This is a genomic window from Ruegeria sp. SATB027 (genome assembly GCF_059613825.1).
In genome coordinates, this window is the sequence record NZ_JBXWTH010000037.1 from 1 (window position 1) to 54,604 (window position 54,604).

General features: G+C 59.9%; 66 protein-coding genes (1 of these 66 cut by a window edge). 22 read left to right on the forward strand and 44 right to left on the reverse strand.

Annotated features, from left to right (window positions below):
- On the reverse strand, positions 1–741 hold a 741-nt coding region (locus AC2FPW_RS09425), incomplete at its 3' end, for a DUF6473 family protein (protein WP_496813456.1).
- 165 nt (positions 742–906) lie between these two features.
- Here AC2FPW_RS09425 and AC2FPW_RS09430 point away from each other — a divergent pair.
- Positions 907–1,782, forward strand: a complete 876-nt coding sequence (locus AC2FPW_RS09430) for a 3-hydroxybutyryl-CoA dehydrogenase (protein WP_209506328.1) — start codon at positions 907–909, stop codon at positions 1,780–1,782.
- Positions 1,783–1,829: 47 nt separating this feature from the next.
- Here the strand turns inward: AC2FPW_RS09430 and AC2FPW_RS09435 are convergent, their stop codons facing one another.
- The 7 genes from AC2FPW_RS09435 to AC2FPW_RS09465 are packed head-to-tail and all read right to left on the reverse strand — an operon-like array spanning position 1,830 to position 7,250.
- Positions 1,830–2,729 carry a lysophospholipid acyltransferase family protein gene (locus tag AC2FPW_RS09435; RefSeq protein WP_496813457.1) on the reverse strand — a complete coding sequence of 300 codons (900 nt, stop codon included), beginning with the start codon at positions 2,727–2,729 and terminating at the stop codon, positions 1,830–1,832.
- Between the two features lie 40 nt (positions 2,730–2,769).
- Positions 2,770–3,039, reverse strand: coding sequence for an HPr family phosphocarrier protein (locus AC2FPW_RS09440; protein WP_209506323.1), 270 nt, complete (start codon positions 3,037–3,039; stop codon positions 2,770–2,772).
- Positions 3,040–3,054: 15 nt separating this feature from the next.
- Positions 3,055–3,447: a PTS sugar transporter subunit IIA gene (locus tag AC2FPW_RS09445; RefSeq protein ID WP_209506320.1), complete on the reverse strand. Its 393-nt coding sequence runs from the start codon at positions 3,445–3,447 to the stop codon at positions 3,055–3,057.
- Positions 3,444–4,325: an RNase adapter RapZ gene (gene rapZ / locus AC2FPW_RS09450; protein WP_496813459.1), complete on the reverse strand. Its 882-nt coding sequence runs from the start codon at positions 4,323–4,325 to the stop codon at positions 3,444–3,446. The genes AC2FPW_RS09445 and rapZ overlap by 4 nt, the downstream gene beginning before the upstream one ends.
- Positions 4,322–4,792 (reverse strand): HPr kinase/phosphorylase, encoded by a 471-nt coding sequence (locus AC2FPW_RS09455; RefSeq protein WP_480774136.1) that lies wholly within the window; start codon positions 4,790–4,792, stop codon positions 4,322–4,324. The genes rapZ and AC2FPW_RS09455 overlap by 4 nt, the downstream gene beginning before the upstream one ends.
- A gap of 3 nt (positions 4,793–4,795) precedes the next feature.
- Complete coding sequence (locus tag AC2FPW_RS09460) at positions 4,796–6,514, reverse strand: ATP-binding protein (protein ID WP_496813461.1); 1,719 nt, start codon at positions 6,512–6,514, stop codon at positions 4,796–4,798.
- A gap of 31 nt (positions 6,515–6,545) precedes the next feature.
- Positions 6,546–7,250: a response regulator transcription factor gene (locus AC2FPW_RS09465; protein WP_267364197.1), complete on the reverse strand. Its 705-nt coding sequence runs from the start codon at positions 7,248–7,250 to the stop codon at positions 6,546–6,548.
- A 345-nt stretch (positions 7,251–7,595) separates the two neighbouring features.
- On the opposite strand from AC2FPW_RS09465, the gene AC2FPW_RS09470 reads away from it, so the two are divergent.
- The 3 genes from AC2FPW_RS09470 to AC2FPW_RS09480 all read left to right on the forward strand — a co-directional run bounded on the left by AC2FPW_RS09470 (position 7,596) and on the right by AC2FPW_RS09480 (position 10,441).
- Positions 7,596–9,194 (forward strand): phosphoenolpyruvate carboxykinase, encoded by a 1,599-nt coding sequence (locus AC2FPW_RS09470; protein WP_496813463.1) that lies wholly within the window; start codon positions 7,596–7,598, stop codon positions 9,192–9,194.
- A gap of 377 nt (positions 9,195–9,571) precedes the next feature.
- Complete coding sequence (locus AC2FPW_RS09475; protein ID WP_209506363.1) at positions 9,572–9,862, forward strand: hypothetical protein; 291 nt, start codon at positions 9,572–9,574, stop codon at positions 9,860–9,862.
- A gap of 33 nt (positions 9,863–9,895) precedes the next feature.
- Complete coding sequence (locus tag AC2FPW_RS09480) at positions 9,896–10,441, forward strand: hypothetical protein (RefSeq protein WP_267364195.1); 546 nt, start codon at positions 9,896–9,898, stop codon at positions 10,439–10,441.
- A gap of 4 nt (positions 10,442–10,445) precedes the next feature.
- Here the strand turns inward: AC2FPW_RS09480 and AC2FPW_RS09485 are convergent, their stop codons facing one another.
- Entirely contained in the window at positions 10,446–11,210 is a 765-nt protein-coding gene (locus AC2FPW_RS09485) for a sulfite exporter TauE/SafE family protein (RefSeq protein ID WP_496813465.1), read from the reverse strand.
- 144 nt (positions 11,211–11,354) lie between these two features.
- Between AC2FPW_RS09485 and AC2FPW_RS09490 the strand changes: the two genes are divergently transcribed.
- From AC2FPW_RS09490 to AC2FPW_RS09500, 3 genes are all read left to right on the forward strand, one after another.
- Positions 11,355–13,046: an acyl-CoA dehydrogenase family protein gene (locus AC2FPW_RS09490; protein WP_496813466.1), complete on the forward strand. Its 1,692-nt coding sequence runs from the start codon at positions 11,355–11,357 to the stop codon at positions 13,044–13,046.
- A 252-nt stretch (positions 13,047–13,298) separates the two neighbouring features.
- Positions 13,299–13,853 (forward strand): hypothetical protein, encoded by a 555-nt coding sequence (locus tag AC2FPW_RS09495; RefSeq protein WP_496813468.1) that lies wholly within the window; start codon positions 13,299–13,301, stop codon positions 13,851–13,853.
- Positions 13,854–13,893: 40 nt separating this feature from the next.
- The gene (locus tag AC2FPW_RS09500; protein ID WP_496813470.1) at positions 13,894–14,286 is read left to right on the forward strand and encodes an META domain-containing protein; all 393 of its coding nucleotides are present in this window, start codon (positions 13,894–13,896) and stop codon (positions 14,284–14,286) included.
- On the opposite strand, the gene recO is transcribed toward AC2FPW_RS09500, so the two are convergent.
- The 5 genes from recO to AC2FPW_RS09525 form a co-directional block, all read right to left on the reverse strand.
- Positions 14,270–14,995, reverse strand: a complete 726-nt coding sequence (gene recO, locus AC2FPW_RS09505; protein ID WP_496813472.1) for a DNA repair protein RecO — start codon at positions 14,993–14,995, stop codon at positions 14,270–14,272. The genes AC2FPW_RS09500 and recO overlap by 17 nt on opposite strands.
- 201 nt (positions 14,996–15,196) lie before the next feature.
- A complete protein-coding gene (locus tag AC2FPW_RS09510; RefSeq protein ID WP_496813473.1) occupies positions 15,197–16,183 on the reverse strand; it encodes a hypothetical protein in 987 nt (328 codons plus the stop codon).
- A 140-nt stretch (positions 16,184–16,323) separates the two neighbouring features.
- Positions 16,324–16,653 (reverse strand): DUF1491 family protein, encoded by a 330-nt coding sequence (locus tag AC2FPW_RS09515; protein ID WP_496813474.1) that lies wholly within the window; start codon positions 16,651–16,653, stop codon positions 16,324–16,326.
- Positions 16,650–17,558: a GTPase Era gene (gene era, locus AC2FPW_RS09520; RefSeq protein WP_496813476.1), complete on the reverse strand. Its 909-nt coding sequence runs from the start codon at positions 17,556–17,558 to the stop codon at positions 16,650–16,652. Before era ends, AC2FPW_RS09515 begins: the two co-directional genes overlap by 4 nt.
- A 33-nt stretch (positions 17,559–17,591) precedes the next feature.
- Positions 17,592–17,720 carry a hypothetical protein gene (locus AC2FPW_RS09525; protein ID WP_480546204.1) on the reverse strand — a complete coding sequence of 43 codons (129 nt, stop codon included), beginning with the start codon at positions 17,718–17,720 and terminating at the stop codon, positions 17,592–17,594.
- On the opposite strand from AC2FPW_RS09525, the gene AC2FPW_RS09530 reads away from it, so the two are divergent.
- Entirely contained in the window at positions 17,719–19,101 is a 1,383-nt protein-coding gene (locus AC2FPW_RS09530) for a multicopper oxidase family protein (protein WP_480483756.1), read from the forward strand. The genes AC2FPW_RS09525 and AC2FPW_RS09530 overlap by 2 nt on opposite strands.
- 51 nt (positions 19,102–19,152) lie before the next feature.
- On the opposite strand, the gene AC2FPW_RS09535 is transcribed toward AC2FPW_RS09530, so the two are convergent.
- From AC2FPW_RS09535 to acpS, 4 genes are all read right to left on the reverse strand, one after another.
- Positions 19,153–19,629 (reverse strand): hypothetical protein, encoded by a 477-nt coding sequence (locus AC2FPW_RS09535; protein WP_496813478.1) that lies wholly within the window; start codon positions 19,627–19,629, stop codon positions 19,153–19,155.
- A gap of 154 nt (positions 19,630–19,783) precedes the next feature.
- A complete protein-coding gene (gene rnc / locus AC2FPW_RS09540; RefSeq protein WP_480483758.1) occupies positions 19,784–20,461 on the reverse strand; it encodes a ribonuclease III in 678 nt (225 codons plus the stop codon).
- On the reverse strand, positions 20,458–21,297 hold the full coding sequence (gene lepB / locus AC2FPW_RS09545) for a signal peptidase I (RefSeq protein ID WP_480487137.1): 840 nt from the start codon (positions 21,295–21,297) through the stop codon (positions 20,458–20,460). Before lepB ends, rnc begins: the two co-directional genes overlap by 4 nt.
- Positions 21,298–21,359: 62 nt before the next feature.
- Complete coding sequence (acpS, locus tag AC2FPW_RS09550) at positions 21,360–21,779, reverse strand: holo-ACP synthase (RefSeq protein WP_209506227.1); 420 nt, start codon at positions 21,777–21,779, stop codon at positions 21,360–21,362.
- A 126-nt stretch (positions 21,780–21,905) separates the two neighbouring features.
- Between acpS and AC2FPW_RS09555 the strand changes: the two genes are divergently transcribed.
- Positions 21,906–22,754: a CE1 family esterase gene (locus AC2FPW_RS09555; RefSeq protein ID WP_496813481.1), complete on the forward strand. Its 849-nt coding sequence runs from the start codon at positions 21,906–21,908 to the stop codon at positions 22,752–22,754.
- Between the two features lie 66 nt (positions 22,755–22,820).
- On the opposite strand, the gene AC2FPW_RS09560 is transcribed toward AC2FPW_RS09555, so the two are convergent.
- From AC2FPW_RS09560 to folK, 7 genes are all read right to left on the reverse strand, one after another.
- Positions 22,821–23,312: an ABZJ_00895 family protein gene (locus tag AC2FPW_RS09560; RefSeq protein ID WP_496813483.1), complete on the reverse strand. Its 492-nt coding sequence runs from the start codon at positions 23,310–23,312 to the stop codon at positions 22,821–22,823.
- Positions 23,312–23,938: a LysE family translocator gene (locus AC2FPW_RS09565; RefSeq protein WP_209598778.1), complete on the reverse strand. Its 627-nt coding sequence runs from the start codon at positions 23,936–23,938 to the stop codon at positions 23,312–23,314. Before AC2FPW_RS09565 ends, AC2FPW_RS09560 begins: the two co-directional genes overlap by 1 nt.
- Positions 23,935–24,681, reverse strand: coding sequence for a pyridoxine 5'-phosphate synthase (locus AC2FPW_RS09570; RefSeq protein ID WP_480483761.1), 747 nt, complete (start codon positions 24,679–24,681; stop codon positions 23,935–23,937). Before AC2FPW_RS09570 ends, AC2FPW_RS09565 begins: the two co-directional genes overlap by 4 nt.
- On the reverse strand, positions 24,681–25,373 hold the full coding sequence (locus tag AC2FPW_RS09575) for a DUF2062 domain-containing protein (protein ID WP_496813484.1): 693 nt from the start codon (positions 25,371–25,373) through the stop codon (positions 24,681–24,683). The genes AC2FPW_RS09570 and AC2FPW_RS09575 overlap by 1 nt, the downstream gene beginning before the upstream one ends.
- Positions 25,374–25,389: 16 nt before the next feature.
- Positions 25,390–27,522: a RelA/SpoT family protein gene (locus AC2FPW_RS09580; RefSeq protein ID WP_267364077.1), complete on the reverse strand. Its 2,133-nt coding sequence runs from the start codon at positions 27,520–27,522 to the stop codon at positions 25,390–25,392.
- 26 nt (positions 27,523–27,548) lie between these two features.
- The gene (gene rpoZ / locus AC2FPW_RS09585) at positions 27,549–27,902 is read right to left on the reverse strand and encodes a DNA-directed RNA polymerase subunit omega (protein WP_496813485.1); all 354 of its coding nucleotides are present in this window, start codon (positions 27,900–27,902) and stop codon (positions 27,549–27,551) included.
- Positions 27,903–27,996: 94 nt separating this feature from the next.
- Positions 27,997–28,566 carry a 2-amino-4-hydroxy-6-hydroxymethyldihydropteridine diphosphokinase gene (folK, locus tag AC2FPW_RS09590; protein ID WP_496813486.1) on the reverse strand — a complete coding sequence of 190 codons (570 nt, stop codon included), beginning with the start codon at positions 28,564–28,566 and terminating at the stop codon, positions 27,997–27,999.
- A 145-nt stretch (positions 28,567–28,711) separates the two neighbouring features.
- On the opposite strand from folK, the gene AC2FPW_RS09595 reads away from it, so the two are divergent.
- From AC2FPW_RS09595 to AC2FPW_RS09625, 7 genes are all read left to right on the forward strand, one after another.
- Complete coding sequence (locus tag AC2FPW_RS09595; protein WP_209506211.1) at positions 28,712–29,287, forward strand: LabA-like NYN domain-containing protein; 576 nt, start codon at positions 28,712–28,714, stop codon at positions 29,285–29,287.
- 189 nt (positions 29,288–29,476) lie between these two features.
- The gene (gene ispH, locus AC2FPW_RS09600; protein ID WP_496813487.1) at positions 29,477–30,427 is read left to right on the forward strand and encodes a 4-hydroxy-3-methylbut-2-enyl diphosphate reductase; all 951 of its coding nucleotides are present in this window, start codon (positions 29,477–29,479) and stop codon (positions 30,425–30,427) included.
- On the forward strand, positions 30,424–30,876 hold the full coding sequence (locus AC2FPW_RS09605; protein WP_480911315.1) for a DUF3429 domain-containing protein: 453 nt from the start codon (positions 30,424–30,426) through the stop codon (positions 30,874–30,876). The genes ispH and AC2FPW_RS09605 overlap by 4 nt, the downstream gene beginning before the upstream one ends.
- Positions 30,873–31,460: a class I SAM-dependent methyltransferase gene (locus tag AC2FPW_RS09610; RefSeq protein WP_496813488.1), complete on the forward strand. Its 588-nt coding sequence runs from the start codon at positions 30,873–30,875 to the stop codon at positions 31,458–31,460. Before AC2FPW_RS09605 ends, AC2FPW_RS09610 begins: the two co-directional genes overlap by 4 nt.
- Positions 31,453–31,920, forward strand: coding sequence for a ribonuclease HI (gene rnhA, locus AC2FPW_RS09615; RefSeq protein WP_496813489.1), 468 nt, complete (start codon positions 31,453–31,455; stop codon positions 31,918–31,920). Before AC2FPW_RS09610 ends, rnhA begins: the two co-directional genes overlap by 8 nt.
- Complete coding sequence (locus AC2FPW_RS09620; RefSeq protein WP_267364069.1) at positions 31,917–32,540, forward strand: trimeric intracellular cation channel family protein; 624 nt, start codon at positions 31,917–31,919, stop codon at positions 32,538–32,540. The genes rnhA and AC2FPW_RS09620 overlap by 4 nt, the downstream gene beginning before the upstream one ends.
- A gap of 64 nt (positions 32,541–32,604) precedes the next feature.
- Positions 32,605–33,207: a COG3904 family protein gene (locus tag AC2FPW_RS09625; protein WP_496813490.1), complete on the forward strand. Its 603-nt coding sequence runs from the start codon at positions 32,605–32,607 to the stop codon at positions 33,205–33,207.
- Positions 33,208–33,267: 60 nt separating this feature from the next.
- On the opposite strand, the gene AC2FPW_RS09630 is transcribed toward AC2FPW_RS09625, so the two are convergent.
- Genes AC2FPW_RS09630 through def (AC2FPW_RS09650) form a run of 5 tightly spaced genes read right to left on the reverse strand, consistent with a single transcriptional unit; the run spans position 33,268 to position 35,724 of the window.
- Positions 33,268–33,504: a GlsB/YeaQ/YmgE family stress response membrane protein gene (locus AC2FPW_RS09630; RefSeq protein ID WP_267364067.1), complete on the reverse strand. Its 237-nt coding sequence runs from the start codon at positions 33,502–33,504 to the stop codon at positions 33,268–33,270.
- Between the two features lies 1 nt (position 33,505).
- Positions 33,506–33,742 carry a hypothetical protein gene (locus AC2FPW_RS09635; RefSeq protein WP_267364066.1) on the reverse strand — a complete coding sequence of 79 codons (237 nt, stop codon included), beginning with the start codon at positions 33,740–33,742 and terminating at the stop codon, positions 33,506–33,508.
- 10 nt (positions 33,743–33,752) lie between these two features.
- Positions 33,753–34,661, reverse strand: coding sequence for a methionyl-tRNA formyltransferase (gene fmt / locus AC2FPW_RS09640; RefSeq protein ID WP_496813491.1), 909 nt, complete (start codon positions 34,659–34,661; stop codon positions 33,753–33,755).
- A 53-nt stretch (positions 34,662–34,714) separates the two neighbouring features.
- Complete coding sequence (gene def / locus AC2FPW_RS09645; protein ID WP_480586415.1) at positions 34,715–35,209, reverse strand: peptide deformylase; 495 nt, start codon at positions 35,207–35,209, stop codon at positions 34,715–34,717.
- On the reverse strand, positions 35,206–35,724 hold the full coding sequence (gene def, locus AC2FPW_RS09650) for a peptide deformylase (RefSeq protein ID WP_267364061.1): 519 nt from the start codon (positions 35,722–35,724) through the stop codon (positions 35,206–35,208). Before def (AC2FPW_RS09650) ends, def (AC2FPW_RS09645) begins: the two co-directional genes overlap by 4 nt.
- A gap of 94 nt (positions 35,725–35,818) precedes the next feature.
- Between def (AC2FPW_RS09650) and AC2FPW_RS09655 the strand changes: the two genes are divergently transcribed.
- On the forward strand, positions 35,819–36,991 hold the full coding sequence (locus tag AC2FPW_RS09655; protein WP_496813492.1) for a MalY/PatB family protein: 1,173 nt from the start codon (positions 35,819–35,821) through the stop codon (positions 36,989–36,991).
- A 142-nt stretch (positions 36,992–37,133) separates the two neighbouring features.
- Here AC2FPW_RS09655 and AC2FPW_RS09660 read toward each other — a convergent pair whose 3' ends face one another.
- Positions 37,134–37,487: a hypothetical protein gene (locus tag AC2FPW_RS09660; protein ID WP_209506181.1), complete on the reverse strand. Its 354-nt coding sequence runs from the start codon at positions 37,485–37,487 to the stop codon at positions 37,134–37,136.
- Between the two features lie 212 nt (positions 37,488–37,699).
- On the opposite strand from AC2FPW_RS09660, the gene AC2FPW_RS09665 reads away from it, so the two are divergent.
- The gene (locus tag AC2FPW_RS09665) at positions 37,700–38,689 is read left to right on the forward strand and encodes a glutathione S-transferase family protein (protein ID WP_496813493.1); all 990 of its coding nucleotides are present in this window, start codon (positions 37,700–37,702) and stop codon (positions 38,687–38,689) included.
- On the opposite strand, the gene AC2FPW_RS09670 is transcribed toward AC2FPW_RS09665, so the two are convergent.
- Positions 38,671–39,033 carry a response regulator transcription factor gene (locus AC2FPW_RS09670; RefSeq protein WP_209506176.1) on the reverse strand — a complete coding sequence of 121 codons (363 nt, stop codon included), beginning with the start codon at positions 39,031–39,033 and terminating at the stop codon, positions 38,671–38,673. The two genes, AC2FPW_RS09665 and AC2FPW_RS09670, sit on opposite strands and share 19 nt — an antisense overlap.
- A gap of 185 nt (positions 39,034–39,218) precedes the next feature.
- Between AC2FPW_RS09670 and cobD the strand changes: the two genes are divergently transcribed.
- Genes cobD through AC2FPW_RS09685 form a run of 3 tightly spaced genes read left to right on the forward strand, consistent with a single transcriptional unit; the run spans position 39,219 to position 42,276 of the window.
- Positions 39,219–40,184 carry a threonine-phosphate decarboxylase CobD gene (gene cobD / locus AC2FPW_RS09675; protein ID WP_496813494.1) on the forward strand — a complete coding sequence of 322 codons (966 nt, stop codon included), beginning with the start codon at positions 39,219–39,221 and terminating at the stop codon, positions 40,182–40,184.
- On the forward strand, positions 40,181–41,101 hold the full coding sequence (gene cbiB / locus AC2FPW_RS09680; protein ID WP_496813495.1) for an adenosylcobinamide-phosphate synthase CbiB: 921 nt from the start codon (positions 40,181–40,183) through the stop codon (positions 41,099–41,101). Before cobD ends, cbiB begins: the two co-directional genes overlap by 4 nt.
- Before the next feature lie 11 nt (positions 41,102–41,112).
- On the forward strand, positions 41,113–42,276 hold the full coding sequence (locus AC2FPW_RS09685; protein WP_496813496.1) for a lytic murein transglycosylase: 1,164 nt from the start codon (positions 41,113–41,115) through the stop codon (positions 42,274–42,276).
- A gap of 75 nt (positions 42,277–42,351) precedes the next feature.
- Here the strand turns inward: AC2FPW_RS09685 and AC2FPW_RS09690 are convergent, their stop codons facing one another.
- From AC2FPW_RS09690 to AC2FPW_RS09710, 5 genes are all read right to left on the reverse strand, one after another.
- A complete protein-coding gene (locus AC2FPW_RS09690; protein WP_496813498.1) occupies positions 42,352–43,152 on the reverse strand; it encodes a hypothetical protein in 801 nt (266 codons plus the stop codon).
- 271 nt (positions 43,153–43,423) lie between these two features.
- On the reverse strand, positions 43,424–43,807 hold the full coding sequence (locus AC2FPW_RS09695) for a hypothetical protein (protein ID WP_496813499.1): 384 nt from the start codon (positions 43,805–43,807) through the stop codon (positions 43,424–43,426).
- Between the two features lie 20 nt (positions 43,808–43,827).
- Complete coding sequence (locus AC2FPW_RS09700) at positions 43,828–47,283, reverse strand: chromosome segregation SMC family protein (RefSeq protein WP_496813500.1); 3,456 nt, start codon at positions 47,281–47,283, stop codon at positions 43,828–43,830.
- A gap of 140 nt (positions 47,284–47,423) precedes the next feature.
- A complete protein-coding gene (locus AC2FPW_RS09705; protein WP_480586442.1) occupies positions 47,424–47,831 on the reverse strand; it encodes a hypothetical protein in 408 nt (135 codons plus the stop codon).
- A gap of 44 nt (positions 47,832–47,875) precedes the next feature.
- Positions 47,876–49,069, reverse strand: coding sequence for an aminotransferase-like domain-containing protein (locus AC2FPW_RS09710; protein WP_496813502.1), 1,194 nt, complete (start codon positions 49,067–49,069; stop codon positions 47,876–47,878).
- 150 nt (positions 49,070–49,219) lie between these two features.
- Here AC2FPW_RS09710 and AC2FPW_RS09715 point away from each other — a divergent pair, with 150 nt between their 5' ends.
- Positions 49,220–49,990: an FCD domain-containing protein gene (locus tag AC2FPW_RS09715; RefSeq protein ID WP_496813503.1), complete on the forward strand. Its 771-nt coding sequence runs from the start codon at positions 49,220–49,222 to the stop codon at positions 49,988–49,990.
- Between the two features lie 23 nt (positions 49,991–50,013).
- Here AC2FPW_RS09715 and AC2FPW_RS09720 read toward each other — a convergent pair whose 3' ends face one another.
- From AC2FPW_RS09720 to AC2FPW_RS09750, 7 genes are all read right to left on the reverse strand, one after another.
- Positions 50,014–50,847 (reverse strand): hypothetical protein, encoded by an 834-nt coding sequence (locus AC2FPW_RS09720; RefSeq protein ID WP_480586449.1) that lies wholly within the window; start codon positions 50,845–50,847, stop codon positions 50,014–50,016.
- Between the two features lie 201 nt (positions 50,848–51,048).
- Positions 51,049–51,609 (reverse strand): F0F1 ATP synthase subunit B, encoded by a 561-nt coding sequence (locus tag AC2FPW_RS09725; RefSeq protein ID WP_480507355.1) that lies wholly within the window; start codon positions 51,607–51,609, stop codon positions 51,049–51,051.
- 5 nt (positions 51,610–51,614) lie between these two features.
- Positions 51,615–52,166, reverse strand: coding sequence for a F0F1 ATP synthase subunit B' (locus AC2FPW_RS09730; protein WP_209506152.1), 552 nt, complete (start codon positions 52,164–52,166; stop codon positions 51,615–51,617).
- A gap of 86 nt (positions 52,167–52,252) precedes the next feature.
- Complete coding sequence (locus AC2FPW_RS09735) at positions 52,253–52,477, reverse strand: F0F1 ATP synthase subunit C (protein ID WP_005981269.1); 225 nt, start codon at positions 52,475–52,477, stop codon at positions 52,253–52,255.
- 48 nt (positions 52,478–52,525) lie between these two features.
- Positions 52,526–53,311, reverse strand: coding sequence for a F0F1 ATP synthase subunit A (locus AC2FPW_RS09740; protein WP_267366759.1), 786 nt, complete (start codon positions 53,309–53,311; stop codon positions 52,526–52,528).
- A 2-nt stretch (positions 53,312–53,313) separates the two neighbouring features.
- Positions 53,314–53,646, reverse strand: coding sequence for an AtpZ/AtpI family protein (locus tag AC2FPW_RS09745; RefSeq protein ID WP_480483780.1), 333 nt, complete (start codon positions 53,644–53,646; stop codon positions 53,314–53,316).
- A 184-nt stretch (positions 53,647–53,830) separates the two neighbouring features.
- Positions 53,831–54,604, reverse strand: the 3' portion of a protein-coding gene (locus AC2FPW_RS09750) for a DMT family transporter (protein WP_496813504.1). The gene runs 138 nt beyond the window's last position; the window shows 774 of its 912 coding nt (coding positions 139–912); the start codon falls outside the window, past its right edge; the stop codon is at positions 53,831–53,833.

The window sequence follows — 54,604 nt, forward strand, 5'->3', positions numbered from 1 at the left end:
GAGCATATGCTCGGCCACAGGCTGTTGCAGCGTCCCGAACAACACGTCCTCGATCTCGTCTGACAAGGAGGACACACTGACCGTGCATTCCACTACATCGGCACACAACGGTCGAACCTGTTCGATCATGTCAGCATCGGGCAGGACAAGGTCGCGATGCCGATCCTCCTGTCGCTGTATGTGCAGCCAGAGAAGAACAACCCGTGGCTTGATCCGTCGCACCAGTTCGGATGTGTTGCGCAACCATGTCTCTCGCAACTCCTGTGCCACAACCTCAAAACGCGCGTCCTTTATGGCCCGCAACCGTTCCAGCAAATGCCTGACAAAGTGGATTTCCGTGAAATCGACCTCGGGATAAAGATCCAGCAGATCGCGCGAAGGTTCAAGAAACCGATCATTCCGACGCGGGTGCACGCGATAGAACCTGTTCGACTGGCAGGGTACGTCCAGCACTTGCAGCACACAACAGTCCGACCCGTTGACGAGGTTTAATACCCCCGGATCGGCAAGCAACGCGTCAGCCCCGCAAAAAAGGTTACCAAAATTGATACAAGGTTTCGGCAACCTTTTTGCAAGCAATGCCGGGTACGGATATTCCACGAACCGGCCAAACGTCTCTTCTCCACCCAGGCAGGCCACATAAGGCGTATCAAGATTTCCGGGCGGTGACCGAAACCACAGATTTGATCCAGCATATTGGCACGCGGCCTCTGTGCCGTTGCTTACACGATTAAAGCTCATACCAAGCCCCCCAAATTTTTCACCCAATTGCCAATTTGCGGCCTTAGGTATTGAGAATCTCCTAATGCGCGCATTTGAAGCAAAATTGACCGGTTCGATCCCCTTGCCGCCCGCCCCGGTCTGCCGATACTGTCCCGGTATCCTCCAGGGCAAAGGCAGCTGAACATGGAAGTTAAATCAGTCGGGGTGATTGGCGCGGGTCAGATGGGCAACGGCATTGCCCATGTTCTGGCTTTGGCGGAATACGATGTCTTGCTGAATGATGTCAGTCAGGATGCGTTGAACAGCGCAATGGCCACGATCGAAGGCAACATGGCGCGTCAGGCATCACGTGGCAAGATCACTGACGATGCGATGCAGGCGGCCCTGAAGCGTATTACAACCACCCTTGAATTGCCGCAGCTGGGACAGACCGATCTGGTGATCGAAGCCGCGACCGAGCGGGAAACAGTCAAACAGGCCATTTTCGAGGATCTGCAACCGCACCTCCTGCCGCATACGATCCTGACGTCGAATACGTCGTCCATTTCCATCACGCGTCTGGCCAGTCGTACGGACCGGCCCGAACGTTTCATGGGTTTTCACTTCATGAACCCGGTTCCGATCATGCAATTGGTGGAACTGATCCGCGGTATCGCAACGGATGAGGAAACCTTCAAAGCCTGCAAGGCGGTCGTGGACCGGTTGGGCAAAACGGCCGCCAGCGCCGAAGATTTCCCGGCTTTCATCGTTAACCGTATCCTGATGCCGATGATCAACGAAGCCGTTTATACGCTGTATGAAGGTGTCGGAAGCGTCCAATCCATCGACCAATCGATGAAGCTGGGTGCGAATCACCCCATGGGGCCGTTGGAACTGGCGGATTTCATCGGGCTGGACACATGTCTTGCCATCATGAACGTCTTGCATGATGGTCTGGCTGATACCAAGTATCGCCCCTGCCCGCTTTTGACCAAATACGTCGAGGCAGGATGGCTGGGGCGCAAGACGCAGCGCGGTTTCTATGACTATCGCGGCGAGGTGCCGGTTCCGACACGTTAAGTAAACCGCCCGTGCCCGGTACGGTATCGGTCAGATGAAAACGCGGGTCAGGACTTGCCTGACTTGCCCAGCGACAGCGTATGATTTCTGAGCCAGGTCATGAAACCACGCGGGTCTCTCTCCAACTGTTCCATATCCTGATCCGAGATCGGATCGCCAATGACCGGCGATTGCGGTTTTTTGCACGAGCGGACGATTTCATGCAGCAACAAGCCTTGCCGCAGGATCGGCGACAGCTTGTTGGCGATCTGGTACCAGCGCGAGTTGCTGCCGGGAAAGAAAATCGGCACCACACGCGCGCCTGAACGGCGGATCATTTTTGCGGTGAACACATTCCACTCGCGCTCGACCGCAGGGCCAAACCAGTCATCCGAAGACATGACGACACCGGACGGGAACAGCGCCACGACACCGCCTTCCTTCAGATGGTCCATCGCCTTGCCACGCATTTCCAGCATCTTGGCCTGCGCTTCGGGGTCATGCGGAAACGGAACCGGGATCATGAAAGACGTCGCTGCCTCATCAAGACCCGTCAGGACCGAGCGGGTCAGAATGCGATAATCACTGCGGACCCGCCCGATCAACTCGGCCAGAATCATACCGTCCACCATTCCGTGAGGGTGGTTGGCAACGACAACGACGGGGCCGGTTTTTGGGATGCGGGCAATCTGTTCTTGCGGTGTGGTCAGGTCAATCCCCATCACCTCAAGCGCGCCGCCCCAGAACCGCTGGCCCCGGTAAAATTCGTTCTTTTTCTCGAATTTGTTGACCATCCGCAGAATAGTCAGCTTGCCCGTGCACCATTCGATGGCGCGAATGGCCGTCGAAGTCCAGGCATCGTCGAACGAGTTCGCATAGGTCAGAGTTCTACGGTCGTAGATCTCGCCCTGATCTGCGGTCCCATCCACCACCGGGCGTGTCTTGGTCTCGTGCGTCGTTTCCGCCAATTCCTGGTCTTCCCGTTCTTCCTGTCCCGGCAAGGGCAGCTTAGAACCCCTCTCCGAACTTGTCGTTCACAAGCGCTTCCAGAGCTTCTGCCAATGCTTCAGCATCCGGTCCGGAGGTCTCGACGTCAATAGTTGTTCCGCGTGATGCTGCCAACATCAAAAGGCCCATAATACTGTCGCCTGACGCAGAAATCCCGTCCTTCGACACCTCGGCATGCGCATCGAAACCTTCCACAACCTCAACCAGCTTCGCCGAAGCGCGGGCATGCAGACCTTTTTCATTTATTATTTTCAGGCTTCGAGTGGTCATATTCATCAATCCGATTTAGTCCAATGTCACATTTTGCGCATTGATGTATTTCCGTCCAGCTTCCATTGCCTGACGAACAGCATCACCAACGGGTAAGTGGCGGCTTTTGGCCAATTTAATGAGCATTGGCAGGTTTGCCCCATACAATATCCGCCGATCCTGAGGGGCGCAGGCCCGCAGACTCAGATTTGAAGGGCTGCCGCCGAACAGGTCGGTTACAACAACAACACCGTCGCCCATATCCACTTCGTCAGCCGCACGACAGATTTCCGCCTGTTTTTCATCCCTGTCGTGGTCGGGTTCGATCGCAATGGCCACAAGGCCGGGCTGCGGTCCGACCACATGCTGTGTGGCGGCCAGGTATTCCTGGGCCAAACCGCCATGCGCAACGATCACTATTCCGATCAATCCGACCTCACACTCAACGACCGACGTTCCATCTCGCGATGCCTAATTGCCACCTGCTGCCCATCCTCTGCAAGGGCCTTTGCAACGGCTTCTGCCATTGCGACGGATCTGTGTTGCCCACCCGTGCATCCGAAAGCCACCGACAGATGTGCTTTTCCTTCGGCCCGAAAGGCCGGCAGCAACAAGGTAAGCAAATCCATCACCCGTCCAAGAAAGGGTTCGTAATTCTTATCCGATTGGACATAGCGCGCAACGTCCGAGTGTCGCCCATCCGCCGCCCGCAACTCGGGGCGCCAATAGGGGTTCGCCAGAAACCGGCAATCAAAGACCATGTCCAGCCCACGCGGAAGGCCCCGCTTGTACGAAAACGACTCGATTGAAACTGCCAGATGTCGCCCCCCCTGGGGCGCAAACCAGTTTTCAACTTCTTCCCGTAACTGGTGCACGTTCAGTTGGCTTGTATCGATCAGGGTATCTGCAATCTCGCGTATGGGGGCCAGCAGCTCTTTTTCACGCTGAACACCGGTCTCAGGGCTGGCATTCTTGGCAACAGGGTGCCGCCTGCGGGTTTCCGAAAACCGGCGCACCAATACGTCATCACTGCAATCCAGATACAAAACGGTCAAATCCACCCGCGCCATGCGGCCCAGGCTTTCGGCCAGTTCGATAAACCCGATTGTCGAGAAATCGCGATTTCGGGCGTCAATGCCAAGCGCCATTGGGCGGTCGCTGTCCGCGCTGTCCAGCAGGCGCAGCAGCAGGCCCATCGGCAGATTGTCGATGGCCTCAAAACCCAGGTCTTCCAGTACATGAATGGCTGTGGATCTTCCGGCCCCTGATGGGCCTGTTACCAGCACGATCCGCCGTTGCTCTGTCATTTGTTCGGCCATTCCGGGTGTACACGCCCATTCTTCAGAAGCTGCATCAACGCTGCGGCCAAGTTGGGCACGCCCGCCCCGCGAAGCAAGGGAACAGCTTGCCCCAGCAGCACGATTGTCGCCTCGGCAGGTAACCTCTGTGGCTCATTTTGATCCAGATCCACAACATAGTCCAAGGAGACCGGTCCGAATACATCCGCTTTGATCAAACCAATGTGACGGGCCTCGATCAAACCCTGTATCTGCGGCACGGCGGCGGCAATGACCTGATGGTCCCGCCTTGACAGTTCGACCCGATCATCCGCGACCAGACCCGCACCATAGGCCATCATCTGCAATGCCAATGCTGATTTTCCCGCGCCCGAGGCACCGACGATCAACAGCCCGCGCCCGGCAACTGTTACGCATGAGGCATGAACACAAGCGCTGTCCCGGTCTTTGGCGTCTGACAGAGAACCTGCTTGCATGAGTTATACAGGTAACCCCACCACAAAGCGTGCCCCTAGCGGGTCTGACGTAATATCCGCTTCGGTCGGGCGGATATTCTCAGCCCAGATTACGCCGCCATGGGCTTCGACAATCTGTTTCGAGATGGCCAGACCGAGCCCCGAATTGTTGCCGAAATGCTCGGGTGGGCGTTGCGAATAGAAACGCTTGAACACTTTGGTCAAGGCCTGTTCCGGAATACCCGGCCCGGTGTCTTCGACCACGACTAGAACACGGTTGTCGCGCTGACGCACCCAGACGCGGATGGCATCACTTTCTTCACAGAAGGAAATGGCATTGGTGATCAGATTGACGAATACCTGCGCCAGCCGTGCCTCAAGCCCGTTTATGACAATCGGTTCGGATGGCAGATCGGTGATATAGTCAATCCCCTTGGACCGCGCGTCCTCACCCAGATATTGACCGATATTGCCAATCAGCTTGAGCAGATCAAAGGGTTGCTCTTCTTCCTTAACCAGTTCCGCATCAAGACGTGACGCGTTCGAGATGTCGCTGACCAGCCGGTCCAGGCGCCGAACGTCATGTTCGATTACACCCAGCAGCTTGTCGCGCTGATCTTCGCGCTTGACCATGCGAAGCGTGCCAACAGCGGATTGCAGGCTGGCCAAGGGGTTCTTAATTTCGTGGGCGACATCAGCGGCGAACTGTTCGTTTGCGTCGATCCGATTATACAAAGCAGTCACCATGCCCCGTAAAGCGCGGCTGAGGCGACCGATTTCATCCGGACGGGCGCTTAGATCAGGGATGCGAATGCGCCCCGGATTGACCCCTGTGCCCCGATCCTTACCCATTTCGGCCGCTGCGGCCAGGTCCGCCAATGGGTTGGCGATGGTCGAAGCCAGCACAAGGCTCAGGCCCACCGAAACCAGCAAAGCCACCACGAACATTTGCAGAATGCGCTCCTGCTCACGGCGGGCCAGTGCGTCGATCTCACCGGCGGGGCCTGTGATTGCAACAGCTCCGGCCGGGGTATCTTCGTAAAGAATCGGAGCAGCGGCTACGATCACGGTCTCACCTGCGGCGTCCTGAACTGCCTGAACCTGCCTTTGACCTGCCAGCGCCTGTGGGATAATTCCCTGTACACGCTGTGCCAGAGTCGGCGCCTCGACCTCGGTCGACCAGTTGAGAAGGTTCGACACACCGATCCAGACCGCGTTCAGCGTGTCGCTGATCACCGTGCTGCCGGTTTGCACCTCGGAATTGGATTGCAGAAGAACCGGCATGGCCGACACTTGCGGGGCACCGCGTGTCCAGCCAATCAGGGTGCCACTGGCGTCATAGACAAAGACTTCGCCGCCTTCGGGAAGTGACAATCCTGACAGCGTATCTCTGACGTCGAGGTTGCCAGCATCCTGCGCGGTGTGCTGCGCACCCTGGCGCAGCTGGGTTTCAAAGACGTTGCTGACCAGCTGCGCATCGCCAAGCAGGTTGCGCGCCGTCTGCTGAACCGTCTCTTTCCGCGAATCGTCCAGATACAGCAATCCTGTAACCAAGATCACTAGCGCGATCAGGTTAAAGGTGATGATCTTGCGCGCCAAAGGCGAGCCCCGCAGAGAAAACAGGTTTCTCTGGGACCGCTTTTCCCTCAGTTCCGCTGACTCGGTATCGTCGGGAATGACCCAGTCATCCCCGAGTACGACGTCACCGTCACGTAGTTCGCTGGCTGCTTCGGTGTCGCGCACGAGAGCCCATTACCCCTTGCTGGCGTGGCGCCTATTCTTCGTTGTACCGATAACCGATACCATAAAGGGTTTCGATCGCCGAAAACTCGGGATCAGCCGCGCGCATCTTCTTGCGCAGACGCTTGATGTGGCTGTCGATCGTCCGGTCATCCACATAAACCTGATCATCATAGGCCACATCCATCAGCTGGTCGCGACTTTTGACGAAACCCGGACGCTGGGCAAGTGCCTGAAGAAGCAGGAATTCGGTCACGGTCAGGGATACATCATTCCCTTTCCAGCTGACCGCATGGCGCAGCGGGTCCATCCGCAAGTCGCCGCGTTCCATTACCTTTGTGTCGTTGCTATTGGCCGCAATCGCGTCGCCGCTTGTTGCTTCTTGCCGACGCAGCAGAGCGCGGATACGCTCAACCAGCAACCGTTGCGAGAAGGGCTTTTTCACATAGTCATCTGCACCCATGCGCAGACCCAGAACCTCGTCGATTTCATCATCTTTCGAGGTCAGAAAGATCACCGGCATCTGCGTTTTCTGACGCAGCCGTTGCAGCAGATCCATGCCATCCATTCGCGGCATCTTTATATCGAGTACGGCCATATCAGGCAGCTTTTTGTTGAACGCATCCAACGCGGCCTGGCCATCATTATAAGTTTCAACCTCGAAACCTTCGGCTTCGAGTGTCATGGATACAGACGTCAGAATGTTTCTATCGTCATCCACAAGTGCAATCTTTGACATCGGGCTCACCCCTATTCCTGCTCACTCGCGCAATAATTCGCTTATTTGTAAGGCATTGTTGGCGGTTTTAAGACGCCGAATCAATCCGTAACTGCGAATCGTGCCTTTGTTGCGGCAGGTCTGCGGCAAATTTGCCTTTATGCCCGCAAAAATATGCCCGGTTCTCGGTCATTGAATTTGTGATGGCGCTAAACCCGAACTTGGTTGCGCTAACTGCGTCAAACCCGCCTGTTCATGTCCTGAACGACCGTGGTAAGACGCGCCCAACCGCCGGTTTTCCCGGTACACTGCCCCAAAGGCGCCTCAGGGCCCAAAGCCCCCGCGCCGCCACAGGAGAAGATACACATGACATCTGGACGGGTTAACCCGCAATTCCGCCTCGAGGATCAGGGCATCGAGGGTCTGGGCAATGTCTATTATAACTTCATGGAACCGGCGCTGATCGAAGAAGCGCTGAAGCGCGGCGAAGGTACACTTGGAAATGGCGGTGCCTTTCTGGTCACCACTGGCAAGTTCACCGGTCGCTCGCCCAAGGACAAGCACGTCGTCAAAACCAGCAGCGTGGCTGACACTGTCTGGTGGGAAAACAATGCCGAGATGACCCCCGAGGGATTTGACGCCCTCTACCAAGACATGCTGGCCCATATGAAAGGCCGCGACTATTTCGTGCAGGATCTCGTCGGCGGTGCCGATCCGACCTACGCGATCAACGTGCGCATGGTGACCGAGCTTGCCTGGCACAACCTGTTCATCCGTCACCTGCTGCGCCGCCCGGATCGCGAGGATCTGGACGAGTTCACCGCGGACTTCACCATCATCAACTGCCCCAGCTTTCAGGCTGACCCCGCCAAACATAACTGCCGCAGCGAGACGGTTATTGCGCTGAACTTCGACCGCAAGCTGATTCTGATCGGCGGCACCGAATACGCGGGTGAGAACAAGAAATCCGTCTTTACCCTGCTGAACTACATGCTGCCGGAAAAAGGCGTGATGCCGATGCACTGCTCGGCCAACCATGCTGTCGGAAACGCGGTCGATACCGCCGTGTTCTTTGGTCTGTCCGGTACCGGCAAGACAACCCTGTCCGCCGATCCGTCGCGCACGCTGATCGGAGATGACGAGCACGGCTGGTCGGATCGGGGCACCTTCAACTTCGAAGGCGGCTGCTATGCCAAGACCATCAACCTGAACGCCGAGGCCGAGCCGGAAATTTATGCGACCACCTCGAAATTCGGCACCGTGATCGAAAACATGGTCTTTGACCCCGAGACCAAGGAACTGGATTTCGACGACGACTCGCTGACCGCGAACATGCGTTGCGCCTATCCGCTTGAATATATCTCGAACGCCTCGAAAAGCGCGCTGGGTGGGCATCCGAAGAACATCATCATGCTGACCTGCGATGCCTTTGGTGTACTGCCTCCGATCGCGCGGCTGACGCCTGCACAGGCAATGTATCACTTCCTGTCGGGCTTCACGTCAAAGGTGGCCGGGACCGAGCGTGGCGTAACCGAACCGCAACCCACCTTCTCGACCTGCTTTGGTGCGCCGTTCATGCCGCGTCGCCCGGAAGTCTACGGAAACCTGCTGCGCGACAAGATCGCCCAGCACGGCGCGACCTGCTGGCTGGTCAATACAGGTTGGACCGGTGGCGCCTATGGTGTCGGCAGCCGGATGCCGATCAAGGCCACCCGCGCCCTGCTGACCGCAGCGCTGGATGGTTCACTGCGCGACGCCGAATTCCGCAAGGACGCCAATTTCGGCTTTGACGTTCCCGTCTCTGTTCCGGGCGTTCCCGAAGTTCTGCTTGACCCGCGTCGGACCTGGGATGATCAGGCCGCATTCGACAAGCAGGCCGAGAAGCTGGTGCAGATGTTTGCCGAGAACTTTGAGCAGTATCTGCCGTTCATTGACGACGACATCAAAGCCGTCGCAATCGGATAAACGAAAAAGGGGCCGCTGGGCCCCTTTCTTTTTGCCGATCCGCAGCTTTTTTAGCTGCCCGCCGAATACTCATCTTATAGTTGTATATCGTTAAAAGCACATACAAGTGCGTTGTTTCAAAGTGCGATCTGCGCTAGGCATATTTACTGTTGAGACGAAAAAGCCCGGCACATTCGCGCCGGGCACTGACTGAAAGGACTTTATGGAAGCTCATATGCGCACACTCACAACGCTGGATTGAGCAACCTAATCAGGCTTCTAGTCTAAGTAAACGGGGATGAGTGTCAACATGGGACTGGCTGGTTAGTATTGCGATCAGCGTGGTTCAAATGGTCGCGGACAGGCGGCGGTTGGCACAGAAAACTACAGGTAACACCATGACGGAAATCTCGAAACTCACCGAACTACGCAAATTGATGCAAAGCATGGAGCGGACGCTTGGGCTGGAAAAACTATCTCCGGTTGAGCGCGACATCTATTACGCCGCGGAAGAGCTTTCAAAATCCACTCAGGAAGTGCGTACGTTCGGTTTGATCGAGCATACTTTGGTCCAAAGCATTTCGCGCCCAACTTTTTTTCGTGCGCTGAAATCGCTGGTCGAAAAAGGCTATCTTTCGCAAAGCGGCAGCGCCAACCGCGGGCGGTACATTGTTCATGCCCCCAGATGACGCGCCCCGTGCGCGCACGGTGATGTGATCGCAATGCGCGGCTGGGCGACTGACACCCTTGCGGCTTCACTGGCTTATGTGCTGGCGTCGATACTGACCTTCGCCGTGCTGATGCCAATGCAGAACGTGTTTTTTCCGGAATACCCAAGCCGGGCGAGCCTACTGTTTTTGCCGCATGGCGTGCGGGTCCTGTCGGCCTGGCTGCTGGGGTGGCGTGCGGTATTTGCGTTGCTGCCGGGTGTGTTCATCGTCTTTGCTTATCTGGCGGGAACGGATGTTTTCCTGCCCACCCGCCTGCTGGCAATTGCTGTCGCGGTTCTGACAGTTCCTGCGGTTTTCTATCTGCTCAAGGCTGTCGGATGGGACCTGTTCCCCAACCCGAACCGCAAACCCTGCTGGATTTGCGTTATGGGCGTGGGCATAGCCACATCCATTCTGGTCTCTGGCCTGACCAATCTGGTCTTTGGCAGTGCAACGGTTGAGTACATCGCGTTCCTTATCGGCGACATCTCGGGCTTGTTCTTTCTGATGCTGGGTCTGTATTTCGCGTTCCGGTTTGCAGACAGGCGACCGGGCTAGCGCCTTAGCCCATCAGGCCACGCCGCAGCAGGTTCAATCCCGCCACCAGTAAAACGAACAGCGTCGCCTTGCGAAAGCTTGCCTGATCGATGCGATCCTGCAATTTTAAACCAACCCACATGCCAAGCATGGCAGGAAAGATCAGTATTACTGAAAACGGGACCGTTTGCACCCGCAGAAAACCGGACCAGACATGCGCGGCCAGTAACATGACCGCCCCCAATCCATAGATGACGCCCTGAATTCGGATTTGCTCGGCCTTCGGGGTATTCAAAGCCGTCAGATAAGCAACTGTGGGGGGACCCCAGATGCCCGACATGCCACCCACGAACCCGGCGACGCCGCCAACAATGGCCTCAACACCGGTTGATGGATGATTTAGTACCAGCCTGACGCCCAGAACCTGCACAAGGGCGAAGAAGGACACAAACACACCGATCAGCAGCAGGAAGACCGAGCCGGGCACCAGCGTAACCAGCTGTGCGCTCAGTACCAGAAAAATACCGCCAACGACCAGGAACACCCGAAACCGGCGAATAGAGCTGAGTGCGGCGCTGGCGCCCCCGCGAAAAGCCTGAACGCCATTGGTGACAAGGGTCGGCAGAATAAGCCCCGCCAGGGTCAGATCCGGTGGCAGAAACGAATTCAGGCCAGATACAAACACCATGGGCATGGCAAATCCAACCATGCCCTTGACCCATCCGGCGGCAAAGGCGACGGCGATGGCAAGTAACAGCTCTTGCGGCGACAGAAGGGAAAACAGGTCCATGCCTTCTAGATATCATCTGGATTTTCTTCTGCATTGCAAAAATGATAAGGTAATTTTTGAACTTTCTAGCAGCAAATTGAGTATTTTTGTTGCGCTGCACGTGCAGCATGATATGACCAGACGACCGAGGAAAGGACGCGATTCATGGCCCATGACGGACAGGATATGACCCAAATGACAACTGATGCAGTTTTGCCCGATCTTCTGGATTTAACGCGGGCCGCCTTGCCTGCTGTGGACGCCGTTTTTGAAAAAGCCCGCGCATCCGTGCGTGGCATGGTGACCGCCGAGGGCCGGGTCTCTGGCGTTTTGATCGAAGCAAATCAGACCGCCGCGCATGGTCTGGCCTGGCTGGCGACATATTCGCAGTCGCTGCAACAGATGCAGCGCTGGGCCGAAGCGCTGCAAGCCGAAGGCAAATTTGGCGAGATCGAGCAGTTGCTGCACCAGATCGCCTTTGGCGAATATCTGCATCAGGTCGCGGGCGGTATTCCGATGAACCAGGGCGAGGTGGTGCGTCTTCAGGATATGGGTCTTGGCTGGGACGCGCTGTCGGGCTTTCAGTCGACCGAAGTGCAGACCTTGATGGCACGGGCCAATTCTCAGGCCGCACGTAGCCGTCTGGTTGCGCTGATGCAGGATCAGGCCGGAGCTACGATGTTCGGCGCGTCCGGTCTGGATGAAGAGCTTGAGATGATCCGGGACCAGTTCCGCCGCTACGCGCAGGAAAAGGTCGAACCAAACGCGCATGACTGGCACCTGAAGGATGAACTGATTCCGCTGGAAATCATTGAAGAACTGGCGGAAATGGGCGTTTTTGGCCTGACCATCCCCGAGGAGTTCGGTGGGTTTGGCCTGTCCAAAGCGTCGATGTGCGTGGTGTCCGAGGAACTGTCGCGTGGCTATATCGGCGTGGGTTCGCTGGGTACCCGATCCGAGATTGCGGCCGAGTTGATCATCGCGGGCGGCACCGACGCGCAAAAGGCACAGTGGTTGCCAAAGATCGCCAGTGCCGAAATCCTGCCGACCGCCGTTTTCACGGAACCTAACACCGGTTCAGACCTTGGCAGCCTGCGCACGCGCGCGGTCAAGGATGAGAATGGCGATTACAAGATCACCGGCAACAAGACCTGGATCACCCACGCCGCGCGAACCCATGTGATGACCCTGCTGGCGCGGACCAACCCCGACAGCACCGACCACCGCGGCCTGTCCATGTTCCTGGCGGAAAAGACACCGGGCACTGACGAGAACCCCTTCCCAACCCCCGGCATGACCGGTGGCGAGATCGAGGTTCTGGGCTATCGCGGCATGAAGGAATACGAGCTGGGTTTTGACGGCTTCCACGTCAAGGGTGAGAACCTGCTGGGCGGAGAAGAAGGCAAAGGTTTCAAACAGTTGATGGAAACCTTCGAAAGTGCGCGCATCCAGACCGCCGCCCGCGCCATCGGCGTGGCACAGTGTGCGCTGGACATCGCCATGCAATATGCGATCGACCGCAAGCAGTTCGGAAAATCCCTGATCAACTTCCCGCGCGTGTCCGGCAAGCTGGCGATGATGGCGGTCGAAATCATGATCGCGCGTCAGCTGACCTATTTCAGCGCATGGGAAAAAGATCACGGCCAGCGCTGTGACCTTGAGGCCGGTATGGCCAAGCTGCTTGGTGCGCGTGTGGCCTGGGCTGCGGCGGATAACGGGTTGCAGATTCATGGCGGCAACGGCTTTGCGCTGGAATACAAGATCAGCCGCGTTCTGTGTGACGCGCGTATCCTTAACATTTTCGAAGGGGCGGCCGAAATTCAGGCACAGGTCATCGCACGACGTCTGCTCGGGTGACCCATTTCGGCAGTCCTGTTTCCCCGACTGGCCCGGCGCTTGCGCCGGGTCTTTTTCCTGATTTGTACAATCTGTACGCGGTCCGAACCGTGCAGAGTACGTTTTGTACAATACATACCATTGCCCCTCGCGGCCCGCGTAACGGTCATATCTGACCTGCGTGTTTCAAAACTTCCCCCTTTGATCCCGCCCTTTTCACCGGTAGAGCATCAACCGGACACGAGGCGTCGAAATTAACTTTTGGAATACCGCATGACCCGACCTTTCCTTGCCATTTGGGCCGTTCTTGCGGCTCTTGCTCTGTCGGCTTGCACCACCCCGCAGCCGACGGTGAGCCGGAACGATATCGATGCGCTGGCGCAGTCGATCCAGGCGCTTGGGCCCGATGTTGATCCGGTCGAGGCACAGCAAGCGGCCACGATTGCCTATGCCTATTCGCAGCAGCTGAAGAAGGACTGGAATGTCACCGACCCGGCAATCATCCACAATGCCAAGGTCATCAACGGGTTCCGCGAAAAGGGCCTGTGCAATGACTGGGCCGAAGCGATGACAAAACGCCTGCGGCAGGAAAATTTCCGGACGCTGGACCTGAACTGGGCCACGTCGCCGCCGACCCCGCTGCGCATCATCCACCATTCGGCATCGATCAGCGCCAAGGGGGACACGATGTATGATGGCATTATCCTGGACCCCTGGCGCAACAGCGGTGCCTTGTTCTGGGCACCGGTGCGCGAGGATACGCGATACAACTGGGCACCCCGGCTGGAAGTGCGCGAGCGGCTTCTGAACGGGTCTTTGCCCTACTGACCCGGTTTCGCCGACAGGGCTGATACGCTAGAACCCTGCCATGACACGCCTGATCCTGACCCTGCCTTTGATGGCCCTGTTTCAATGCGACAGGGATGAATCCGTTGCCGCCTATGGCGCGGCAGACCGGACATGGGCGTTGCAGGAGATCGACGGACAGCCCTTTGCCGCCGGCACCCTGCTGCGGTTCCCAGAAGAGGGCAGGATCACCGGAAATGCCCCCTGCAACAGCTATGACGGTACGCTGAGCGCGCCCTACCCGTGGTTCGAAGTTCAGGACCTGAGAGCAACGCGGGCCGCCTGCGCCGGGCTTGAGGCAGAAGGGGTCTATTTCGCCGCCCTTTTGGCCATGACCCAATCCGAAGTGTCGGGCGATGTGCTGATCCTGCGCAATGAGGACGGGCACGAGATGGTGTTCACAGCCGCCGAGTGACCTGATCCACAAACCGCGCGCGCGCCTCGGGCAGTGGGTTATGCCCCAGCGCGGGGGCGACGCGATGGTTCAGGAAATACCCGGTTGTGCGCAAAGCTTCGGCAATCTCGGCATCCGGCGCGGTGCCTTCGCCCCGCAGGCAGGGCGGCAGCGGCAACAGCTTGTCTGCCCATTCCCCCGCCCCTTTGACACTGACGGCGCGCCCGGTCTTGGGCGACACATAGACCAGCCCCTCGGTCGTGCCGGTCGCGGCGCAGGCGGTCAGATCAAGGCCAAAGCCAAGCTCGTCCAGCAGCGCCAGTTCCCATCGCAGGTAGGCCAGCGGCCAGATCTCATCCTGTCCCAACAGGTCCATCAACCGCTCGGTCCGGGTATAGAGCGCCGGGTGCGCCTCTCGTTCGGGCAAGCAGAAGGACAAAAGCGACACGACGGCGTTCAGCCCGGACAGGGCCAGCCGCCCGGAAAACGCCGCCGCCGCGCGCGAGCGCAGAGGTTCGACCTGAAAGGTGCCGATATGTTCTTCCAGCCGCGCGCGCCACAGCACGTCCAGCTGCGCGCCGGGTTGCAGGATCGGTGCGATCTTGCGGCTGGCCCCGCCCCGCACCACACCGGCATGACGCCCGTGGGATTCGGTAAAGACCTCGATAATCGCCGAGGTTTCGCCGTGGCGGCGAGAGGTCAGTAGGATGCCGTGATCGCGCCAGTCCAATTCGGGGTCCTGTCGGTGATTAAGTTGTGGTGTTCCCAGAAAATCGTGAAGGGTTCCGTTCTGCAATGGTTTTGCACATCAAACGCGGAAAGATAGGTGAACCGCGTGGTCCGACGGCAGGGGGCTAGTAGTTTAAGTGGACAAAGTACGTTTTCGCTCCGAATACACTAATGACAGCTTCAATCAATTGAACCGAGGACCCTAAAAGGGGATTTCGCGGTCTAGACCATGCGATCTTGTAGCGTCCGGAAGCGCGCCCGACGGTAAGGGTTGATTGGTTACGGTAAACAAATTGAGAATATCATCTCTGTCCATAAACATGATCTGACTTCGCTTGGTTGCATCCAGCTTTTCACCTAGCCAGTTCTTGGCCTGCTTAGTGATTTCACCCCCCGCAACGATGAAGGCGTGATCTACAAGCGCTTTCTTACTTGTCTCAGGATCAAAGATTTCGTGACCGAGCATCATGAGAACCTGTTGGTATATTTCAGAGATGTTCTTGTTGCTACCCTTGCTCATACCTGCTGCGTCGAGCTTCCCTTTCTTTGCTTGGATTCCAAAGTAGAGCACATGTTGCGTCGGCAAGACGTAACGCATCCAAATGTCTTTGCCGTATTCCAATGCTTTATCTTTGTGCCCGGCTGCTTGAATGCGATGAAAACCTAGCTGCCGAAACAGCGGCAGTAGCACCTCCTCGATCAGTTCATCTTCAGAGCATTGATCTAGATAGCCGCTCAGGCTGTTCCGGCGTTCCAATTCCTTGGGTGTAAACGGTCGATGAGGGTTGGCTGCCTGGGAGATTGTCTTTGTACCGACATGTCTGATGTATAGGAGATCGTCTTCTCCATAGTAGGCTTCGAAACCTTCACGGAAGAACGGCTTGTTGATGTGTTCAAGCGCAAGGCTGCGATCAGGGTCATCTTCTTCGGCGTCAGCCTTGTGCATAAGAACTCGAAAAACATGCACAAATCGTTCCGGAAGAACGTATGGCCCCGATGACGGTTCGGCCAATAGTTCGGCAAGTACACCAACAGTCCACGCCCAGCGTGTTGAGCCATCGTGTGCGTAGTCCATATCGCATTCTTCGAAGAAGCGCGTGATGTAGCTGCTAGAGCGATATGGAAAATACGGGGCATCGCCGATTACGGCTTCTGCCAAGGATCGCAAGTTCCTGTCTTTGAATTTCATTTGCCACACCTTGCGATATCGAGAACACTGCTTGAAAGGCTTGGTTTGTTGCCGACATTACTTCAAATTTCGAGAACAGACGTTCATACAACCTACAGCAATTGTCAAAGTGGCCTCAAAGCCGACATTCACCCGGCCCGCTACTCCAGCCCCTCTTCACCCAGCAGGTGCCGGCCTTGCCGGTCTTCAACCTCGATCACCCAGAGGTCGGGGTCAAAGCTGCGCTGGCGCTGGATGGCGTGATCCACGTCGCCCTCGGGACCAGAGGAAAGTTCGAGCCATGTGCGTTCGCCGCTCATCAGATCAAAGCTGCGCTGAAAGGCGCTGGCCTGCCCGTCGAGCGTGTTGAGCTTGACCAGAACCGCGCCCGCGGTGTCATCGCCATGGGCCACAACAAAGGCGGGGATTTCCTGAAACCGGAGCCGCGCCAGATAGGCGTGAACCCAGAAATCGGCGGTCAGGCGGGTCATGCGTTACCGTCTTTGAAATCCAGACCCATTTCCGAATAGCGCTCGGATTCCTCAAGCCAGTTGGGCCGGACTTTCACTTGCAGGAACAGGTGGATCTTGCGGTCGAGGAACTCTTCCAGTTCCGCCCGCGCGGCCTGACTGACGGCCTTGATCGTCTCGCCCTTCTTGCCCAGAACGATGCCCTTGTGGCCGTCGCGCATGACATAGATGACCTGATCGATTCTGGCCGAGCCGTCCTTGCGTTCTTCCCAGGTCTCGGTCTCGACCGTCAGTTGGTAGGGCAGTTCCTGATGCAGGCGTAGGGTCAGCTTCTCGCGCGTCATTTCAGCGGCGATCATGCGCAGGGGCAGATCGGCGATCTGATCTTCGGGATAAAGCCACGGGCCTTCGGGCAATTCGCCCGCCAGCCATTTGCGCAGGTCGTCGACGCCGTGGCCTTTTTCCGCCGAGATCATGAAGGTTTCGGCAAAAGGATAGCGCGCGTTCAACTCGCCGGTCAGGGCCAGCAGCGCCTCGGACGGGACCTTGTCGATCTTGTTGATCGCCAACGCGATCGTGCGGCCCTGCCCGATTTCTTCCAGACCTTCGAGGATGCGCTCGACCCCTTCGGTGATGCCGCGATGCGCCTCGACCATGAGCACGACCACGTCGGCATCCGCGGCCCCGCCCCATGCGGCGGCGACCATGGCGCGATCCAAGCGGCGGCGGGGCTTGAACAGGCCGGGCGTGTCCACAAAGACCAGTTGCGCATCGCCTTCCATCGCAACGCCGCGGATACGGGCGCGGGTGGTCTGCACCTTATGGGTCACGATCGAGACCTTTGCCCCGACCATGCGGTTCAGGAGGGTGGATTTGCCTGCGTTGGGCTCTCCGATCAGGGCGATAAATCCGGCGCGTGTGGTCATGTGTCTGGCAATCCTGTCTGCAACTGCGCCCCCCTATAGCAGAAAGGGGCGGCGGGCCAGAGGGATTTGTCGCATTGCGGCCCTGCGTCTGCGGTGGCAGGACAGGCTCAGATGCCCAGCCAGTTCCAGCCCGGCAGCAAATCCTTTCAGTGAGGTTGTCATGAAACGTCGCGAGTTTCTTCTTGGAAGCGGTGCCGCCGCTGGCGCGTTTGGGTTGGGCGGATGGTCGCTGGCAGCAGGTGATGCAGCACAGGAACTGGTGCTGCAACCCGCCAGTTACCGGCTGCGCGAAGGGCTGACCACAGGGATGGTCAGCCTGTCGCCCGATGCGCCACCGCCGGTTCTGTATGGGCGGCAGGGCGAGCCTATGCGGCTGAGTGTGCGCAACACCTTGCCGGATTATACCTCGATGCACTGGCACGGGTTGCGTATTCGAAACGAGATGGACGGGGTACCCTACCTAACCCAGATGCCCATCGGCGAGGGCGAAAGTTTCGCCTATGAGTTCACGCCACCGGATGCGGGGACCTACTGGTATCACCCCCATTGCATGACGATGGAGCAGATGGCGCGCGGGCTGACCGGCGTGATGGTGATTGCCGAGCCGGAAGAGCCGGGGTTCGACAGCGAACAGGTGATCAATCTGCGGGATTTCCGTCTGGACGAGGATGACGCGTTCCTGCCTGCCTATACGGCGCGGGGTGCGGCGCGGGCGGGCACGTTTGGCACGGTGCAGACCGCCAACTGGCAGAGCACGGCGGTCTATGAGCACGCGGCAGGCAGTCTGGTGCGGCTGCGGGTGGTCAACACGGACACGACCCGCATCTATAAGCTGCATCCCGAGGGGGCCGAGACCCGGATCATCGCCTGGGACGGGCATCCGGTCGAGATCGATCTGCCGGTGCCAACGGCGGACGAACCGCTGTTGCTGGGCCCCGGTCAACGGGTGGATATTGCCGTCCGGATGCCCGAGGGCGAAGGGCAGTCGGCGGAGCTGATGGCCAAGTTTCCCGGCCAGCCGCACCGCGCCATGGCGCGCTTGCGGGCGACTGGCACATCAGCGGCGCGTGATCTGAGAGAGCTGCGCCCGTTGCGTGCAAATCCCGTTGCGCGCCCCGATCCGGACCGTGCGGAATTGCATGAGTTCGTCTTTGGCTGGACCCCCGAAGGCGGTGCCCCGAATGACGGGTTCTGCGGCACGCTGGGGTATAGTTTCTGGTCGATCAACCGCAAACCCTGGCCGGGTGATGCAGCGCAGGGCACCGGGCCGCTGGCGGTTCTGGAACAGGGCAATAGTTATGTCCTGCGATTGCGCAACGAGTCGCCCAACCTGCATCCGATCCACCTGCACGGGCTGGCCTTCGTGCCGCTGCGATCCAACCTGCGCACCCTGCCTCCGCTGATGACCGACACGATGCTGCTGTTGAAGGATGAGGTGGCGGATATCGCACTGGTGGCGGACAACCCTGGCGACTGGGCGTTTCATTGCCATGTGATCGAACATCAGAAAACCGGGCTGACCGGGTTTATCCGGGTGGAGTGATAAATGAAAGCCGTCGGCCCGACACCGGACCGACGGATAGAACGGATCAGATCACGGGTGACGGCGCAGGATGGGGTTCAGCACGGCAACAAACACGATGCCGTACAAAACGTGGCCGATCAGCGCGACCCATGTGATCCCGACGAAGTTCAGGAACGGCGGCAGACCGGCAAAGGTCGTGACACCTCCGATTGCAAACACCCACAGACCGAATCCATAGATTGCCGAGGCTGCCAACATGTGGACCGGACCCAGTACCTTGACCCAGATTGGCTGGAAAATAAGGAACCAACCCAAAGGATAGGCAATCAGGCCGACAATGTAGAAATGCACGAAGAAGCCCAGAAAAGCGTTGCTGGGCAAACCCAGACTGGACAGCAAACTCTGCGCCAGACCTTCGGGTGACAGGTTGGCCCAGCCGATCCCCGGACTGACAACTTGCCCCCAGATATCGAAGGCCATGGTTGCCACAAACCCGGCAATGAACAGGAAGCCGATATTGACGAGCGAGAGTTTTGCACGTTGCATTGGATTGCCTTTATACGTTGTTTCCCGAGTGCTTTGACCTGCCGCAGTCTGACGGGTGCCAAAACGACTGATACCCAGATACAGGTCGTCTGTCGTGGCTTCTATAGTCTTCAAGTTAGATTGAAGTTTGTGACAGGCCGAGCTTCAACAGGGATCAGCCGACCCGCTCCAGCAACGCCTTGGCAGCCGCCTGTTCGGCCTGGCGTTTGGAGCCCGCGGTGGCTTGTGCCTCGGTTCCGTCCTGAAGGCGGGCGGCGATGGTGAAGACGGGGGCGTGGTCGGGGCCGCTGCGTTTGACCTCGACATAGCTGGGTGGTTTCTGGCCGCGCGCCTGTGCCCATTCCTGAAGCGCGGTTTTGGCGTCGCGGGCGTCGGCCTCGACCTTGTGGATGCGGTCGCCCCAGAGGGCGAGGATGACATCGCGGGCGGCTTCGAACCCGGCGTCGCGGTAGATAGCAGCAATCACCGCCTCCATCGCGTCGCCCAGCAGCGCCTGTTTGCGGCGCCCACCCGAGAGCATCTCGGACCGGCCCAGTTTCAGCACCGCGCCCAGATCGATCTGGCGGGCGACATCTGCGCAGGCCTCTTTCCGGACCAGCGCGTTGAACCGGGGCGCAAGCTGGCCTTCGGAGGCTTTCTTGTCGGCCTCAAGCAGCGCGGTGGCCATGACAAGGCCCAGCACGCGGTCGCCCAGAAACTCCAACCGCTGATTGTCGGGCCGGGTCGACGATGAGACCGAGCCGTGGGTCAGCGCACGCACCAGCAACTCGGGGTTGGCAAATTCATACCCCAAACGCTGCTGAAACGCCTTTATCTCGGCTGAGAGCTTCAATTGACCGCCTTAAAGAACCGATCCCCACGCCAGGTCCAGAAGAACAGCATGGACCGCCCGGCGGACGAGAACATGATCCGATCGGCACGACCGATCAGGTTTTCGTAGGGCACATAGCCAACCCCGCCAGCGGATTGCGGCAGGCGGCTGTCAGCTGAGTTGTCGCGGTTGTCGCCCATGAAGAAATAGTGGCCTTCGGGCACGGTATAGATGCCGGTATTGTCCGAGCCCTGATTGCCGATATTCAGCACGTCATAGGTGACGCCGTTGGGCAGGGTTTCAATCAGGCGCGACTTTTCACAGGCGCCGCCAACACCGACGGGGCCGTTTTCGCAGCGTGGGCGCAGGCGTTGCGGGCCCTGCGGTTCGGCGATTTCGGTGAATATGCCGTCAGGCTGTTGCGGAACCGGTGTGCCGTTGAGGATGATCTGCCCCTCGCGGACCTGAATGCGGTCGCCCGGCAGGCCGATCAGGCGCTTGATATAATCGCGCCCGCTAACCGGGTGGCGGAAGACGATGACATCGCCGCGCACGGGATCGCCGCCCCAGATGCGGCCGCCGTCGTCGCCCTGCATCCAGCCGCAGAGATCTTCGGCGTCGATATTCAGGCCGACACTGGGGATGATCAGGCTGGGGCATGAGGCGTAGGAATAGCCGTAGGCCATCTTGTTGACGAAGAGGAAATCGCCGATCAGCAGCGTCTGTTTCATCGAACCGGAGGGAATCCAGAACGGTTGAAAGAAGAGGGTCCGGAACACGCCCGCGATCAGCAGGGCATAGACGATGGTCTTGATCGTTTCCCAGACGCCGCTTCCGGTTTTGGCTTCGTCGGCCATACTGCTCTCTCCAGTTCTCTGTGCTTGGCTTCGCTGCTACATGCGGGGGGGATGGGGTCAAGTCAAGGCTGTGTGACGTGATCTTGCAGGGGACGCGCCTCGATCACGACAAAGGCCTGCGCCCAGGGGTGGTCATCAGTCAGCGTGACGTGGATGATCGCCTCGTGCCCTGCGGGGGTCAGTTCGTTCAGGCGTTCGGCGGCCCAGCCGGTGACATGCATCACCGGCTGCCCGGTGCGCAGGTTGGTGACGGCCATGTCCTTCCACGAAATGCCCATGCGCAGGCCGGTGCCGAGCGCCTTGGAACATGCCTCTTTCGCGGCCCAGCGCTTGGCATAGGTGCCTGCGGTATCCGCACGGCGTTCGGCCTTGCGCTGTTCGGTGTCGGTAAAGACACGGTTGCGGAACCGGTCGCCGAAACGGTCAAGCGTGCCCTGAATGCGGTCGATATTTGCAAGGTCTGTGCCGATGCCGAGGATCATGTGGCTCTCATTTCTCTGGTCGGGCCAATCAACGGCAATTGATGACCACACGCAAGCGGTTGGTTGCCGCATTCCGTGATATACTTTACCGGAATGTTCAATTTTTACGTTGGTGCGGGGGACGCAATGTCGAAAATTCCGTTCATGGCAATCGCGGTGGCTGGCATTGTCGCAAGCACCGTTTTCCCCGCTTTTGCACAGGATTGCGGAACCGAGGATACCCCCTGTCAGGTAGGAAAGTTGTCCTATCGGGTGGTTCTGCCCGAGGCCGCGCCCGAGCCGCCAGCTGTTATCTACCTGCATGGCTATGGGGCAACGGCGAATTCAGCCGTGAATCTTTCCGGCCTCGCGGCGGCCTTTACCGACCGCGGCATCGCCTTTATCGCGCCGAACGGTCAGGTCGACATTGGCAACCCCAAGGCGCTGGATTGGGGGGTGCATGATGGCTATCGCTGGCCGCGGGATGACCTGGTCGCGCTGGAGCAGATCAAGGAAGACGCCATTGCCCGTTTCGACCTGAACGCAGATCGCATTTTGCTGGCGGGGTATTCACGCGGCGGATCACTGGTTTGGGACAAGGCCTGCACGGACCATTCCTTTGCCTTTGCCTATGCCTCGGCATCAGGGGCCTTTTGGGAGCCAATGTGGCGGCGGTGCAGTGGCCCGGTTCACATGCATCATTCCCACGGATTTGCAGACCGCACCGTCCCGCTGGAGGGGCGTTTTGTGACCTTTGGGGACTATGATTTCGAACAGGGCAGCGTTTTGAAATCCATTGAAATTCTGACCAGAACCAATGGATGCGGGCAGATGGCAAACAGCGTTGCAACAGAGGGCGCATCCTGGCGAAAGAAGTGGAGCAAGTGTCAGGACGGCTCTGTCACCCTGGCGCTTGGGCCACATGGCCACGGCAGGCAGCCCGGTTGGGGTGATGCCGTGGCGGATTGGTTTCTGGAAATCTCGAACGCGCCCTAGCGCTTCCACCGGATTTTGCGGAAATCAATTTGCGTGCGTTTGCCAGGTCTGTACCGAAACCGAGGATCAGTTGTGTTCCCTCACAGCTAAGTGCTTATTTAGAGCGAGCGTCGACCAAGCAGAGAAAACAACGACCCAACGGTTGAGAAGGAATGCAATCAACAGAAACAACCCGACAAGGCTCCAAATGAACGTCGCGTATTCCCCGGTAAGAAAGTAGATGTACTCCTGCGTGATATCCGGCCTTCCGAAAAGTAAAGGTGCCCCGAGAAGCACCAAAAATTCAACAACCAAGAATCTGGGCAACGCAAGAACTGCAAAACGACGTGCTTCCGCCTTAGTAGCCACTCGCCCTGTTTGACGAGCGAACCTGCGCCCAACGATTGAAACTGCCAATACCACGGACAACGGCGTCACCAATAGACCGTCGAGTGACACTGAGATTCCAGAGAGTAGATAAATCGAGTAGGTGACGACCGGCACAAAAAGTCTGAAAACCAGCAGCCACAGTGTATACCTTGGCAAGCTGATCTTTGCCCGTCCGTTTCTCTCTGCCATCAAGACAACCGCACCGTCAGGATCTTGTAACTCGCCACCCCGAAAAACCCGGCGAAGGCGAAATCGAACCAGCGGCGGGCGCGGCGGTAGGTACGGACCATGCGGGCGGATGAGAATAGAAACGCATAGCCGATGAAGATCATCAGTGATCCCGCGTACAGCATGGCGAAATAGCCCAGCAGCATCGGCAGGCTGGCATCGCTTGGCGCGACGATGGCATAGATCGACCCCCAGCTGAGGATTGCCTTGGGGTTGGTCAGGTGGATCGCCGCACCTTTGGCAAAGATCGTGGGCAGCGTGCCGGTGACCGGTTTGCCCAGGGCGACCTCATCATCCGAGGTCATCGCGCGTTTCAGGGCCTTCAGCGCCAGCCAGCCCAGATAGGCCACGCCGACATAGCGGATCACCTCGAACAGCCAGACATTGGCCAGCATGACCGCCGACAGGCCCAGTGCTGCGGCAATGCCCCAAGCGGCCGATCCGGCGCAGATGCCAAGGGCAAAGGCCAGCCCGGCGGTGCGGCCTTCGTTCATGGCGGTTCCGGCAATGCCCATCGTGGCCGGGCCCGGCGAGCCCCCGGCCATCAGCCAGGCGAACCAGATGGCGATAAAGCCGGGGGTGATCACGCGCGTGCCTCGTCCATCAGACGGCGCATTTCCCGAATGGCGGGGGTGAGACCCAGAAAGATCGCCTCGCCAATCAGGAAATGCCCGATGTTCAGTTCCATGACCTCGGGGAAGGCGGCAACCGGCTTTACGGAGTCGTAGGTCAGGCCATGGCCTGCATGGACTTCGAGCCCCAGAGAATGGGCAAAGGTGGACATCTGGCGCAGCGATTCAAGCTCGCGCGCGGCGGCGTCCATGCGGCCTTCGGCATGGGCATCGCAATAGGCACCGGTGTGCAGTTCGATCACCTCGGCACCAATGCGGTGCGCGGCCTCGATCTGGCGCTGATCCGCGGCGATGAAGATCGACACGCGGCACCCGGCCTCGCGAAGCGGGGCAATGAAATGGGCCAGCTTGTTTTCCTCGCGCGCGACTTCGAGCCCGCCTTCGGTTGTGCGTTCCTCGCGCTTTTCGGGAACGATACAGACGGCGTGCGGCTTGTGACGCAGGGCGATTTTCTGCATCTCTTCGGTGGCGGCCATTTCAAAGTTCAGAGGCACCGACAGAACCTCCATCAGGCCGTCGATATCGGCATCCGAGATATGGCGGCGGTCTTCGCGCAGATGCGCGGTGATGCCGTCGGCGCCGGCCTCTTCTGCCAGCTTGGCGGCGCGCAGCGGGTCAGGATAGGCCCCGCCGCGCGCGTTGCGCACGGTGGCGACATGATCGATATTCACACCCAGACGCAGACGGCTTTCGGACATCATTTGGTTCCTTTTGCAGATTTTCGCCCCGACCTTAGCGATCTTGGCGCGGGACCGGCAGATGTTTCTCCGGCCAGACGTTTGATTTCTTCAAACTTTGCCTTGATCTTGGCGCGGCGGCGCTGCTGGTAGGTCAGGATCAGCGGCAGGCTGAGGTAGTAGCAGATGATGCCCGCCACGATACCGGGGATGATGCCGCCAATCATGTAGGGATAGAAAACGTCGTTATAGAACTGCCCCAGCCCGTGCCAGTCGGCCACGCGATCAGTGAAGAGCGCAAGAAGGTTGTCCTTGAGGTCACCGATGGCGTCGGCGAACTTGCCCATCAGCCCCTGAGTGTCGCCTTCTTCATATTCGGTGCCCAGCAGGAAATGCCCGGTTTGCAGGCAGATCACCCCAATCGGGACATAGGTCAGGGGATTGCCAAAGAACGTGCCGCTGAGCGCGGCCAGAATATTTCCCTTGATCAGCCGCGCACCAATTGCCGCAACCAGAAAGTGCAGCCCGTAAAACGGCGTGAAGGATGCGAAAACGCCCGCCCCGATGCCGCGGGCGATCCGGTCAGGGGAATCCGGCAGGCGGCGGACACGGTGTTTGACATAGTGGAAGGCGCGGGTCCATCCGCCACGCGGATAGACGAGTTCCGATGCGACCTGAACAGGAGAGCGTCGGTCTCGGCGCTTGAATACCACCCGTGATCACCCCTTCTCAGCCAGCCGCGGTCGCGGTTTTGGTCCGGTCCCGATAACGCTCGACCGCTGCAACATCGCTTTCAGCCTCAAGCATCAGCATCAGCGAATGCAACTGTTCAAGGTCGCGCAGTTCGACATTGATCAGCAGGCGGTAAAAATCCGGTTTGCGGTCCACAAATTCCAGGTTCGAGATATTGGCCTTTTTCTCGCCGATCAATGTGCAAATGCGCCCCAGAACCCCGGCATCGTTGCCGATGGTCAGATCCAGTGTCGCCCCATAGACGGCCGGGTGCGTACCCGAATGCCAGTGCAGATCGACCCAGCGTTCCGGTTCGCTTTCATATTGGCTGAGCTTGTCGCAGTCGATCGCGTGCACCACAACACCCTTGCCCCGGTAGGTGATGCCGACGATCCGTTCGCCCGGCAGCGGCTGGCAGCAGGGCGCGCGGTCGAATTTCTGGCCGGGTTCAAGACCGATCACGGCGCGCCGCAGCGGAATGGCGTCGCCGTCATCCTGAGCCAGTTCGGGATAGACGGCCTGAACCACCTCATGAGCGGTCAATTCGGCACTGCCCAGACGGGCCAGCAATTCATGCCGGTCTTTCAGGCGCAGGTGCTTGGCGGCAGTATCAAGCGCCTTGTCGGTGGCCTTGCGCCCCACATGGTCAAAGCCCGAGCGCGCCAGTTCCTTGCCCAGCTTGATGAACCGTTCGCGATCCACTTCGCGCAGGGCGCGGCGGATGGCGGTACGGGCCTTGCCGGTGACAGCGATCTCAAGCCATGTGACCTGCGGTGTCTGCCCGTCAGCGGTGATGATATCGACCGACTGGCCGTTCTTCATCCGCGTCCAGAGCGGCACGCGAATGCCATCGACCTTGGCCCCCACACAGGCATGGCCGATCCGGGTGTGGATGGCATAGGCGAAATCGATCGGGGTCGCACCGCGCGGCAGTTTCACCACGTCGCCCTTGGGGGTGAAGCAGAAGACCTGGTCCGAATACATCTCGAGCTTGACGGCTTCGAGGAAATCTTCGTGATCATCCTCGTTGTCGAATTGCTCGGTCAGGTTGGATATCCATTTCGCCGGGTCGACGGCAAAGGGGTTTTCCGTGCGCACCCCGTCCCGGTAGGACCAGTGCGCCGCAACGCCGGTTTCGGCCACATCGTGCATCTGGCGGGTGCGGATCTGAACTTCGACCCGTTTGCCATCGCGGCCTGAAACGGTGGTGTGGATTGAACGGTAGCCGTTCGATTTCGGCTGGCTGATATAATCCTTGAACCGACCCGGCACCGCGCGCCAGCGCTGATGGATGGCCCCAAGCGTGCGATAGCAGTCTTCTTCCGTCTGGGTGATGATGCGGAACCCGTAGATGTCGGACAGGCGCGAGAAGCCCTGATCCTTTTCCTGCATCTTGCGCCAGATCGAATAGGGTTTCTTGGCGCGGCCAAAGACTTCGGCCTCGATGCCCGCCTTTTCCAGCTCGTGACGCATGTCGCCGGTGATGCGGTGGATCACATCGCCGGTTTCACGTTGCAGCGTGATAAAGCGACGGATGATCGACTGGCGGCCTTCGGGGTTCAGGACGCGAAACGCGAGGTCTTCGAGCTCCTCGCGCATCCATTGCATCCCCATGCGGCCCGCAAGCGGCGCGTAGATATCCATCGTCTCGCGCGCTTTCTGAACCTGCTTTTCGGGCCGCATCGCCTTGATCGTGCGCATGTTGTGCAGACGGTCGGCCAGCTTGACCAGAATGACCCGCAGGTCCTTGGACATGGCCATGAACAGCTTGCGGAAATTCTCGGCCTGCTTGGTTTCGCGGCTGGACAGTTGCAGGTTGGTCAGCTTGGTGACGCCGTCGACCAGCTTGGCGACCTCATCCCCGAACAGATCGGACACCTTGCCGTAATTGGCCTTGGTGTCTTCGATCGTGTCATGCAGCAATGCGGTGATGATCGTCGCATCATCCAGACGCTGTTCGGTCAGGATGGCGGCAACGGCAACAGGGTGGGTAAAGTAGGGCTCGCCAGAGTGGCGGAATTGCCCTTCGTGCATCTGCTGGCCAAACTCATAGGCCAGCGCGATACGTTCAGCATTCGTCTTGGGATTGTAGTTGCGGACCAGCGCAATCAGATCGTCAGCAGAAATCATCCGGTCCGCACCTTCGTCTTTGGAGCTTACCCCTGCCCTTGAGCCTCCATCAGAGCGCGCAGGAGCTTTTCTTCGGACATGTCGTCCATCGCAGGCTTGTCCGACTCGGCACCCATCAGCAGCGCCATCTGATCTTCTTCCGGCTCATCAACCTCGATCTGGGTCTGGTTGGCCTCGATCAGGCGTTCGCGCAGGGCGTCCGCGCCTTGGGCCTCGTCGGCGATTTCGCGCAGGGACACGACAGGGTTCTTGTCGTTGTCGCGGTCAACGGTAATCGCGGCACCGGCAGAAATCTCGCGCGCCCGATGGGCGGCCAGCATTACCAGTTCGAACCGGTTTGGAACCTTGTCTACGCAATCTTCAACCGTCACGCGGGCCATTGGGCGCTCTCCGTTTCTGAGTCCATGTCAGGAAGGGGTTTATCTAAGCGCGATTCCGCGCCTTGACAAGCAGGAAATGCTGCATTTGCAGGGATCACAGCGGCGTAACCGCCGCAACCTCGGACGGGGGCAGGTCGTCGACCATCTGGGAAACCGTTCGATCAAGCACGGGGTGGCGCCAGTCGGGCACAATATCCGCCATCGGCACAAGCACAAAGGCGCGGTCCTGAAGGCGCGGATGCGGCAGGATCAGCTGATCCGGTGCCTCTTGCCGCTGTGCCTCGGGCGGCAGGGTCAGCCAGCGGTCGAACAGGGCGCGGTCGGGCAGTATCTGATCACCATAGCACACAAGATCCAGATCCAGCGTCCGCATTCCCCAGCGCTGCACCCGTTCACGACCGAACTGGTGTTCAACCTCGTGCAGTACGCGCAAAAGCTGGGACGGGGATTTGTCGGTTTCGATCAGCACAGCCGCATTCACGTAGTCCGGACCAGCGCCCGCGGGGAAGCAGGGTGTCGCAAAAAACCGGCTGGCAGAGCGAATCACTACGCCCTGTTGCGAAAGTGCGTCAATTGCGCGCTGTAGCGTTACAGCGGGCCCATTTCCTCTCAGATCGAGATTTGCGCCCAATGCCACAACCGCATTTGGCAAAGAATTGTACATATGCTACCCTATATTCGACACATTGCATACTTGCGATAAGCAACAAAACTTCTAATTATAAGCTCACCAGATTGCGTCAATTTGTAAAACACCCACTCACTCACGTAACGCGGCGCAGTCTGGATTATACCGGAAGGACCTATTTATGTTTTATAAGGACGAACGGCTAGCGCTGTTCATCGACGGCTCGAATCTTTATGCCGCTGCAAAAGCACTCGGTTTTGACATAGACTACAAACTTCTGCGGCAGGAATTCATGCGCCGTGGCAAGTTGCTTCGGGCTTTCTACTATACAGCGCTGCTTGAAAACGACGAGTATTCACCGATCCGCCCATTGGTTGACTGGCTTCATTACAACGGCTTCACCATGGTCACAAAACCGGCCAAGGAATACACCGACAGCATGGGGCGTCGGAAAGTCAAAGGAAACATGGATATCGAGCTGACTGTCGATGCCATGGAACTGGCACCACGTGTGGATCATATCGTGCTGTTCTCGGGTGACGGGGATTTCCGCCCGCTGATCGCCAGCCTGCAACGTCAGGGCGTTCGCGTGTCGGTCGTGTCAACGATCCGCAGCCAGCCGCCGATGATTTCGGACGAGCTGCGCCGTCAGGCCGACAACTTCATCGAGCTGGAAGACCTGCGTGACGTGATCGGTCGCCCGCCGCGTGAAATGCCGGCAGAGCATCGCAGCGTCGCGGTTGCAGGCGGCAGCTGATCCGGCACCACTGCCTGTTGATGGGAAAAATTCGCGCGGTCAGGACCGGAGTCCTGGCCGCGCTTCTTTAACTAAGGATTGGTGCTGAAACATCCTCTGACTAACAACGATTCGTGTCAGATGAATGACAATGTCCTGTCTGGACCAAGGCCGGGAAAAGACTTACCTGTGCCCTAAGGAGACAGCCGAATGACCAAGCCGCCACTGACACTTTATCTGGCCGCCCCCCGTGGGTTCTGCGCCGGTGTGGACCGCGCCATCAAGATCGTTGAAATGGCCCTGCAGAAATGGGGGGCACCGGTCTATGTGCGCCACGAGATCGTGCATAACAAATTCGTGGTCGACGGGTTGCGGGCCCAAGGGGCTGTGTTTGTCGAAGAACTGCATGAATGCCCCGATGACCGCCCGGTGATCTTTTCCGCCCATGGTGTTCCGAAATCGGTACCAGCCGAAGCCGCGCAGCGTGAGATGATCTATGTGGATGCCACCTGTCCGCTGGTGTCGAAGGTTCATGTCGAGGCGCAGCGCCATGCGGATGCGGGATTGCAGATGATCATGATCGGCCACAAGGGCCATCCCGAAACCGTTGGCACCATGGGACAGCTGCCCGAGGGTGATGTGCTGCTGGTCGAAACGGTCGAGGATGTGGCCACCGTGCAGGTGCGCGACCCCGACGCGCTGGCCTTTGTCACCCAGACCACCCTGTCGGTGGATGACACCAAGGACATCATCGCAGCCCTTCAGGCCCGGTTCCCGGCCATTGTCGGGCCGCATAAGGAAGACATTTGCTATGCCACGACCAACCGGCAGGAGGCCGTGAAGGCCGTGGCCCCCAAGGCCGATGCGCTGCTGGTTGTGGGGGCTCCGAACTCGTCAAACTCCCGCCGTCTGGTCGAGGTCGCATCACGCGAGGGGTGCAAATATGCACAGCTGGTCCAGCGTGCGACCGAGATCGACTGGCGCGCTTTGCAGGGCATCAAAAGCGTTGCGGTGACCGCAGGCGCATCGGCCCCGGAATTGCTGGTGAACGAGGTGATCGACGCCTTCCGCGACCATTACGATGTCACTGTCGAGCCGGTCGAGACCGCAACCGAAAACGTCGAGTTCAAAGTACCGCGCGTGTTGAGGCAACCGGCGTGATCGGCGTGCCGAAGGCGCCGCTCTATCTGGGGCTGGCGGGACTGGTCCCGTTTGTCTGGGGCGCGCTGACCTATCTGAACGGTGATCTGAACGCCTGGGGCGCGCGCAGCTTTGGCCCACGCTTTGTTGGCCCTTATGTGCAGCTGTTCTATGGCTCGGTCATCCTGAGCTTTATGTCAGGTGTGCTGTGGGGCTTTGCCACCAAGACCTCGGGCAGCAAGGCGGCGCTGTGTTATGGGCTGTCGGTCCTGCCTGCGCTGTGGGCCTTTGCCATGACAGGCGGCGGGCCGATCACTGCAGGCACCAATCTGATCTACGGGTTCACCGGCTTGCTGCTGCTGGACGCCCTGTTTTCATACTGGCGGCTGACGCCGGTCTGGTGGATGCAGCTGCGTATCCTGCTGACCGCAATCGTTCTGGCCAGCCTAGCCGTAGGAGTGTACCTGTGAGCGACAAACGCACGATTGATGCCTATACGAACAGAGTAAACGAATATCTGGCCATTCCTCTGCCAGCCGAACAACTCAAGACCCGTCAGGATTTTGTCGATGCGGTCGGTGCGGGCGGCTATGTGCTGGATCTGGGGTCAGGCCCCGGATCGGACAGCGGTTTCCTGATGCGTCAGGGGCTGAAGGTGCGGGCGCTGGATGCCACCCCCGCCTTTGTCGAACATGCCCGCCGGAACGGGGTGGACGCGCATCTGGGTACGTTCGACGATGTTACCGAAATCGCCGAATATGATGGTGTCTACGCCAGTTTTTCCCTGCTGCACGCGCCGCGTGCGGATTTTCCGCGTCACCTGAAAGCGATCCACACGGCCCTGAAGCCCGGCGGCCAGCTGTTTCTGGGCATGAAGCTGGGCACGGGCGAGCATCGTGACGATCTGGACCGCTATTACACCTATTACCCGGAAGCCGAGATAAGAGAGGCGCTGACCCAGGCCGGGTTCACGATTGACCGCACGGTCGAAGGGATGGGCAAGGGTCTGGCCGGGTCGTACGACGGGTTTATTCTGGTGTTCGCCCATGCCTGAGTTGTTTGCCTATACAGATGGCGCCTGTTCCGGCAATCCCGGCCCCGGAGGCTGGGGTGTGCTGCTGCGCGCGATGAACGGGGACAGGGTTTTGAAAGAGCGGGAACTGAACGGCGGCGAGGCCGAGACCACCAACAACCGGATGGAGTTGCTGGCTGCCATCAGCGCGCTTGAGACGCTGGAGCGCCCGTCAAAGATCACCATTGTCACCGACAGCGCCTATGTGAAGAACGGCGTCACCGGCTGGATATTCGGCTGGAAGCGGAATGGCTGGAAAACCTCGAACAAGAAGCCGGTCAAGAATGTCGATCTGTGGCAGCGTCTGGACGAGGCGCAGGAACGACATGATGTGACATGGGAATGGGTCAAGGGCCACGCAGGCCATCCCGAAAACGAAAAGGCCGATGAACTGGCCCGCGCAGGCATGGCGCCGTTCAAGCCGAAAAAGGCGCAGGCGTGAGCGCGCTGACGCTGCTGGATTATGCCTCGGTTCTGATCTTTGCGCTGACCGGGGCGCTGGTGGCCAGCCGGGCGCAGCTGGATCTGGTGGGTTTTGCCTTCATGGCCTGCCTGACCGCAGTTGGCGGCGGCACGGTACGCGACCTGCTGCTGGACCGGCACCCGATCTTCTGGGTCGGCCAGCCGGATTACATCCTGATCGCCGTCGCGGCGGCGGTGTTTGTGTTCTTTACCGCGCATCTGGTGGAAAGCCGCTATAACTGGCTGGTCTGGCTGGACAGTTTCGCGCTGTCGGTCGCCGTTGCGGCCGGAACCGGTGCCGCGCTGTCACTGGATCAGCCCGGTATCATCGTCGTGCTGATGGGTGTGACGACCGGGTGTCTGGGCGGGCTGATGCGCGACGTGGTCTGCAACGAGGTGCCGCTGGTGCTGAAACAGGGCGAACTTTACGTCTCGTGCGCGTTTGTGGGGGCGTTGACGGCGGTACTTGCGGTCAGGCTGGGGCTGGAGCCCGCCTTTGTGCTGGGCCTGTGCGCCCTTGTGTGCTGGGCCTTGCGGGCCGGGTCGCTGGTGTTTGGCTGGCAATTGCCCGTCTACAAAAGCCGCCCGCCCCGCAACTGAACCTGTCGGTGGACGCGACCGGGGCGGGCTGATAGCTGTTTGGAACGCGCAGCCCGGAGGCCAAATGCCGTTCAGACTTACATCGATTCCGGTCTCACTGGCTTTGCTGGCCTCCTGCGGCGCATATTATGCGCCTGTCCACTTTGTTGCCGAGGGTGACCGGATCATCGCCTCGGGCACGATTGACGAAACGACGCTGTCCGCTTTTGAAGACGTCACCGCCGAAAATCCCGAAGCGCGCACGCTGGTGCTGCAATATATCGAGGGATCGGTGGATGACGACGCCAATGTCATCTTCAGCCGCGAGGTGCGCAAGGCCGGGTTCGATACCGTTGTGCCCTCGGACGGTCTGGTTGCCAGCGGCGGCACCGATCTGTTTCTGGCCGGACATCGCCGTGTTTTGCAGCCGGGGGCCTGCGTGGGCGTGCACAGCTGGGCCGGGTCGGGGCTGGTGGCCACGGAGCTGCCCGAGGATGACCCGGAACATGACCGCTATCTGGATTATTTCAGGGACATTGGCGTGGATGAGGCGTTTTACTGGTACACGCTGTATGCGGCCCCAGCCGACAGCATCTACTGGATGACTGCCGCCGAGGCGAACCGGTTCGACATGACCACAAAAACCGCCCCGGCGCTTGGTTCAGCGCTGGAGTGCGACGAGCGCTGATCTGCTGCACTATCTGTCGAGTGAAGGTTTCCGGGACCGAATGCGCAGCATGGGAATACATCAGCGGCGCAGGTAGGTCTGCCAGATCCAGATCACCAGCAATGCGCCCAGAACCGCGCCCACAAAGCCCGACATCCAGCCCATGACGGTTATCAGAAACCGCAGAACGAACCCTCCGATCAGGGCGCCTATGACACCGATCAGCATGGTGGTTGGAATGTCCGCCTCAATCCGCATCAGGCGGGTGGCGAGAAACCCCGCGGCAGCGCCGATGATGATCAGGGCGACGATGGGCATGTCATTTCCTCCAATGCGTCGGCACAATGATCAGGGCGCCGATAGACGAGATCACCGCATCCAGACCCGGAGGGCCAAAGCTGATCCCGAACATGATGCGAATGAAGTAGAACAGGAACGCCCCGCCCACGCAGATGATGATCGACTGAAGATAGCCGTTATGGGTGAATCCGGTCTGTTCGGACAGATATCCGACGATCCCGGCAATCACGACGGTCCCCATCATCACCATGAACATCGGGCTTCTCCTAGGTCAGGCGGGTGCCGGTGGGAATGGGCCAGCCCCGCAGGAAGGTTTCCCTATCCTGCGCGCCTTTGCCCGCCCGTTGCAAGCGCAGCAGTTCGACCGCACCCTGACCGCAGGCCACGTGCAGGTGGTCGTTCAGAACCTCACCCGCTGTGCCCTGCCCGTCTGCCAGCCGCGATGCCAGCAGCTTGATGCGTTCGCCATTCATTTCGGTCCATGCGCCGGGAAAGGGTGACAGCCCGCGGATTTGCCTGTCGACCTCGACCGCCGGGCGTGCCCAGTCGATGCGGGCCTCGGACTTGTCGATCTTGGCGGCATAGGTCACGCCATCCTCGGGCTGCGGTTCGGGTATCAGGTCCGGCAGCTTGGCCAGCGCCTCGACGATCAGCGCGGCCCCCATGGCCGAGAGCCGGTCATGCAGATGCGCGGTGGTTTCTTCAACCTCAATCGCGGTTGCCTGTCGCAACAGGACCGGGCCGGTGTCCAGACCGGCCTCCATCTGCATGATACAGATCCCGGTTTCGGCATCGCCGGACATGATCGCCCGGTGGATCGGGGCGGCACCGCGCCAGCGCGGCAGCAGGCTGGCGTGGATGTTCAGGCAGCCGTGTCGCGGCGCGTCCAGAATGGGCTGCGGCAGGATCAGGCCATACGCGACGACGACCGCGATATCGGCGTTCAGCGCGGCAAATGCGGTCTGTTCGTCAGCGGATTTCAGAGAGGTTGGGTGGCGAACGGGCAGGCCCAGCGCCTCGGCCCGGGCGTGAACCGGCGTCGGGCGGTCTTTCTTGCCACGCCCGGCGGGGCGCGGGGGCTGACAGTAGACGGCGGCGATGTCGTGCCCGGCCCTGACGAGTGCGTCCAGCACCGGGACCGAAAAATCAGGGGTTCCCATGAAGATGATGCGCATCGTTGGCTCCGGCAGTTGGGACGGGTGCCGGGCTGAAGCCCGACCTACGGACGTCAGGTTTGTTTGCGGGCCTTGCGCAGCAGCATGTCACGCTTGACCTTGCTGAGCCGGTCGAAATACATCCGCCCGTTCAGGTGGTCGATCTGGTGCTGCACGCTGGTCGCGTCGATCCCGACGAAATCGCGGCGGTCCAGCATGCCATGTTCGTTCAGGAACTTCACGGTCACCGCGCGCGGGCGTTTGATTGTGGCCGAGACGCCGGGCAGGTTCGGGCTGGCCTCTTCATGTTCGCGCAGCTCGATCGAACTGTGCAGGATTTCCGGGTTTGCTAGACGCACGGCCCGACCCCGTTCGGCAGAACCGTCAACAACGGCCAGCCGCAGCATCACCCCGATCTGTGGCGCGGCAAGACCGACGCCGGGCATCGCCTCCATCGTGTCGATCATGTCGTCCCAGATGGCGCGGATCTCATCGGTGATCTCAGGCACCTCATCCGCCTTGGTGCGCAGGCGTTTGTCAGGCCATGGCAGGCAGGTACGAACGGTCATGCACGGGCCCGTTCGCGTTTGAGCTTTTGCATCTTGCGGGTGATCATCTGCCGTTTCAGCGGCTTGAGATAGTCGATGAACAGCTTGCCGTCCAAATGATCGATCTCGTGCTGAACGCAGGTGGCCCAGAGCCCGTCAAAGGTTTCTTGTTGCAGGTTTCCGTCGCGGTCCATCCATGTCACATCGACCACTTTGGGGCGCGTCACCTCGGCGTATTGATCAGGGATCGACAGGCAGCCTTCCTCGTAGACATTGGTTTCTTCCGAGGACGCGATGACCTGCGGGTTGAACATGATCAGCGGGCGCGGCGCCTCGCCTTCTTCCTTGACGCAATCCAGCACGATCAAGCGATCCAGCACGCCGATCTGTGGCGCGGCAAGGCCAACACCGGGGGCGTCATACATCGTTTCCAGCATGTCATCGGCCAGTGCGCGCAGGTCGTCCGTGAGGTCGGCCACCGGGGCGCAGACCTTCTTGAGACGGGGGTCGGGATAGATCAGGATGTTACGTTTCATGAGGCTGATTTAGGGCATCGTGACCCGCGCCGCAACGCCCCCCTTGCACCTGCCCGAATTGAGGTTAGCTTTCGGTCGAGAAAATGGAGCAGACATGACTTTCAACGACCAGATCGACCGCCGGGGCACCAACAGTACCAAATGGGACAAGATGGAGATGCTGTACGGTGTCTCGCCCGAGGACGGGCTGGCCATGTGGACAGCCGATTCAGATTACCCGACGGCCCCCTGCGTGATTGACGCGTTGCGCAAGGCCGCAGATCACGGCGTGTTCGGGTATTCCTGGGCGCACCCGAAGTATCTGGCCTCGGTCCAGTGGTGGATGAAAACCCGCCACGATTGGGAAATCGACACGGATTGGATTCTGACCACCCAGGGCTTAGGCAATGCAATCGCCCTGTCGCTGGATGTCTGGACCGAGCCGGGCGATCGCATCGTGACCTTCACCCCTGTCTACCATGAGTTTGCCCATAAGGTGAACAAGGCGGGCCGCCGGGTTGTGGAATGCCCGCTGGTGCGTGACGGGGAAAGTTATGGCCTTGATCTGGAAGATGCGCAGTCGCGGCTGGACGGGTCCGAGAAGATGTTGCTGTGGTGTTCGCCGCAGAATCCGTCGGGCCGGGTCTGGACGCCAGAGGAACTGCGCGCTGTGGCCGCATTTGCCGAGCGCAACGGGTTGATCCTTGTCTCGGACGAGATCCACCACGATCTGGTCTATCCCGGTGCCAAATTTGTGCCGATGGATGTGGCGGCCCCAGATGCGCGGCCATGGACGGTGACGCTGACGGCGGCATCGAAGACCTTTAACATCGCCGGGCAGCGCACCGGCAACATGATCATTCCCGACCCCAAACTGCGCGAGGCGATGAAGCATCGGCTGACAACGCTGGATTATGGCCCCAGTGCGTTGGGTGTGGCGATGATCACCGCCGCCTACAGCCCGGCCGGTGCGGAATGGGCAGATGCCCAGATCGCGCATCTGGACGGAAACAGGCGTCTGTTCGACCAGACCATCGCCGAGATTCCGGGCCTGTGGTCGATGCCCTTGCAAGCGACTTATCTGGCCTGGGTCGACTTTTCCGGCACCGGCATGGATCACGCTGAATTTGTCCGCCGATTGCGCGAGGACGCGCGGATTGCAACCTCGTCAGGTCCGGGTTTTGGCACTGGCGGAGAAACGTTTGAACGGTTCAACCTAGCCACGCAACGGGCGCGGGTCGAGGACGCCTGCGCGCGGCTGAAACGGGCCTTTGGCGACCTGCAATAATCCAGGCGGTGGCTGACCCTACGATGGACCGCGCCTGTTGGCCGGGCGCGGACCTGAATGGCGAAATCCATAGCGATAGCCAGCCTAACGGCCTGTTGGGCGTTACCCTTACCGAACCCGGTACTACGATAGAACTCCGATCCTAGTCTTCGTAGCCCAGCAACGCGATGGGCGCATCCGGGGCGCGGTAGAAATCCAGCGGTGCCTTGTCATGGGCGGCGGTGCTGCGTTTGAATTCATACCGCATCTCGCCGCCTTCATCCTGATCGGCAATGATCAGGCATTGATACAGAAGGTTGGCCCCGTCATAGATATCGACCAACCCGCGCAGGCGCGGTGTTGTTTCCGCCTCAACCGTGAAACCATCTTTCCACAATTTGAGAATTTTATAGGTATTGTCGCCCATCTGGACACGAAGGCGACTGGCCTTTTTCAATGTGGCGATTCGGGCGGCGTCCAACTCGGCGCGTATTTCCTTTGAAACATAAGTACTCATTAAATCATTCCCCCGCTAATGACCTCTATTGTGCGGGAACTGTTGTAAAAATCCAGTGAACGCGTTCACGCAACGGGCTGTGCCTGCGGTTTGTTGCACAGATATCCCAGCATTGCCTGTGCGCGCATGCAGGTCTTGTGCGCGGGCAAATGCATAGGAACAGGCGGGGCTTGGACCTATCTTTGGCCAAACGCCTATGCGGAGGATGAGATATGGGCCTGCTGGTCGATGGAAAATGGCAAGACACCTGGTATGACACCAAATCCACGGGTGGCGCATTCAAACGCAGCGCGGCGCAGTTTCGCAACTGGCTGACCGCCGATGGCCGCGCGGGGCCGTCGGGCAAAAGCGGGTTTCGGGCCGAAGCCGGGCGGTATCACCTGTATGTCAGCCACGCCTGCCCCTGGGCGCATCGCACCCTGATCTTTCGCGCGTTGAAGGGGCTGAGCGATCTGGTTCCGGTTTCGGTCGTGCATCCCGACATGCTGGATCACGGCTGGACCTTTGAGGCGGATGATCACGGTGCCACGGGTGACCGTCTTTACGGGCTGAGCTATGCACATCAGGTCTATACCAAGGCGGATCCGTCCTATTCCGGTCGCGTCACAGTGCCGATCCTGTGGGACAAGGCGCAAGAGACCATTGTTTCGAACGAAAGTTCGGAAATCATCCGCATGTTCAATTCGGCCTTCAACGACATCACTGGCAATACGGACGATTACTGGCCCGAGGCGATGCGGGACGAGATCGAGGAGGTCAATGCGCGCGTCTATTCAGACGTCAACAACGGCGTCTACAAGTCGGGCTTTGCCACCTCCCAAGCGGCCTACGACGCCGCCGTGGGCCCGTTGTTCGACACGCTGGACTGGCTGGAAGGGCGTTTGGCGCGGAACCGGTATCTGATGGGGGACCGGATCACCGAGGCCGATTGGCGGTTGTTCACAACCCTGATCCGCTTCGACCCGGTCTATCATCTGCATTTCAAGTGCAACAGGCAGCGCCTGATCGATTATCCAAACCTATGGGCCTATACGCGTGAGCTGTATCAATGGCCCGGTGTCGCCGAGACCGTGAACATGGATCACATCGTGCGCCACTATCACTACAGCCATGACAGCATCAATCCGCACCGCATCATTCCGGTGAACCCGGTGCTGGATTACATGGAGCCGCATGGGCGCGATCAGCGCCCGGCGGCGTAATGTTCGACCATCGCCGCCAGATCCTCTGGCGGCGTTTCGCTTTGAACATAGGCACAGGCATTGGGACTGTGCGCAAAAATCGACCCGTCGGAAAAGAAGGTGGTGTTGGTGACAAAAATCACCCGTGCCTCGGGGCGGCGATAGCTGGCAAAATCGGCCACAGCCAATGCGCTTCCGGTTTCCAGAACCAGATCCAGCACGATGATATCAAAATCCGTGCCATAGAGCGCCAGAATGGCGGCCTCCTGAGCGTCAACCAGCGTGACTTCGGCGTCTTGCCGCTCCAGATGTCTTTTCCAGACCCGACCAAGGTCGGGGTTACTCTCAACAATCAGAACTTTCATTTGCAACAACCTCGGCACTTGGTATGGTGAGTGGTGCCGACCCCCGTGGTCCGTGATCTCGTTATTTCCTTAACAAAGTGTTAACAGCAGCCGCACGCTTGCGTGTTCGGGCGGATTTGCTTGTGTAAATGGCAAAAATCCGCTTGAAGCACCCCGAAACCGGTCAATCCCCGCAGAGAGAGCAGATGAGTACACTTGATCACGGCTTGGACCCCCGCGCAGTTCGCGACCACGGCGGGGGGCTGGACAGGGCGATTGTCAGGTATGGCGGAGCGCGTGCAGATTGGATCGATCTGTCGACCGGAATCAATCCGCATCCTTACGCCGTTGCGGGCCTGACCACCGGGGATTGGGCCGAATTGCCGGATCACGGTGCCTTTGAACGGCTGAGTGATGCGGCCCGCAGGTTCTGGAACGTGCCGCAGGGGGCTGCAATCCTGCCGGCGCCCGGTGCATCGGCTGTCATCTCTCGTATCCCTGCGCTGGCCGCGCCAGGGCGTGTCCGGATCACGCCGCCCACCTATAACGAACACGCCGCCGCCTTTTCAGCGCAGGGATGGCGTGTTCAGCCTGAGGGCGCGGCTGACGCCCGCGTGATCGTGCATCCCAATAACCCGGACGGGCGCATCTGGCAGGAACGCGATGTCTCGGCCCCGCTGACCGTGATCGACGAGAGCTTTTGCGATGTCACTCCAGAGGCATCGTTGATCCATCTGGCGGAACGTCCCGGCGTGATCGTGCTGAAGAGCTTTGGCAAGTTCTGGGGGCTGGCCGGGATGCGGCTTGGGTTCGCCATCGGGCGGCCTGAGTTGATCAACCGCCTGAACGACCTGACCGGACCCTGGTCGGTGTCCGGCCCGGCCCTGCGGGTTGGAACGCAAGCCCTGTCGGACGATGACTGGGCCGATGCCACGCGCGCGCGGCTGGCGGATGAAGCGACCCGGCTGGATACGCTGATGCTGACCAGGGGCGCAGATATCGTCGGTGGCACCAGCCTGTTTCGTCTGTATCGGTTTGATGACGCCTTGGAGTGGCAGGACCGGCTGGCCCGCGCCCATATCTGGAGCCGTATCTTTCCTTATTCAACAACCTTTCTGCGTCTGGGCCTGCCACCGGAAAAGGGGTGGGACAGGCTGGAGGCCGCGCTGTGAGCCCTGCCCTGATGCTGGTCTGCGCCATGTGCCTGGACGCCACTCTGGGAGAGCCCGACTGGCTCTGGTCCCGCGTCAAACACCCGGCGGTGATGATCGGCAACCTGATCGGATGGCTGGACAAACGCCTGAACCACGGGCGCGGTCGGCGGTTGAAGGGGGTGGCGGTGCTTGCCCTTCTGATCTGCGGCGCATGGGGCCTTGGGTGGGGTCTGTCCCTGCTGGGGCCGGTGGTTGAAATTCTTGGCTGCGCGATTCTGCTGGCGCAAAAGTCGCTGGTTGCCCATGTCCGCGCGGTTGGTGACGGGTTGCAAACCTCGCTGGAAAACGGGCGGGCGCAGGTGGCTATGATCGTCTCGCGCGACACGCAGGATATGACCGGGGCACAGGTGGCGCGTTCCGCCATCGAAAGCGCGGCTGAAAACCTGAGCGACGGGGTCATTGCCCCTGCATTCTGGTTTCTGGTCGCCGGGCTTCCGGGGTTGCTGGTGTACAAGGCGGTGAACACCGCCGACAGCATGATCGGCTATCGCACCGAAACGTACCGTGATTTTGGTTGGGCTGCGGCCCGGTTCGACGACCTGCTGAACCTGATCCCTGCCCGCCTGACCTGCGTGATGATCGTGGCGCTGTCCGGCCAATGGTCGCGCTGGGTTGAGATGGTGCGGGATGCGCGGCGTCATATCTCGCCCAACGCTGGCTGGCCCGAAGCCGCCATGGCCCGCGCCCTGAATGTCGCGCTGGCAGGGCCGCGCAGCTATGACGGGCAGGTGCGCGATCTGGCCTGGGTCAATGGCGACGCCCCGCGCGAGATCGGTGCATCAGAAGTTTTTCGCGCATGTGACATGCTCTGGCGGATTTGGGGGCTTGCGCTTGCGCTCGTGTCAGTGTGGGTTGGGGCCGAACTGATATTCTGACGGACCCTTTCATGCGTATACTCTCTGGCCTGATCGCCGCCGCCCTGTTTACCTCACCTGCGCTGGCGCAATGTGGCGGTGGATTTAACTCCTTTGTCAAAGGGCTGAAGACCGAAGCCGTGCAGCAGGGTTTGGACAAATCAGCGGTGAACGGGTTTTTTGACGGGGTGCAGCAGGACAGCGCCGTGCTGAAGGCCGACCGGGCGCAGGGCGTGTTTCAGAAGCCCTTTATTGAGTTTTCCCGTCGTCTGATTTCGCAAAACCGGATCGAACGCGGGCAAGCGATGTCGCGCAAATACGATGCGGTCTTTGATCGGATCGAGCGCGAGTATGGCATTTCCCGCGGGGTGCTGCTGGCCTTCTGGGCATTTGAAACCGATTACGGATCGTTTCAAGGCGACTTCAACACCCGCAACGCCTTGGTGACGCTGGCCCATGACTGCCGCCGCCCGGAGCTGTTCCGACCGCAGATCTTCGCCGCCATCGAGCTGTATCAGAACGGTGATTTCGACCCGGCCCGCACCACCGGGGCTTGGGCCGGAGAGATCGGCATGGTGCAGATGCTGCCGCGTGACATACTGGAAAACGGCGTCGATGGTGACGGTGACGGGCATGTCCGCCTGAAAAGCTCGGCCCCTGATGCGCTGATGTCGGGGGCCAAGATGCTGTCGCATCTGGGCTGGCGCGCGGGTGAGCCTTGGTTGCAGGAGGTCACCGTGCCCGCGCAGATGGACTGGTCCCTGTCCGGCCCCGGCAAACCGCGTTCGGTGGCGGAATGGCAGGCGATGGGCGTTCAGGCGCGCGGCGGGTCCTTGGCCAACCTGCCCGCCTCGCTGATCCTGCCACAGGGGCGCAACGGGCCTGCCTTTCTGGCCTACCCCAATTTCGACGTCTATTTCGAATGGAACCAGAGCTTTGTCTATGTTCTGACCGCCGCTTATTTCGGAACACGGCTTGAGGGCGGCCAGATCTATGATGCGGGCAATCCCGCGCAGGGCCTGAATGGCGCACAGATGAAACAGTTGCAGACCAAGCTTCAGGCCAAAGGATATGATGTGGGCAAGATCGACGGGATTCTGGGCGCCGGAACGCGGGATGCAACGCAGGCCGAACAGAATCGTCTGGGCCTGCCTGCGGATGCGTGGCCAACGATGGAGTTGCTGGAAAAACTCTGAGCCAGCGGCCCGCACTTCTGCGGTATGACGCGAACCCCCAAGATTACTCGTCGATATCGGCACCGTCGCCGCTGATTATGTGACCGGATATTTCTTGGGGTCAATTCCATGTCTTTGACAGACAATATCAATGTAACTTCCCTTTGGAGGAATACCGCCAAATTTGCTGCGAATACCACTGCGGGTTTCGCCCTGGAAATGGTGAAACCGGGCCCAATCGGGTTCGTAGTCTTCAATGTTCTCGACCGGGTCCAGAAACCCGCGACGCGGCCAATACAAATGCCAATGCTGGCCTCGGTCGATTTCACCGGTGACCCCCAGCGCCCAGCGGGTCACACTTGGGCCGGTTGTCGTCCACGGAAGATCGTAGAGCGTGATTGTCTCGCCCGCCTCATAGCGTTTGACCAGTTTTTCGATGCGGTCACTGCCCAACCAAAACGGGATCGGGACTTCTGACTCAAGGAAATTCAGGATCAGCTTCAAGGCCAGAGATGTCTTGGGAAGGCGCAACACGCAATTGTTCATCGCCTTGTTGCGCCAGACGACACCAAACAGATAGTCCGGTGGAACATCCAGCGGCCGGACGCAGTAGATATCCAGATCAACCCACACATAGTCGGTTTTTTGCAACATGTGGATCCGGAAGATATCTGAATAGACCGCCATCCGTCTCCGGCCACCGGTCAGGTTTTCGGTGGTTTCATCCGCATAGATTTCGCGGGCGTCATGAACAACAACGCCGTCGGGAACATCTATGTTCATATCCAGCACGTACAGGTGGAAGACATAGCCATGATCCAGAAAAGACTGAATGCATACTCTTTCAACGCAAGATAACGGCGCACCAAACCAGAAACTTGCAACTTGAAAATCCAAAACAGCACCTCTTGCCCAAAGCCGAAACGGGATCGCTGCTGCACTAACGAAGCGGTGTGTGGCTCGTCAACCGCGGCTGCTGTTTTGGCGCGACTTACCCTGCCTTGCGTCAGCGCGTTGTGTCGAGGTGCCCACAGTTTGGTTCTGGCCCCTCATTGGGCGCGCATTTTTGGGCTGGTGTCCCCAACAAAGCCGTTGACGTCTGCCGCGGGTTCAGATTGCTGCGCAGGTTGGTCCGTTGCCAACATGGCCGGCCCAAATTGTGACTTCTTTATTTGGGCCGCACCGGGTACCTATCCCCTTTCTGATCAATCAGGATCAGCCGCTCGCCACTGTGGACATACAGGTCGCAGCGGCTGAACCCGTTGCGATACGCGATGCAGACGGAACCGTCATCGGCGATGGAGTAGGTTCCGAATGCAGACCCCCCGCCCGCGTAGGTATAGGAATAAGCGCCCCCCGCCGAAAACTTGGCCTGACCATCATCGTAGAAGGTCAGCGTCTGGCCCGCGAGGGCGTCAAGCTCGGCCACTGTCAGCGGGACATCGCCGGATTTGACGGGCCATTCAGCGGTGACAACCGGAGTGGCGGCGATGAGGGCGGGGATCAGGAAACGCGTCATGAGGCCAAGGTAGCGCGTTATGCCTGCAATCATCATAACGTTGCGGTGAGCGGTCAGGCCACCATCTGCTCGGCCTTTTTCAGGTCGACCGAAACCAGCTGGCTGACGCCCTGTTCCTGCATGGTGACGCCGAACAGACGATCCATGCGCGCCATGGTCACCGCGTGGTGGGTGATGATCAGGAAACGGGTGTCGGTCTGGCGGCACATCTCGTCCAGCAGATCACAGAAACGGGTGACATTGGCATCGTCCAGCGGCGCGTCAACCTCGTCCAACACACAGATCGGGGCTGGATTGGCGAGGAAGACGCCGAAGATCAGCGCGGTCGCGGTCAGCGTCTGTTCGCCGCCCGACAGCAGGCTGAGGGTCGAGAGCTTCTTGCCCGGCGGCTGGCACATGATTTCCAGTCCCGCATCCAGCGGGTCGTCGCTTTCGACCATGACCAGATTGGCCTCGCCCCCGCCAAAGAGGTGCTTGAACAACATCGCGAAGTTCGAGTTCACCTGTTCAAAAGCGGTCAGCAGACGCTCGCGCCCTTCGCGGTTGAGGCTGGAGATGCCGCTGCGCAGGGCTTTGATCGCCTCTTCCAGATCGGCCTTTTCACTGCTGAGCGTGTCGAATTCTTCCTGAACGTCCTTGCTGTCTTCCTCGGCCCGCAGGTTCACTGCGCCCATGGCGTCACGCTGGCGCTTGTGGCGGTTCACTTCGGCCTCCAGCGCATCCGCGGCGGGCATCTGGTCGGGGTTTACGTCCAGCTGGTTCAGCAGCTGGTTCGGGGTCAGTTGCTGGTCTTCAGCAATTCGTTCTGCTGCCGCAAGCACGCTTTCCTTTGCTGCGTCACTGCGCGCCTCGGCTGCGGCGCGGTTTTCGCGGGCTTCCGAGGCCAGGCGTTCCGCCTCACGCTCGGCCGTCACCACTTCGCGCAACTGTGTTTCTGCTTCGGCCAGCTTGTCGGCGGCGTCGGCCCGACGGGCTTCGGCGGCTTCGATCAACTCGTTCAACTCTTCCCGCGCCTCGGCGATTTCGCCGGGGGCGGCCATGGCCTCGGTCAGTTCCTCTTCCGAGCTTTCCTTGCGCTCGGCCAGTTCCGAAATCCGTTTCTCAGCCGTTTCCAGACGGTGCCGCCAGCCACTCAGGTCCTTGGTGACCTCCTGCGTGCGACGGGTACGGGCGTCGCCTTCACGGCGCAGCTCATCATGGGTCGAGCGGTGGGTCAGCATGGTGATCCGCGCCGCCTCGACCGTCTGTTTGATGTCCTCAACCTCGGCGCGGGCGCTGTCGAGGTCACCCAGATCGTTCAGCGCCGCCTCGGCCTCGCGCAGCTGCACGCGGGCGGACATGGCATCTTCTTTGTGGCGATCCACGGCAAGGGCCAGTGTTTCAAGCTTGCCCTGCGCAAGGTTGCGATCCGCCTCGGCGCGGCTGAGCTGGCGTGCGGTTTCGGCCATGCGCTGATCGGCGGCACGGCGGGCTTCGCGCGCGCGGCGGTCGGCCTCGGTCACGTCCGCCAGTTGCCGCGACAGGGTTTCATGCGCGGCGCGGGCGCCGTCGGCCTGCGCCTCGGTGCGGGCCAGTTCCTGTTTCAGCGCCTCAAGCTTGTTGAGCTGCTCCAGCCGCAGCGCCGCCGCACTTGGCGCATCCTCGGCCCAGGCACGGAACCCGTCCCAGCGCCACAGGTCGCCCGAGCGGGACACAAGACGCTGGCCCGGCTTCAACGACGCCTGCAACCGCGCGCCCTGATCCGCATCGACCAGCCCGATCTGCGCGATGCGACGGCTGAGCCTGTCCGGCCTCGACACGTGCAGCGCCAGCGGGTCGACCCCATCGGGCAAGGGTTGATCGCTGTCATAACCTGCCACCTGAACCCAGCCGGACGGGCCGTCACCTTCGACCAGCGGCGCACGGAGGTCATCGGCAAGCGCAGCACCCAGCGCCTTCTCAAAACCCGGTTCCACGCGCAGCAGGTCCATCACCTGCCCGCCCTCGGCCGTGTCGCGGTCCACCAGCTTGGCAAGCGCGGTGGTTTCGGCGCGGATTGCACCCAATTCGCCTTCGGCCTCGGACCGTTGCGCGCGCGCCTCGGCTTCGCGGGCCTGCGTTTCATTGCGCAGCTCATCCGCGGCGGCCAGCGCCTCTTCGGCGGCCTCGGCGGCTTCGCGGGCTTCTTCCTCGCTTTCCTGCGCGGTTTCGAACGCCTCGCTGGCACGGGTCAGGGCTGTTTTGGCCTCATCCACGGCCAGCCGGGCTTTTTCCTCTTCCCCCTCAGAGCGGGCCAGCGTCTTGCGGCTGTCTTCGACCAGACGCTGCGCCGACTGGTGACGGGCGACAAGACGCGCCATATCCTCGGTCTGCTGCGACAGGTGGTCTTCGCGGTCCTGAAGGATCGAAGCCGCTTCGCGGGCGATTTCTGCGGCTTCCGCCACCTTCGCGTCATGCCCTTCGGCGGCCTTGGCCAGTTCGCGGGCTTCCCATTCCAGCCTTTCGATCATCTGGCCCGCGTCGCGGTTCAGGCCGGTTTCCCGTTCGATATCCTTGCCGAGCTGATGGATGCGGCTGGTCAGCGTTTCAATGGTCTGGCGCGCGCGGGTTTCCTGATCGGTCAGTTGATCGCGCTGCACCTGCTGGCGTTGCAGGACAGCGGCGGCGATGGCCTCTTCCTCGCGCAGGGGGGGCAGGGTTTCTTCGATTCCGGCTCTTTTCGCGGCGGCGGCGCGGGCTTCGGCCTCGGCGCGGGAGGCCTCGGAAATCCGGTCCCTCAGCTTGTCTTCGGCCTGCTGGCGGGCCATGTCGGCCTCTTTCCAGCGGCGATAGAGCAGCATTCCCTCGGCCTGACGCAGCTGTTCGCCGATTTCGCGATAGCGTGCGGCCTGACGGGCCTGACGGGCCAGTTGCGCAAGCTGCCCGCCCAACTGCTCGAGCACGTCATCGACGCGGGTCAGGTTGGCCTCGGTCGCTTTCAGCTTCAACTCGGCCTCATGCCGGCGTTGATAGAGCCCCGAGATTCCGGCGGCCTCTTCCAGAATGCGACGGCGGGCGCGGGGTTTGGCGCTGATCAGCTCGGCGATGCGGTTCTGCCCCACAAGCGCGGGGGAATGGGCACCGGTCGAGGCATCCGCGAACAGCATCTGCACGTCGCGTGCGCGCACATCCTTGCCGTTGGTCTTGTAGGCGCTGCCGACATCGCGGGTGATCCGGCGCACGATTTCAAGCTGGTCGGTGTCGTTGAACCCCGCGGGCGCCAGACGTTCGGAATTGTCCATGGTCAGGACAACTTCGGCGAAATTGCGGGCGGGCCGTGTGGCGGCACCGGCAAAGATCACATCCTCCATCGCGCCGCCGCGCATGGATTTGGGGCGGTTTTCCCCCATCACCCAGCGCAAGGCTTCAAGAAGGTTGGACTTGCCACAGCCGTTCGGACCCACCACACCGGTCAACCCGTCCGCGATGATCAGATCGGTCGGATCAACAAAGCTTTTGAAGCCGGTCAGTTTGAGCTTGCTGAAACGCAATGGCCGCGTGTCCCGTGATTCCTATGAATTGAAAGTCTGCGCAAGGGATGGGGTCCGAGTCAACGCAGTTGCGCAGGATATGGGATATCAGTGCAAGTTATCCACAACATCTTGCCGAAATGCGCTGGAATACGCGTATGTCAGTATGGGCTGCATTCAAAGACCTGATACCCGGTACTGCCCCCGACATTTTCATAGATACCATAGTCGATACATTCATATCGGGGCGTCGAGACGGCAGTCAGCAGCAACCGTTCCCCCGCCTCGCGGTCGCAACCCAGAACACCAACCGTGACAGCAGCGTCGCCCAGCACGTCGAGGATCGGGCAGCCCGAAACCTGCGCCATGGCAAGCGCGGCGCGATCCCGAACAGGGCCAAGCCGCGGTGCGTATTGCGCGTTGATCCGCACCGCCTCGGCCAGATCGCCGCGCACGCGCACGTCGAACACACTGCCGTTCACCGCCACGCGGGTGGCAGGAACGTCGCGGAAATGCGGGGTTCCGGCGGCGCAGGCGGCCAGCAGGAGCGGAGCGAGAAACCGGATCATGCCGCAGAGTTGCAGCAATTTGGTTAACAGAACCTTTCTGGACGTCAGGCGCGCAGAACTTCGCCTAACCGGCGGATACCTTCGCGGACCGTCGCCTCGTCCGAGTTCGAGAAGCTGAGCCGGATCGTGTTTGCCCCGCTACCGTCTGGGAAAAACGCCTGCCCCGGCACAAAGGCCACTTTCACCGTATCCAGCGCATGCGCCAGCAGGTCAGACCCACTGATCCCGGCGGGCAGTGTCACCCAGACGAACATGCCGCCTTCGGGGGGCGTCCACGCCACCCCGTCGGGCATGTGCTGTTGCAGCGCATCCAGCATCGCATCACGGCGCGCGCGGTAAGTGTCGCGCACTTTCGGGATATGGGTGTCAAAGCACGCTTCCGCGACCTGATGCACGGCCATCTGGTTGATGGTCGCCGAATGCAGATCCGCCGCCTGTTTCAGCAGAACCATCTGCGAGATGATCGGCTTGGCCGCAACCACCCACCCCATGCGCAGACCCGGTGACAGGGTTTTCGAGAAGCTGCCACAATAGATCGTCCGGCAGTTTTCGATCGATCCCTTTCGTGCCTGTTCCAAAGCCAGGATCGGCGGGATCGGATCACCGTCATAGCGCAGTGCCTGATAGGCGCCGTCTTCGATCAACGCGCAGTCCAGTTCGTCGGTCAGGTCCAGCAATGCCTCACGACCCGGGCGGGTCAGGGTTTCGCCTGTCGGATTGGCAAAATCGGGCGACAGATAGGCGAATTTCACGGCGCCATCCCCTGCCGCAGCCCTGAATTCATCGGCCCCCTTGTTGCCATTAAGCCGGTCAAAGCGCGGCTCATACGCGTTGAACGCGGCAAGAGCACCCAGATAAGTGGGCCACCCGACCAAGGCCGTGTCGCCGGGGGACAGGAACAGCTTGCCCAGATAATCCAGCGCCTGCTGCGAGCCCGAGGTGATCAGGACGTTGTCCATGTCACATTCCACTCCGATCTCGCGCATGTGCTGCACCAGCCACCGGCGCAGGGGGGCATAGCCTTCGCTGACCGAATATTGCAGCGCCTGCGCCTGCATGTCCGGTCCCAATGCCTGCTGAAACGCCTGCGCGAAAGCCTCGGCGGGAAAAAGCGCGGGGTCCGGAATGCCACCGGCAAAGGAAATGATGCCGGGCTGATCGAGCAGTTTCAGCAGCTCGCGGATTTCTGACGCCTTCATCCGGGAAGCCCGGGTGGCAAACAAAGGGTGATGGGACATGAGGCTCCTCCGATCTCATTTCGGCGCAGCCTATGCTTTCTCAAATTAAAGTCAACACTTCTGACCTAATATTTCAGCGGATGTGACCGGGTATTCTTGAACAGCCCCCCTGTCCATGGTCAAATGAGTTGACCAATTTCGGAACGGACCATGCCTTTTCAGAAAGTTCAGACGGAGAAACTGTCACTTGCGGTCGTTCGCCAGATCGAGTTGTTGATCCTGCGCGGCATCCTGCGCCCCGGGGAGCGCCTGCCGCCCGAGCGTGAGTTGGCCGAACGGATGGGCGTGTCGCGCCCGTCCCTGCGCGATGCGGTGTCCGAGCTTCAGGAACAGGGATTGCTGACAACAAAAGCCAGCTCCGGGATCTATGTGGCCGAGGTTTTGGGCTCGGCCTTTTCGCCGGCGCTGATCCGGTTGTTCAGCAGCCATGACGAGGCCGTATTCGATTACCTGTCCTTTCGCCGCGACATGGAGGGGCTGGCGGCGGAACGGGCCGCGCGGCTGGGATCAGAAAGCGACCTGAAGGTTGTTCAGACGATCTATGACAAGATGCGGGCAGCCCATGACCGGAACGCTGCGGACCAAGAGGCGCAGCTGGATGCCGAGTTTCATATGGCCATCATCGAAGCCAGCCACAATGTGGTGATGCTGCATATGATGCGGTCAATGTATGACCTGCTGGTGCAGGGTGTGTTCTATAACCGACGAACAATGTTCCGGCAGCGCGCGACCCGCGAGGCCATTCTGGACCAGCACAGCACTATCAACGCAGCCCTTCAGGCCCGCGATCCGGCAGCCGCACGTCAGGCCGTCGAAACGCATCTGAGCTTTGTCGAACGCTGCATGATCGATCAGCAGAAGGCCGAGCGGAACGAGGCTGTTGCGCAGCAAAGGTTGCAGCACGAAACCCGTCAGGCCTAGCGCTTTCCAAATGCCCTCAGGGATCAGGCGGCCCCGGTTTCGGGCTGGATCAGGTGTGACGGGAAAGGTGCGCCACTGCCTTCGCCCAGGTCGTCATTCGGGGCGATGGTTGTCAGGGCCGGGTCGATGAACAGCCGCGCGCCCCGGTCCCTGAGGTGTTTGTGCAGCATCACATGTTCGCACACGAGGTCGCCTTTTTCATCCCGGCAGGAATAGCGCAGGCCACGCAGGGCGCGGGTCTTGTACAATCCTGCACCGCCAAAGGCGCTGTCGACCGGTATCAGGGGCATATCGGACGGAATGTGGTACTGGCGGTCGAAAACTGCTGATTTCAGCAGAACTTTCCGCCACTTACGGCGCCCGAACAGGGGCTTGCGCGTTGTCCGAATTCTTTGCCAGACGTCTTCGTCACACCAGCCCGCACAGCGCAGAGCATAGATATCGTAATAGGCCGGTTTGGAATTGGCAAAGACACCTTCCCAGCGTGGTACGGACCGTTGTGCAGCCGTCAGAACCGTCTGAGCGTCCAGACAGACATTCGGCCCGTTCAGATCAAGCACCAATGTCAGGTCGTGACCGCTGTCGCGTTCTTCCAGCCTGTTGAGGACAGCGTTTCTGGCCGCCGTAATCCGCTCGACGCGGTCTGGCAGTCTGGAGGCCAGACCGTCCATGCGGACAAGGTCCACTTTCGGGTCGCGGCGCGCGAATTCGGACAAAACCCGATCTGTGCGATCAGTGTTGTCGTTTGTCGCGATGGTCACGGAATAGCGGTGCAAGCGGGTGGTCAGGTCTTCGATCCTGTTGATGCTTTCGATCAGCGCGGCCCCGCCGTTCCTGACCACTCCAACAATATTCATCGAAACGTCTTCGCCTGCCACGGCCCGTCTTTCCCTGTTCTTTTTGCACCCGTGGATCCCGAAGGGGACCTTCAGACCCTCAGAAGGGTACAGAATCCGGGTGATGTTGCGGTCAATACAATCAGCCCCGTCACCAAAACAAAAGACCCGACAGCGCAATGCTCTCGGGTCATCTGCGTTTTTTACCGGTCGGTGTCCCCGTCAGTGCAGCTTGGCGCCCACATCTGCGATTGAGGCCTCGATCAGCTTGTTCGCCTGCGCGGCTGTCATCTGCTTGGCCAGAACCGAGCTGGCAGCGGCAATCGCAACCGAAACGGCCTGATCGCGCACGTCTTTCACAGCCGAGGCTTCGGCCGAGGCAATCTGATCCTGCGCAGCAGCCAGACGGCGTTCGATCGACTTTTCGAGATCGACTTTCGCCTGGTCCGCAGCCAGAGCCGCGTCCTGTTTGGCCGCTTCGACAATCGCATCGGCCTGTGCCTGCACTTCACGCTGCTTGCGCTCGTACGAGGCCAGCAGGCTGCGTGCTTCTTCATGCAGGGCGCGGGCTTCGTCCAGCTCGGCCTTGATGCCTTCGGCACGGTTGTCCAGCGCACCGCCGATCATGCCCGGCACCTTGAAGTAGAACAGGACCGCGATGAAAACGATGAAGCCCAGAAGGACGACAAAGTCGGTGTTGCCAAGCGAGAAAAACGGGCCGCTTGCAGCCAGCGCGGGGCTGGCGGCACCAACGGTCAGGATAAGGGCAAGAGTGTTCCGCATGTCACTTATCCTTTCATCTGCGCGTCAATGGCACTGTCGATGGCTTTGGCATCCGCCTCGCCGCCCAGCGCGGTGACCAGTTCAGCCGCCGTATCCTTGGCGACCACTTGAATGCTTTCCAGCGCACCGGCACGGATTTCGGCAATTGCCTTTTCCGATTCAGCCGCCTTTGCAGCGATTTCCGCGTCTGCTCTGGCAATCGCATCATCCAGACCAGCCTGGATTTCTGCGCGTGCTTCTGCCGCGATACGCTGCGCTTCGGCACGGGCATCGGCCAGCGCCTTGTTATAGGCCTCTTCGGCCTCGACCGCTTTGGCCTTCAGATCTTCGGCCGCAGCCAGGTCATTTGTAATGGTCCCCCGGCGCTCGGCCAGGATTGCCGCGATGCGGGGCAGAGCCACGCGAGACAGGACCAGAAAGATGACGACCAGCGTAATGACCAGCCAGAAAATCTGGTTGGGGAACCAATCGAAGCAGAGCTGCGGCATCCCGATGGCAGAGCCATGCGAGTCAACGCACGCGCCAACTACTTCTTCGCTAATGGGTTCAGTCGCCATGATGTCCTCCGTCGGAACGTTGTCTTTACAACAGGTGGGCCGCTATGGCTTGGACCCACCTGCGCGTAAGGATCAGGTTCCGCAGATTAGACGGCGAACATCAGCAGCAGCGAGACCAGGAATGCGAAGATCCCCAGGGCTTCTGCGAATGCGATACCGATGAACAGGGTTGCAGTCTGCGAAGCAGCCGCCGAAGGGTTGCGCAGGGCGCCGGCCAGGAAGTTGCCTGCAACGTTGCCCACCCCGATTGCGGCTGCGCCGGAACCGATTGCTGCCAGGCCTGCGCCGATGTGTGCGAGATCGCCTTCCATGATGTATCTCCTTACGAATTGGAAGTTTCGATGTTGGGTTATCGGACCTTAGTGCGAAGGATGCAGCGCATCTTTCAGATAAACACAGGTCAGAATGGTGAATACGTAGGCCTGAATGAAGGCCACCAGGACCTCGAGGCCGTACATTGCGGTGATCGCCAGAACCGACACGGGCGAAATCAGGGAAATTGCGGCAAAGCCTGCAAACACCTTGATCACCGCGTGGCCAGCCATGACGTTACCGGCAAGACGAATGGAGTGACTGACGGGACGCACGAAGTACGAGATCAGCTCGATGATCGCCAGGATCGGGCGCAGCGCCAGCGGCGCGCTGGAGACCCAGAACAGGCCCAGGAACGCGGCACCGTTCTTGACGAAACCCAGAATGGTCACGGTCAGGAACACGGCCAGCGCCAGCGGGATGGTCACGGCGAAATGCGATGTGGTGGTGAACGAGGTCGGGATCAGGCCCAGGAAGTTTGCGGTCACAATGAACATGAACAGGGTCATGACATAGGGGAAGAACTTGACGCCGTCCTTGCCGCAGATGTCTTCCAGCATCTTGTAGATGAAACCATAGGCCAGTTCCGCAATCGACTGCATCCGGGTCGGGACGATGGCGCGCTTTGATGTGCTGAGAACCAGCAGGCCAAAGATCGCCACGATGGCCAGGAACAGCCACAGGGTCACGTTGGTGGGGGTGTACCAGGCAATCTCGCCACCGAACAGCGGCTTGACGATGAACTGGTCCATCGGGTGAAACACCAGGCTGCTGGCTTCTGCTGCGTGGTCTGCGCCTTCGGCGCCGTGTGCTGCGGTGGTCTCGCTTGCCACGTTCAGTCCCTCTCGTCCTTTTCGGCCTGCATATGGGCCGCTTGTTTATCTTGAACCTCTTTCGCGCTGCGGAGCATAACCTTCACGCCCGCGACAAGGCCCAGCAATGTGAACAGCACCAGAAAGATCGGGATTGTCCCGAGCAGGCTGTCCAGCCCGTATCCGATGCCAAATCCGATCCCCAGACCGGAAACCATTTCGATGACCATCCTCCAGGCAAGCTCGCCCCCGGATATGTCACTGTCAGCACGGGCAGCCGGTTGTCTGGCCTTTTTCGCCGCGTCGATCTTGGCCTCAAGCTGCGCCATACGCTGCTTTTGGTCGTCATCGGTCACGGACGGAATCCTCGCGCTGTCTTGCGCATGGTGCTAAGGCGCGAAAGGCACGGAGTCAACGGCGTTGATGGCGTGAAATGACGCAGGTTATCATATTGTTTTTACTATAATATTTAAGGATCATTTGCCCAGCCGTGTTGCCTGCGTTTGGTCGGAAGGGCGTTAATTAGCCAAAAACCCATATTCAACCTTTTGGTTGATCTTTTTTTGCCAGCTGAGGCCAAAGGCGTCGAACAAGGCGTCCGTCGATCAGCAAGAGCCCGGCAAAAATCGCCGCCATGCCCATCAAATGCTCGGGGTGCAAGGTTTCCCCTAACACCCAGATTCCAAGTATCAGGGCGGAAACCGGTGCGATCAGCGTGACAGTCGAAATGTTGGTTGGCCCGACTCTGGGCAGCAACCAGTAGAAGGCAATGAAAGCGGCCGAGGTCAGCACAAATCCGATCATCAGCAACGAAAGCCAGGTTTCAGTGCGCTCGATCACCGGCAGGCCTTCACGCCAAAGCGCCAGGGGTAAAATTGCCAAGGCCGCCCCCGTCAGGGCCAGGGCGACCAGCACCACCGGCTGCATGTCGCGGAAGGCCCGCGCAATGTTGACGGAAAACGCGTAGCAGATCGGCGCGCACAGGGTCAGCAGAACCGCCCAGAACTGAGAGGTTTCGCCATTGCGCAAAATCGGGACGGACAACACGACAATCCCGATGAAGCCGCACAACACGCCAAGCGATTTCAACAGCGTCGCACGCTCGCTTCCCGGCCAGAAATGCGAAACGATGACGGCAAAGGCCGGTGTTGTCGCATTCACGATCCCCGCCACGCCGGACGCGATATGCTGCTGCCCAAGCGCATAGAACGCAAATGGTGCTGCATAGCTGAGCGCCCCGAACCCCAGCAGACCGATGGCGCGCCGGAGTGTCAGGTGAACCGGCATGCGGGCGGCAATCACATAGATCCAACA

Coding starts and splice junctions, on each gene's coding strand:
- AC2FPW_RS09660 (WP_209506181.1), bottom strand. CDS start 37,487: ATGAGTACTTATGTTTCAAAGGAAATACGCGCCGAGTTGGACGCCGCC.
- AC2FPW_RS09485 (WP_496813465.1), bottom strand. CDS start 11,210: ATGGACCTGTTTTCCCTTCTGTCGCCGCAAGAGCTGTTACTTGCCATC.
- AC2FPW_RS09510 (WP_496813473.1), bottom strand. CDS start 16,183: ATGAAATTCAAAGACAGGAACTTGCGATCCTTGGCAGAAGCCGTAATC.
- def (WP_267364061.1), bottom strand. CDS start 35,724: ATGAAACGTAACATCCTGATCTATCCCGACCCCCGTCTCAAGAAGGTC.
- AC2FPW_RS09440 (WP_209506323.1), bottom strand. CDS start 3,039: ATGACCACTCGAAGCCTGAAAATAATAAATGAAAAAGGTCTGCATGCC.
- AC2FPW_RS09525 (WP_480546204.1), bottom strand. CDS start 17,720: ATGACAACCTCACTGAAAGGATTTGCTGCCGGGCTGGAACTGGCTGGG.
- AC2FPW_RS09560 (WP_496813483.1), bottom strand. CDS start 23,312: ATGGCAGAGAGAAACGGACGGGCAAAGATCAGCTTGCCAAGGTATACA.
- AC2FPW_RS09705 (WP_480586442.1), bottom strand. CDS start 47,831: ATGATCCGGTTTCTCGCTCCGCTCCTGCTGGCCGCCTGCGCCGCCGGA.
- AC2FPW_RS09495 (WP_496813468.1), top strand. CDS start 13,299: ATGACCCGACCTTTCCTTGCCATTTGGGCCGTTCTTGCGGCTCTTGCT.
- AC2FPW_RS09635 (WP_267364066.1), bottom strand. CDS start 33,742: ATGTTCATGGTGATGATGGGGACCGTCGTGATTGCCGGGATCGTCGGA.
- AC2FPW_RS09515 (WP_496813474.1), bottom strand. CDS start 16,653: ATGACCCGCCTGACCGCCGATTTCTGGGTTCACGCCTATCTGGCGCGG.
- AC2FPW_RS09480 (WP_267364195.1), top strand. CDS start 9,896: ATGCGCGGCTGGGCGACTGACACCCTTGCGGCTTCACTGGCTTATGTG.
- folK (WP_496813486.1), bottom strand. CDS start 28,566: ATGTACAATTCTTTGCCAAATGCGGTTGTGGCATTGGGCGCAAATCTC.
- AC2FPW_RS09670 (WP_209506176.1), bottom strand. CDS start 39,033: ATGAAAGTTCTGATTGTTGAGAGTAACCCCGACCTTGGTCGGGTCTGG.
- AC2FPW_RS09730 (WP_209506152.1), bottom strand. CDS start 52,166: ATGGCGACTGAACCCATTAGCGAAGAAGTAGTTGGCGCGTGCGTTGAC.
- AC2FPW_RS09570 (WP_480483761.1), bottom strand. CDS start 24,681: ATGTCCGAAAGCCGTCTGCGTCTGGGTGTGAATATCGATCATGTCGCC.
- AC2FPW_RS09630 (WP_267364067.1), bottom strand. CDS start 33,504: ATGCCCATCGTCGCCCTGATCATCATCGGCGCTGCCGCGGGGTTTCTC.
- AC2FPW_RS09695 (WP_496813499.1), bottom strand. CDS start 43,807: ATGATTGCAGGCATAACGCGCTACCTTGGCCTCATGACGCGTTTCCTG.
- AC2FPW_RS09555 (WP_496813481.1), top strand. CDS start 21,906: ATGTCGAAAATTCCGTTCATGGCAATCGCGGTGGCTGGCATTGTCGCA.
- ispH (WP_496813487.1), top strand. CDS start 29,477: ATGACCAAGCCGCCACTGACACTTTATCTGGCCGCCCCCCGTGGGTTC.
- rpoZ (WP_496813485.1), bottom strand. CDS start 27,902: ATGGCCCGCGTGACGGTTGAAGATTGCGTAGACAAGGTTCCAAACCGG.
- cobD (WP_496813494.1), top strand. CDS start 39,219: ATGAGTACACTTGATCACGGCTTGGACCCCCGCGCAGTTCGCGACCAC.
- AC2FPW_RS09455 (WP_480774136.1), bottom strand. CDS start 4,792: ATGCAAGCAGGTTCTCTGTCAGACGCCAAAGACCGGGACAGCGCTTGT.
- AC2FPW_RS09430 (WP_209506328.1), top strand. CDS start 907: ATGGAAGTTAAATCAGTCGGGGTGATTGGCGCGGGTCAGATGGGCAAC.
- acpS (WP_209506227.1), bottom strand. CDS start 21,779: ATGATCCTCGGCATCGGCACAGACCTTGCAAATATCGACCGCATTCAG.
- AC2FPW_RS09655 (WP_496813492.1), top strand. CDS start 35,819: ATGACTTTCAACGACCAGATCGACCGCCGGGGCACCAACAGTACCAAA.
- lepB (WP_480487137.1), bottom strand. CDS start 21,297: ATGGCCGACGAAGCCAAAACCGGAAGCGGCGTCTGGGAAACGATCAAG.
- def (WP_480586415.1), bottom strand. CDS start 35,209: ATGACCGTTCGTACCTGCCTGCCATGGCCTGACAAACGCCTGCGCACC.
- era (WP_496813476.1), bottom strand. CDS start 17,558: ATGACCACACGCGCCGGATTTATCGCCCTGATCGGAGAGCCCAACGCA.
- fmt (WP_496813491.1), bottom strand. CDS start 34,661: ATGCGCATCATCTTCATGGGAACCCCTGATTTTTCGGTCCCGGTGCTG.
- AC2FPW_RS09465 (WP_267364197.1), bottom strand. CDS start 7,250: ATGTCAAAGATTGCACTTGTGGATGACGATAGAAACATTCTGACGTCT.
- AC2FPW_RS09475 (WP_209506363.1), top strand. CDS start 9,572: ATGACGGAAATCTCGAAACTCACCGAACTACGCAAATTGATGCAAAGC.
- AC2FPW_RS09530 (WP_480483756.1), top strand. CDS start 17,719: ATGAAACGTCGCGAGTTTCTTCTTGGAAGCGGTGCCGCCGCTGGCGCG.
- rnhA (WP_496813489.1), top strand. CDS start 31,453: ATGCCTGAGTTGTTTGCCTATACAGATGGCGCCTGTTCCGGCAATCCC.
- AC2FPW_RS09470 (WP_496813463.1), top strand. CDS start 7,596: ATGACATCTGGACGGGTTAACCCGCAATTCCGCCTCGAGGATCAGGGC.
- AC2FPW_RS09665 (WP_496813493.1), top strand. CDS start 37,700: ATGGGCCTGCTGGTCGATGGAAAATGGCAAGACACCTGGTATGACACC.
- AC2FPW_RS09595 (WP_209506211.1), top strand. CDS start 28,712: ATGTTTTATAAGGACGAACGGCTAGCGCTGTTCATCGACGGCTCGAAT.
- AC2FPW_RS09710 (WP_496813502.1), bottom strand. CDS start 49,069: ATGTCCCATCACCCTTTGTTTGCCACCCGGGCTTCCCGGATGAAGGCG.
- AC2FPW_RS09735 (WP_005981269.1), bottom strand. CDS start 52,477: ATGGAAGGCGATCTCGCACACATCGGCGCAGGCCTGGCAGCAATCGGT.
- AC2FPW_RS09685 (WP_496813496.1), top strand. CDS start 41,113: ATGCGTATACTCTCTGGCCTGATCGCCGCCGCCCTGTTTACCTCACCT.
- rapZ (WP_496813459.1), bottom strand. CDS start 4,325: ATGACAGAGCAACGGCGGATCGTGCTGGTAACAGGCCCATCAGGGGCC.
- AC2FPW_RS09535 (WP_496813478.1), bottom strand. CDS start 19,629: ATGCAACGTGCAAAACTCTCGCTCGTCAATATCGGCTTCCTGTTCATT.
- AC2FPW_RS09490 (WP_496813466.1), top strand. CDS start 11,355: ATGGCCCATGACGGACAGGATATGACCCAAATGACAACTGATGCAGTT.
- AC2FPW_RS09715 (WP_496813503.1), top strand. CDS start 49,220: ATGCCTTTTCAGAAAGTTCAGACGGAGAAACTGTCACTTGCGGTCGTT.
- AC2FPW_RS09580 (WP_267364077.1), bottom strand. CDS start 27,522: ATGATTTCTGCTGACGATCTGATTGCGCTGGTCCGCAACTACAATCCC.
- AC2FPW_RS09725 (WP_480507355.1), bottom strand. CDS start 51,609: ATGCGGAACACTCTTGCCCTTATCCTGACCGTTGGTGCCGCCAGCCCC.
- AC2FPW_RS09625 (WP_496813490.1), top strand. CDS start 32,605: ATGCCGTTCAGACTTACATCGATTCCGGTCTCACTGGCTTTGCTGGCC.
- AC2FPW_RS09500 (WP_496813470.1), top strand. CDS start 13,894: ATGACACGCCTGATCCTGACCCTGCCTTTGATGGCCCTGTTTCAATGC.
- AC2FPW_RS09720 (WP_480586449.1), bottom strand. CDS start 50,847: ATGAATATTGTTGGAGTGGTCAGGAACGGCGGGGCCGCGCTGATCGAA.